This window comes from Treponema pallidum subsp. pallidum str. Nichols (assembly GCF_000410535.2).
GTDB classification, from domain to species: Bacteria; Spirochaetota; Spirochaetia; order Treponematales; family Treponemataceae; genus Treponema; species Treponema pallidum.
This window is the reverse complement of sequence record NC_021490.2, coordinates 115343-173013: the sequence shown is the minus strand read 5'-3', so window position 1 is coordinate 173013 and position 57671 is coordinate 115343. Positions and strand designations below refer to the sequence as shown.

45 protein-coding genes, 5 tRNA genes and 2 pseudogenes (2 of these 52 running past the window's edge) are annotated in these 57671 nt (G+C 52.3%); 26 read left to right on the top strand and 26 right to left on the bottom strand.

All coding sequences use genetic code 11. The features are described 5' to 3' along the window. The 3 genes in view from TPANIC_RS00765 to TPANIC_RS00755 are tightly spaced (each overlapping or abutting the next) and all read left to right on the top strand, a layout consistent with a single transcriptional unit that may run on beyond the window. Positions 1-156, top strand: the 3' end of a protein-coding gene (locus tag TPANIC_RS00765) for a hypothetical protein (protein ID WP_010881596.1). Its footprint begins 438 nt before the window's first position; 156 of the gene's 594 nt are visible here — the last part of the coding sequence; the start codon falls outside the window, past its left edge; the stop codon is at positions 154-156. Further along, on the top strand, positions 150-728 hold the full coding sequence (locus TPANIC_RS00760) for a hypothetical protein (RefSeq protein WP_010881595.1): 579 nt from the start codon (positions 150-152) through the stop codon (positions 726-728). The genes TPANIC_RS00765 and TPANIC_RS00760 overlap by 7 nt, the downstream gene beginning before the upstream one ends. Then, positions 725-2584: an alpha-amylase/4-alpha-glucanotransferase domain-containing protein gene (locus TPANIC_RS00755; RefSeq protein ID WP_010881594.1), complete on the top strand. Its 1860-nt coding sequence runs from the start codon at positions 725-727 to the stop codon at positions 2582-2584. The genes TPANIC_RS00760 and TPANIC_RS00755 overlap by 4 nt, the downstream gene beginning before the upstream one ends. A 9-nt stretch (positions 2585-2593) precedes the next feature. On the opposite strand, the gene TPANIC_RS00750 is transcribed toward TPANIC_RS00755, so the two are convergent. Both TPANIC_RS00750 and TPANIC_RS05215 read right to left on the bottom strand, forming a co-directional pair. Then, positions 2594-3172, bottom strand: coding sequence for a chromate transporter (locus TPANIC_RS00750; protein ID WP_025267562.1), 579 nt, complete (start codon positions 3170-3172; stop codon positions 2594-2596). Then, complete coding sequence (locus TPANIC_RS05215) at positions 3169-3858, bottom strand: chromate transporter (protein WP_025267561.1); 690 nt, start codon at positions 3856-3858, stop codon at positions 3169-3171. Before TPANIC_RS05215 ends, TPANIC_RS00750 begins: the two co-directional genes overlap by 4 nt. Between TPANIC_RS05215 and TPANIC_RS00740 the strand changes: the two genes are divergently transcribed. Beyond that, a tRNA-Leu gene (locus tag TPANIC_RS00740) sits at positions 3833-3914 on the top strand. The genes TPANIC_RS05215 and TPANIC_RS00740 overlap by 26 nt on opposite strands. Before the next feature lie 74 nt (positions 3915-3988). Here the strand turns inward: TPANIC_RS00740 and TPANIC_RS00735 are convergent. Then, positions 3989-5959 (bottom strand): AMP-dependent synthetase/ligase, encoded by a 1971-nt coding sequence (locus TPANIC_RS00735; RefSeq protein WP_010881593.1) that lies wholly within the window; start codon positions 5957-5959, stop codon positions 3989-3991. A gap of 109 nt (positions 5960-6068) precedes the next feature. Between TPANIC_RS00735 and TPANIC_RS00730 the strand changes: the two genes are divergently transcribed. Genes TPANIC_RS00730 through TPANIC_RS00720 form a run of 3 tightly spaced genes read left to right on the top strand, consistent with a single transcriptional unit; the run spans position 6069 to position 9470 of the window. Continuing rightward, a complete protein-coding gene (locus TPANIC_RS00730) occupies positions 6069-7076 on the top strand; it encodes a thiamine ABC transporter substrate-binding protein (protein WP_010881592.1) in 1008 nt (335 codons plus the stop codon). After that, positions 7073-8815: an ABC transporter permease gene (locus TPANIC_RS00725; RefSeq protein WP_237249924.1), complete on the top strand. Its 1743-nt coding sequence runs from the start codon at positions 7073-7075 to the stop codon at positions 8813-8815. Before TPANIC_RS00730 ends, TPANIC_RS00725 begins: the two co-directional genes overlap by 4 nt. Continuing rightward, complete coding sequence (locus TPANIC_RS00720) at positions 8808-9470, top strand: ABC transporter ATP-binding protein (protein ID WP_010881590.1); 663 nt, start codon at positions 8808-8810, stop codon at positions 9468-9470. Before TPANIC_RS00725 ends, TPANIC_RS00720 begins: the two co-directional genes overlap by 8 nt. Here TPANIC_RS00720 and TPANIC_RS00715 read toward each other — a convergent pair. Beyond that, positions 9421-9954: a methylated-DNA--[protein]-cysteine S-methyltransferase gene (locus tag TPANIC_RS00715; RefSeq protein WP_010881589.1), complete on the bottom strand. Its 534-nt coding sequence runs from the start codon at positions 9952-9954 to the stop codon at positions 9421-9423. The genes TPANIC_RS00720 and TPANIC_RS00715 overlap by 50 nt on opposite strands. Before the next feature lie 171 nt (positions 9955-10125). On the opposite strand from TPANIC_RS00715, the gene TPANIC_RS00710 reads away from it, so the two are divergent. Genes TPANIC_RS00710 through TPANIC_RS00700 form a run of 3 tightly spaced genes read left to right on the top strand, consistent with a single transcriptional unit; the run spans position 10126 to position 13330 of the window. After that, positions 10126-11853 (top strand): TrkH family potassium uptake protein, encoded by a 1728-nt coding sequence (locus TPANIC_RS00710; RefSeq protein ID WP_010881588.1) that lies wholly within the window; start codon positions 10126-10128, stop codon positions 11851-11853. Between the two features lie 39 nt (positions 11854-11892). Continuing rightward, positions 11893-12585 carry a potassium channel family protein gene (locus TPANIC_RS00705; protein WP_010881587.1) on the top strand — a complete coding sequence of 231 codons (693 nt, stop codon included), beginning with the start codon at positions 11893-11895 and terminating at the stop codon, positions 12583-12585. A gap of 7 nt (positions 12586-12592) precedes the next feature. After that, entirely contained in the window at positions 12593-13330 is a 738-nt protein-coding gene (locus TPANIC_RS00700; protein ID WP_010881586.1) for a hypothetical protein, read from the top strand. Here the strand turns inward: TPANIC_RS00700 and TPANIC_RS05560 are convergent. The 4 genes and pseudogenes from TPANIC_RS05560 to TPANIC_RS05460 form a co-directional block, all read right to left on the bottom strand. Continuing rightward, positions 13277-13471, bottom strand: a pseudogene (locus tag TPANIC_RS05560) (major outer sheath C-terminal domain-containing protein); the annotation flags it as partial. The gene TPANIC_RS00700 and the pseudogene TPANIC_RS05560 overlap by 54 nt on opposite strands. A gap of 112 nt (positions 13472-13583) precedes the next feature. Beyond that, the gene (locus tag TPANIC_RS00695) at positions 13584-15056 is read right to left on the bottom strand and encodes a hypothetical protein (RefSeq protein ID WP_237253590.1); all 1473 of its coding nucleotides are present in this window, start codon (positions 15054-15056) and stop codon (positions 13584-13586) included. 138 nt (positions 15057-15194) lie between these two features. Beyond that, a tRNA-Val gene (locus tag TPANIC_RS00690) sits at positions 15195-15267 on the bottom strand. Between the two features lie 152 nt (positions 15268-15419). Next, on the bottom strand, positions 15420-15992 hold the full coding sequence (locus tag TPANIC_RS05460; protein ID WP_175393424.1) for a hypothetical protein: 573 nt from the start codon (positions 15990-15992) through the stop codon (positions 15420-15422). 312 nt (positions 15993-16304) lie between these two features. Between TPANIC_RS05460 and TPANIC_RS00680 the strand changes: the two genes are divergently transcribed. The 3 genes from TPANIC_RS00680 to TPANIC_RS00665 all read left to right on the top strand — a co-directional run bounded on the left by TPANIC_RS00680 (position 16305) and on the right by TPANIC_RS00665 (position 20700). After that, positions 16305-17435, top strand: coding sequence for a hypothetical protein (locus TPANIC_RS00680; RefSeq protein WP_010881582.1), 1131 nt, complete (start codon positions 16305-16307; stop codon positions 17433-17435). After that, positions 17435-18664 (top strand): hypothetical protein, encoded by a 1230-nt coding sequence (locus tag TPANIC_RS00675; protein ID WP_175393423.1) that lies wholly within the window; start codon positions 17435-17437, stop codon positions 18662-18664. The genes TPANIC_RS00680 and TPANIC_RS00675 overlap by 1 nt, the downstream gene beginning before the upstream one ends. 239 nt (positions 18665-18903) lie before the next feature. Continuing rightward, positions 18904-20700: a major outer sheath N-terminal domain-containing protein gene (locus tag TPANIC_RS00665; RefSeq protein WP_010881566.1), complete on the top strand. Its 1797-nt coding sequence runs from the start codon at positions 18904-18906 to the stop codon at positions 20698-20700. Between the two features lie 819 nt (positions 20701-21519). On the opposite strand, the gene TPANIC_RS05200 is transcribed toward TPANIC_RS00665, so the two are convergent. From TPANIC_RS05200 to TPANIC_RS05550, 4 genes and pseudogenes are all read right to left on the bottom strand, one after another. Beyond that, positions 21520-21996 (bottom strand): hypothetical protein, encoded by a 477-nt coding sequence (locus TPANIC_RS05200; protein ID WP_010881578.1) that lies wholly within the window; start codon positions 21994-21996, stop codon positions 21520-21522. Then, positions 21981-22328: a hypothetical protein gene (locus tag TPANIC_RS00655; protein ID WP_010881577.1), complete on the bottom strand. Its 348-nt coding sequence runs from the start codon at positions 22326-22328 to the stop codon at positions 21981-21983. Before TPANIC_RS00655 ends, TPANIC_RS05200 begins: the two co-directional genes overlap by 16 nt. Before the next feature lie 188 nt (positions 22329-22516). Further along, positions 22517-22897 (bottom strand): DUF2715 domain-containing protein, encoded by a 381-nt coding sequence (locus TPANIC_RS05555; RefSeq protein ID WP_175608052.1) that lies wholly within the window; start codon positions 22895-22897, stop codon positions 22517-22519. Between the two features lie 44 nt (positions 22898-22941). Beyond that, a pseudogene (locus TPANIC_RS05550) lies at positions 22942-23169 on the bottom strand (DUF2715 domain-containing protein); the annotation flags it as partial. A gap of 700 nt (positions 23170-23869) precedes the next feature. On the opposite strand from TPANIC_RS05550, the gene TPANIC_RS05545 reads away from it, so the two are divergent. Further along, positions 23870-24193 carry a major outer sheath C-terminal domain-containing protein gene (locus TPANIC_RS05545; RefSeq protein ID WP_014342772.1) on the top strand — a complete coding sequence of 108 codons (324 nt, stop codon included), beginning with the start codon at positions 23870-23872 and terminating at the stop codon, positions 24191-24193. 526 nt (positions 24194-24719) lie between these two features. Beyond that, entirely contained in the window at positions 24720-25391 is a 672-nt protein-coding gene (locus TPANIC_RS00635; protein WP_014342713.1) for a hypothetical protein, read from the top strand. A 63-nt stretch (positions 25392-25454) separates the two neighbouring features. Here the strand turns inward: TPANIC_RS00635 and TPANIC_RS00630 are convergent, their stop codons facing one another. The 3 genes from TPANIC_RS00630 to TPANIC_RS00620 all read right to left on the bottom strand — a co-directional run bounded on the left by TPANIC_RS00630 (position 25455) and on the right by TPANIC_RS00620 (position 30016). Beyond that, a complete protein-coding gene (locus tag TPANIC_RS00630; RefSeq protein ID WP_010881574.1) occupies positions 25455-26249 on the bottom strand; it encodes an exodeoxyribonuclease III in 795 nt (264 codons plus the stop codon). 76 nt (positions 26250-26325) lie between these two features. Beyond that, the gene (ychF, locus tag TPANIC_RS00625; RefSeq protein WP_010881573.1) at positions 26326-27432 is read right to left on the bottom strand and encodes a redox-regulated ATPase YchF; all 1107 of its coding nucleotides are present in this window, start codon (positions 27430-27432) and stop codon (positions 26326-26328) included. A gap of 13 nt (positions 27433-27445) precedes the next feature. Next, the gene (locus TPANIC_RS00620) at positions 27446-30016 is read right to left on the bottom strand and encodes a tetratricopeptide repeat protein (protein WP_010881572.1); all 2571 of its coding nucleotides are present in this window, start codon (positions 30014-30016) and stop codon (positions 27446-27448) included. Positions 30017-30121: 105 nt separating this feature from the next. On the opposite strand from TPANIC_RS00620, the gene TPANIC_RS00615 reads away from it, so the two are divergent. Beyond that, on the top strand, positions 30122-31978 hold the full coding sequence (locus tag TPANIC_RS00615) for a phosphoenolpyruvate carboxykinase (GTP) (protein WP_010881571.1): 1857 nt from the start codon (positions 30122-30124) through the stop codon (positions 31976-31978). A gap of 219 nt (positions 31979-32197) precedes the next feature. On the opposite strand, the gene TPANIC_RS00610 is transcribed toward TPANIC_RS00615, so the two are convergent. Then, positions 32198-33265 carry a KamA family radical SAM protein gene (locus tag TPANIC_RS00610; RefSeq protein ID WP_010881570.1) on the bottom strand — a complete coding sequence of 356 codons (1068 nt, stop codon included), beginning with the start codon at positions 33263-33265 and terminating at the stop codon, positions 32198-32200. A gap of 129 nt (positions 33266-33394) precedes the next feature. Between TPANIC_RS00610 and TPANIC_RS00605 the strand changes: the two genes are divergently transcribed. From TPANIC_RS00605 to TPANIC_RS00590, 4 genes are all read left to right on the top strand, one after another. Next, entirely contained in the window at positions 33395-34204 is an 810-nt protein-coding gene (locus TPANIC_RS00605) for a methionine ABC transporter ATP-binding protein (protein WP_010881569.1), read from the top strand. Continuing rightward, on the top strand, positions 34204-34863 hold the full coding sequence (locus TPANIC_RS00600; RefSeq protein WP_010881568.1) for a methionine ABC transporter permease: 660 nt from the start codon (positions 34204-34206) through the stop codon (positions 34861-34863). Before TPANIC_RS00605 ends, TPANIC_RS00600 begins: the two co-directional genes overlap by 1 nt. A gap of 97 nt (positions 34864-34960) precedes the next feature. Next, the gene (locus tag TPANIC_RS00595) at positions 34961-36226 is read left to right on the top strand and encodes a hypothetical protein (protein WP_010881567.1); all 1266 of its coding nucleotides are present in this window, start codon (positions 34961-34963) and stop codon (positions 36224-36226) included. Between the two features lie 79 nt (positions 36227-36305). Continuing rightward, entirely contained in the window at positions 36306-38102 is a 1797-nt protein-coding gene (locus TPANIC_RS00590) for a major outer sheath N-terminal domain-containing protein (protein WP_010881566.1), read from the top strand. 31 nt (positions 38103-38133) lie between these two features. Here TPANIC_RS00590 and uvrB read toward each other — a convergent pair whose 3' ends face one another. Next, the gene (gene uvrB, locus TPANIC_RS00585) at positions 38134-40140 is read right to left on the bottom strand and encodes an excinuclease ABC subunit UvrB (protein ID WP_010881565.1); all 2007 of its coding nucleotides are present in this window, start codon (positions 40138-40140) and stop codon (positions 38134-38136) included. A gap of 150 nt (positions 40141-40290) precedes the next feature. Between uvrB and thiD the strand changes: the two genes are divergently transcribed. Further along, the gene (gene thiD / locus TPANIC_RS00580) at positions 40291-41100 is read left to right on the top strand and encodes a bifunctional hydroxymethylpyrimidine kinase/phosphomethylpyrimidine kinase (protein ID WP_010881564.1); all 810 of its coding nucleotides are present in this window, start codon (positions 40291-40293) and stop codon (positions 41098-41100) included. A 24-nt stretch (positions 41101-41124) separates the two neighbouring features. Here thiD and hflC read toward each other — a convergent pair whose 3' ends face one another. Beyond that, positions 41125-42120 (bottom strand): protease modulator HflC, encoded by a 996-nt coding sequence (gene hflC / locus TPANIC_RS00575; RefSeq protein WP_010881563.1) that lies wholly within the window; start codon positions 42118-42120, stop codon positions 41125-41127. Between the two features lie 4 nt (positions 42121-42124). Next, entirely contained in the window at positions 42125-43111 is a 987-nt protein-coding gene (hflK, locus tag TPANIC_RS00570) for an FtsH protease activity modulator HflK (RefSeq protein ID WP_010881562.1), read from the bottom strand. A 141-nt stretch (positions 43112-43252) separates the two neighbouring features. Here hflK and TPANIC_RS00565 point away from each other — a divergent pair, with 141 nt between their 5' ends. Next, the gene (locus TPANIC_RS00565) at positions 43253-44605 is read left to right on the top strand and encodes a C1 family peptidase (RefSeq protein WP_010881561.1); all 1353 of its coding nucleotides are present in this window, start codon (positions 43253-43255) and stop codon (positions 44603-44605) included. On the opposite strand, the gene rpoN is transcribed toward TPANIC_RS00565, so the two are convergent. The 5 genes from rpoN to TPANIC_RS00540 form a co-directional block, all read right to left on the bottom strand. Next, the gene (rpoN, locus tag TPANIC_RS00560) at positions 44602-46029 is read right to left on the bottom strand and encodes an RNA polymerase factor sigma-54 (protein WP_010881560.1); all 1428 of its coding nucleotides are present in this window, start codon (positions 46027-46029) and stop codon (positions 44602-44604) included. The genes TPANIC_RS00565 and rpoN overlap by 4 nt on opposite strands. A 59-nt stretch (positions 46030-46088) precedes the next feature. Beyond that, the gene (locus TPANIC_RS00555) at positions 46089-47822 is read right to left on the bottom strand and encodes a DUF5312 domain-containing protein (RefSeq protein WP_010881559.1); all 1734 of its coding nucleotides are present in this window, start codon (positions 47820-47822) and stop codon (positions 46089-46091) included. 21 nt (positions 47823-47843) lie between these two features. Beyond that, positions 47844-47915: transfer RNA gene (locus TPANIC_RS00550), tRNA-Glu, on the bottom strand. Positions 47916-47951: 36 nt separating this feature from the next. Next, positions 47952-48023, bottom strand: a tRNA-Glu gene (locus tag TPANIC_RS00545). A 9-nt stretch (positions 48024-48032) separates the two neighbouring features. After that, positions 48033-48103 (bottom strand) — tRNA-Gln (locus TPANIC_RS00540). Positions 48104-48362: 259 nt separating this feature from the next. On the opposite strand from TPANIC_RS00540, the gene rlmB reads away from it, so the two are divergent. The 4 genes from rlmB to TPANIC_RS00520 all read left to right on the top strand — a co-directional run bounded on the left by rlmB (position 48363) and on the right by TPANIC_RS00520 (position 54172). After that, a complete protein-coding gene (gene rlmB / locus TPANIC_RS00535) occupies positions 48363-49241 on the top strand; it encodes a 23S rRNA (guanosine(2251)-2'-O)-methyltransferase RlmB (protein WP_010881558.1) in 879 nt (292 codons plus the stop codon). Positions 49242-49342: 101 nt separating this feature from the next. Further along, a complete protein-coding gene (locus tag TPANIC_RS00530) occupies positions 49343-50728 on the top strand; it encodes an ATP-dependent 6-phosphofructokinase (RefSeq protein ID WP_010881557.1) in 1386 nt (461 codons plus the stop codon). Positions 50729-50847: 119 nt separating this feature from the next. Further along, the gene (locus tag TPANIC_RS00525) at positions 50848-52659 is read left to right on the top strand and encodes a phosphotransferase (protein ID WP_014505410.1); all 1812 of its coding nucleotides are present in this window, start codon (positions 50848-50850) and stop codon (positions 52657-52659) included. Next, entirely contained in the window at positions 52640-54172 is a 1533-nt protein-coding gene (locus TPANIC_RS00520; protein WP_013944811.1) for a BCCT family transporter, read from the top strand. Before TPANIC_RS00525 ends, TPANIC_RS00520 begins: the two co-directional genes overlap by 20 nt. Positions 54173-54203: 31 nt before the next feature. On the opposite strand, the gene polA is transcribed toward TPANIC_RS00520, so the two are convergent. Together polA and nadN are read right to left on the bottom strand one after the other, a co-directional pair. Further along, positions 54204-57197, bottom strand: a complete 2994-nt coding sequence (polA, locus tag TPANIC_RS00515; RefSeq protein ID WP_010881554.1) for a DNA polymerase I — start codon at positions 57195-57197, stop codon at positions 54204-54206. A gap of 166 nt (positions 57198-57363) precedes the next feature. Continuing rightward, positions 57364-57671, bottom strand: partial view of an NAD nucleotidase gene (gene nadN / locus TPANIC_RS00510; RefSeq protein ID WP_010881553.1) — the 3' portion only. It continues 1474 nt past the right edge of the window; the window shows 308 of its 1782 coding nt (coding positions 1475-1782); its start codon lies off the right edge, out of view; it ends in the stop codon at positions 57364-57366.

Below are 57671 nucleotides of genomic sequence, written 5' to 3'. Positions count from 1 at the left end.
CCGTCGGGGTTCTTGCGCATCATCTCTTTTCCACCCAGCAATGTAATACGCTTTGCAGCCACCGGCGCAGGGACCCTCATAAGCTGTGGTATTGTTCTTTGGATATTCCGCAGTGCAGGTAACGACCACACGCCCTCTTTAAGGAGTGAATGGTGACAATGGTGCCACCCCTGTTTTTCGTATGCGCCCTTTTCTTTGCCGAGGGCATCGGATTAGATCGCCTGTGCATCGCTGCGCTCTCTCCACGTTGCACGCTCTTCCATACATGTCGCTTCCTTTTCCTAGGCGGAATATTGATAACCGGTAACTGGGTCTGTATACATTACGTATATGACCCGCTTGCGTTGCGTTTTCTTACACCGTTGGGCGTGGGCGCAAGTGCCTTTTGTCTGAGTACATGCAGCGGAAAACTGTCGCGCACGTGTACATCACACCGTGCTCAGAGCGAGTGGGGTCTTTTATACGCACTCGTATTTTACATTACGTACACTGCCCTTAACCTTTTTGAGGCGCTCGTTATGTGGGGAGTGAGCTGTGTCGGCTTTTTATGTTTCTCCACCATCTTACGCGCGATACATCAGCGCATCACGCAGGGAAACGGCACTGCAGTGGAGAAAACAGCTGCACTTCTCTTAGCAAGTATGGGTTTTATTGCACTGAGCCTGTACGGTACTGACGAGCTGTGGCTTTTTCCGATACCCGCGGCGGGGATGAGAACCCGATTATGAAAAAAGGAGACAATACCAAAATACGTATCGCATTTGCTGCGAAGTTAACGGAAGCATGTGTTCAGTCCCTGCACGCAGAGCACGATCCTTCTCAGTACCAGGCATTTTTTTCAGGTCTGTGCAGGCACGAACAACTCCCACTGACGGTGCACATGACCGGTTCTTTTTTTCAATTTATACAAAAAAAGAATTCTCCCTATCCTTATCTTATCAACAATCTGCTTGGTTCCAAACGGCTTGAATTACTCAGCGGCGGTTTTTACCAGCCGTATCTTCCCCTCCTCCCTCAGGCGGATGTAATTAGTCAAATTGAGCTACTCACTTCTACCTTGCGAGAACACGTTATAAAACGCCCACGGGGCTGCTTTCTGGAAGCATCTGCATGGAGCGCCGCGCTCATTCCCTCACTCGTAAAGGCCGGAATGGAATACTGTCTCCTAGATTACCGTCTCTTCGAAGCCTCTGATATGCCCGCTACTAAACCTGCAGTACTTGAGGACAGCAGCAAATGCCTTGTTGCATTACCGTACCGCGAACTGACGATTGACACCCCCGCTGAAACATTCTATGCGCAACTTGTCGCACGGTACGGCGACACCCCCGGTACTGTGCTCATTTTCATGCTTCCGCTCGACTGCTACCAAAAATTATTTTTTACACACGACAATGCATCCACTTGGTTTAAAACATTTATTCAATACGTGCAAAAACCGAACTCTCCCTTTCGTTTAACGCATACTGGAGAAATATACAAAGAGCCTCCTGTTTGTTTCGGATACATCGCTTCGAATATGGTGCGAAACGATGTCCTTTTGCACAAAACGGCCAAGCAATTAATAATATGCAGCACACACGCGCGGTTGTTGTACGCAAAGATGATGTACGTACACAATATTGCTATGCAAATTAAAGGAGATAAACAACGCAAGCATCATGCACTGTCCGAATTATGGAAAGCAGAACAGGGAGTTTTTTTTATTTCTTCTGATCGGGGGTACGCATCCGCAGGAAGCGCGCAACGTACTGCATATAAATACCTCCTGACTGCAGAAAAAGTGGCACGCACTCCTGGTGTGTTTAATAATTCTCTCATTACGTTCGACTTTAACTTCGATGGTGTACGGGAGTTTCTCTCTCAAAGGGAGCTGATGAATATGTACGTCCAATTACCAGGTGGACTGATTTTTGAATTTGACATTTTTTCATCGTATAAAAACTATGCAGCAGTCCCTCGACAACCGGGAGGCATTTTTATTGACTATGTGCTCTCTGAGCAAGATGTTGTGCACCTGCGAGAAAACCCCGGCCATGCCGTGCCCACGGTGTTCTCGCATACCCCTTATCAGGAAATAGGATTCGATCCTATAAAGCACGAGCTTACACTTAGGGCGGAAGGTATCTTTGAAGAATTCAATCAGCCTGTTTCATTAAAAAAACAGTACTTTTTTAAGTCTGAAGGCGTACAAGTTCAGTACATCTTAAAAAACGAAAGTCCCCTCAATCTTTCCGCATTTTTTGCAGTGGAAATGAATCTTGCCGTACACGGTACTGATGACGCTGCACCCGAGCTTGTGGTTTTTTCGGAAAATGAAAAGTACACTGCAGCAATTACCCGTGATCATTTTCCCTGCATTTCATGGATGCGTCTTACCGATCCTGAGGGGAAGACTGTCTTTACGATCGAAGGAAACGAGAACCCTGACGTGGCTATCACGCCTCTGTGCGAAAGTACATCGAACCAGTATGCAAACACCGAAGGCATCAAGTGTCTTTTCTACTGGAAAGTCGACTTGAACGCTGGATACGAAACAGAAAAGATGCTCTTTCTCAAAGCCTTTTCTACAAAGAAAAGGTAACGTACTGATTCAATTACCAAAGCATAACGCACCCAGCGCGCCCAGGAATATCAAGAAAACTGGGTGTATCCTTTTGAAGAAAAAGCTCAGTGCGCATAACACCAAAAACAGCGTGAGTGTATGCACATCGAGCGATGGTGGTGTATTTCTTTTTCCAATTACAAACTGAAAAAACTGTGCATAGGGAAATACTGCTATAGAAAACACAGTTCCCACAGCGCCTGCGATCATACCCAAGGCACCGGCACGCAGACCATACAGCATGCGCGTAAGTATCACGCTGTGTTGAAAGGCGCGCAAAACACGCTCCATAAAAAAAATAATGATAAACGAAGGAAACACCAATGCGCTCGTGCACACAAGCGCACCTGCTATACCTGCATACTCGTAGCCCACGTAGGTTGCCAAGTTAATTCCAATTGGTCCAGGTGTAGACTCTGAAATAGCAACCATTGAATAAAAATGCTCGGCACTCACCATACCCCGGATTAAAAGCTCACGCTGCATGACGCTGAGGGATACCAAGCCACCTCCAATAGAACAGAGACCGACATACATGAATAAAAAGCACAAAGACCACAAGTTCATACGCGTGACGCACACCACATACGTACGGTTTTTATTGCCAATCCTGCAAGCGCTGCACTTAACATGGCAAGGAGGGAGGGAAAATGAAATACATGCATCATCCCATACGTACCCATGGCAGTAACCCAGGCACCTGCATCGGGTAACGATTTTTTCCTAAGCGCGAAAAGCGTCCGCATCAGTAGCACTGATACCGCGACGTTCATGCCTTTGAGCACACGCGTGGTCCATGCATAGGTGTGGAGACTACGAATCCCAACTGCAAGGAAAACGATGATAAGAAATGAGGGTGTCACTACCCCCAGCGTGGTGCAAAGCGCGCCCCAAAAGCGTGCACGCTTTGCACCGCAAAAGGTAGCGACGTTTACCGCAATAATGCCAGGTGTACACTGACCGATGGCAAAACAATTCACCAACTCTTCCTCATCCACCCACTTTTTGTGTTCGCAGAGCAAACGCTTCAAAAGCGGAAGCATCGCAACTCCACCACCAAAAGTACTCAAACCTATCTTGAAAAAGACCCAGAACAACTGAGCAAGCTCGCTACACGAAGGTCGGCGTGAACTCAGAGCATGCCTCCTTTTTGAAAGGAAAAACGAGAGAATACACAAAAAGCCATTGATCTCCTGAAGCCAAATATGACAGGCTTGCGCCCGCTGTGCGGCGGTGGTGGAAGTGGTATACACGCTAGCTCGAGGTGCTAGTGCCGTAAGGCTTGCTGGTTCAAGTCCAGTCCGCCGCAAAGGCCCCGCGGGCCAGGGTTTGCGGAGCAGAGGAGCGGCGTACACGCCCGTTCCCCTGCCACCAGGGACCCTGCTAGGAAAAGAGCTGCGCGATCTCCTTTGCGTACAGGTCGGCGACCCGGTGGCGCATTACCTCCTGCTTTGCGGAAAGCTCCACTCCCACTTCAAAGACCTTCGGCAGAAGCACAAAACGGTTAATCCGCTCGAATATCTTAAACCCGTTCTCGAGTGATATCCGCTTTGCTATTTCCTGCTCGAAAAACTTCACCACTGCAGGATTTACTAGCAATTCTTCCATGCACTCTGTGCGGAGTTCCTGCGCCTCTGCCCACAGCCGCAGCTCTGCCTCGTCCGGAACTATCAACGCCGCCAAATACCGCTCATCTTGCCCGACTACCACTGCACGCGCAATAAAACGGGACTCCTGCATACTCATTTCGAGGGGAACTGGCTCCACGTTCTCTCCACCACGCAGCACAACCGTATCCTTCTTACGTCCCCGTAACACAATCTGTCCACCCACGCAGCGGTAGCCAATATCCCCCGTATTAAACCAACCGTCTGCATCTAACACCTGCGCGGTAAGCTCAGGATTTTTATAGTACCCCTGCATTATATTTTTGCCGCGTACAAGCACTATCCCCTTATACCCCACCGGAAGCTGGGCGCCAGTGTCATCCACAATCTTCACTTCATTGTACGCGCAGGGTGTACCCACGGAACCGAACACTGGCCTGCGCTCACTGCGCATGGCAATTACCGGCGCCGTTTCCGTCAGACCGTACCCCTCAAGCACTCTCACGCCAATAGCGTACAAAAACTCATCCACATTTGGAGGAAGCGCGCCCCCCCCTGAGATAGCAGTCTTAAAGGAGGTACCAAACTTCTTCCGTACCTTGCGGAACACCAAGACATTTCCAAGAAAGTGCAGAGGAACTAAAAGGAGCCACGGCACACAGGCAAACAGCGGCGCACAAAACTGCGCACGACGCGTGGTATGCGTACGCAGCCCAAACACGCTGCGGTAAAAGTAAGCGTACGCTTTGCCTGCTGCCAAAAAGAAATGGAAAAGTGCTGCAGCAACACCCCCTTTCTTACGCACATTCTTGAAAATGCCATCGTGAATGGCCTCCCAGATGCGAGGCACAGAAGGCAAAAAGTGAGGATTAAGCTTTGCCAAATCCGCAAGCATCACCGACCCTACCGGCTTGGAGTAAGCAACGCCCCCTGCGTGGGACAGTACCACATACTCGCTAATTCGCTCAAAAACGTGCCACACAGGCAACACTGACAACGCGATATCCCCCGGACACACGGTCAGCCTGCGGGAGATATCGATTAACTGACAAAGAAAATTCTCGTGCGAAAGCACCACTCCCTTCGGGGTGCCCGTGGTACCGGATGTGAAAATAATAGTAGCAACGTCCGCGCGCGTGGTACGCCCAATCTCATCCTCTATCCTGCCTGGATGGTGCACCCGAAACTGTGTCCCATGCGCGAGTATGTCCTGGTAGGTGAAAAAAGAGCACTTCCGCGCAGAACCGTCCTCATTCTGGACAAACTCATCCTTCATCGCCTGGTACGCACCGCCCGCATCCAACAACACGATCTGCGACACGCTCGGCAACGCATCAAAACACCGCGCGAGTTTTTTCAACTGCGCGTCATTCTCCACAATTACGGTGCGTGCCTCTACCGCACCGAGAATCTGCACAAGATCACGCTCGGTAGCGTCAGAGCCACGCGGGACGTCTGCTGCACCAAGCGCCTGAATACCAAAGCTCGCGTGGAGCCACTCAACCCGATTGTCGGAAATCAAACCAATGCAATCACCACGACCACACCCAATGCTGGCCAGACCCGCGGCAAACAGGCAAACATGCTCGTAAAACGAGGAAAAAGAAGTAATTTCAAAGACTCCTGAGCTACTTTTAGCATACTGAGCAGGCAGCTGCGCGTACGCACCAGCAACCTGCGCGACAAGGTGAACGAGATTCTTGCTCCGTTCAATCCGCTCTTCGGAGGACGTACAACACACACTCATGCGGGCGAGTGTACCGAATGCACTCCCTTTGAGCAAGACAGCAGCACTGTACCCCTCACCCTGGATAGGAGCTCTAGAGCTATGCTATAGTCCCCGGCGGGGAGAGGCTATGGCTCACCGTATGCGTGTTGTCTTCTGCTGCGCTGCAGCGTTGTCGCTCTGCTGCTGTAGTCGCAGCCGGACGGACGCGCCGTCGCTTGTTATCTATGTCTACGACTCCTTTGCTTCTGAATGGGGACCTGGCCCTGAACTTGCGCGGCGCTTCTACGCGAAAACAGGGTATTCCGTTCAGTACGTGGTGTTTGAGGACGTCACGCGCGCTATTCATCGTGCCATCCGCGATCAGCACACGCCGTCATCCAGAGGTGCCGATCTTATCATCGGGGTTGACCAATACACCCTCCCCCTTGCGCGTGAAGCAGATCTCTTCAGTCCCTACCAACCGGCCCTTCCGCTTCCTCACGCCTTGCGCATAGACCCACACAACCTCGCAGTCCCCTATGACTGGGGGTACGTCGCCTTCATGTTCAACACAGACGCTGCGCTTCCCGAGCCACAGCGGCTTTCAGATCTTGCAAATCCCGTCTACGCAAAAAGCATTGCACTTGCAGACCCGCATACTAACGTGCTTGGTACGATCTTTATCGGTTGGGCCCACACATCACTCGGCGCTGCATGGCCTGCGTTCTGGAATACGCTCTATCGCGCGAATCTCCTTGCGCTCGCCCCGAGCTGGAGCGCCGCATACGGCTTGTTCACCGCAGGGGAAGCCGCACTGGTACTTAGTTACACCACAAGTGCAGCGTACCACCTGCACCATGACAACCATACGCGCTTTAAACCTCTCCTCTTTCCCGAGGGCCACCCCATGCATATCGAAGGTATTAGCCTGGTGAAGCGTACGAAACATGCGCGGGTTGCTACTCAGTTTATCGACTTTCTGCTCAGCACTGAAGCGCAGGAGCTCCTTCCCCTCACTCAGTGGATGTACCCGGCCAATCCTGACGTACCGTTGCCTGCCGCATTCTCTGCAGTCCCTCAACCTGCTGCCTGCGTGTCTCTCTCGCCGCAGATGTGCCGCGCTGCAGCAGCGGCATTACACGCATCAACCCCATGACCACGCTCTTACATCCGTGCCGCCGCTCGTGTGCGTCTGGAGCTCTCTATCTGACAAGAGGAAGGGACGCGCGCAACTACTGTGTTGCTCTCATCTGTGCGTTGTGCTTCTCGCTGAGTATAGGCACATTCCTTATCCCCGTGTTCACGGCGGGAAGCGCCTTTTTCTCTAAACCGAGATTAGAAAACACTGCGGCACATCCCTCACCGGGAACTTTGCAGACAGGTTCCCCCATCACTCCTTTCTTCCTCCCTCCCGGCACGCCTGGTGCCGCACGCTTTGGGGCACTGTTCGCGCAGAGCGTTTTTCAAGCACTCTGCTCAGCGGTGCTCGCGTGCGCAGTAGGTTTTGGTGCCGCGTTTTTTTTTGTAAAACGCTCCCTTCGCGCGCGGGCGCTTTTTCCTGCACTCTGTGCCATACCACTTGCCATCCCGCCCTTAACCATGGCGCTGGCATTTCTTCTTTCCTTCGGGAAAAATGGTTTGTGCACGCGTACGCTCGGCACACTCTGGGGTGTCTCTACGCCACGCACCTTTTTATATTCTGCCTCTGGCGTGGTGATTGCGCACGCCTGGTATAATTTTCCCCTCGCACTCGCTATCATCGCTAGAGCCTGGAATACCATCTCCGCAGACGCTGAAGACGCCGCGCGCCTGTTAGGCGCGCGCGCGTATAGAGTTTTCTATACCATCACCCTTCCTGCACTCGCCGGCGCACTGCGTTCTTCCTTTCTTGTTATTTTTTTGTACTGCTTTTTCAGCCTCATGATGGTGCTCTTACTCGGCGGCACAACGTTCACCACGTTGGAAGTGGAGCTCTATCGCAGTATACGAACACAGGCTGCACACCCCTACGCGAGTACCCTCGCACTGAGTCAGACGTTTTACGCACTGCTTATGATCTGGGGCGTTTCCACAGAAGAATCGCAGCAGGCGCAGTCGTGCGTAGCGCGCACACGCCCTCTGCCCACACAAAGCATACAGGGAAACATTGAGCGCATAGGATTTTTTGCACTGCTGTGCGGAATTCTTTTTTTTCTCATTCTCCCTCTTTTTTCTCTTGTTCTTCACTCAATAACGCGCCACCGTGCAGGAAGGACCGTATCGTTCACCCTCACTGCATGGCACACCCTTTTTTCTGCGCCATCGTTCTGGCATGCGCTGCGCAGCACCATATGGATCGGCTTTTGGAGTTTTTGCGTCACTGTCGGTAGCGTGCTGTGTTACGGATATATGGTACTCATGCGACACGTTTCCAGATGGAAAACACGCCTACCCTTTCTACCCCTCGCAGTTTCTCCTATGGTGCTCGCCTTTGGCTGGTCGCTCATGCCGCGGTGTGCTTCGCGCATACTCTTGGTGTGTGCCCAAAGTGCACTTGCATTTCCCTTCGCATGGTTGTCACTGTACTCAACGCTCATGCGCATTCCTACACCTGTTATTTTTACAGGACAGATGTTGTCGCGCAACCGACTAGATTTTTTCTTACGTACTATATGCCCCTTGTGTAAAAAAGGAATTGTAAGTGCTGGCGTATACGCCTTTGCACTCAGTGCGGCGGACGCTGCATTTCCGCTCGTGTTAGAAATTCCTGACTTTCAAAGCGTAGCATTACTGCTTTACCGTCTCTCGAGCACATACCGTTTTGCAGAAAGCTCTGCGCTTGCTCTGGTGCTATCGCTTGCAAGCAGCGTGCTTTTAATAGGCGTACACCGATGTAAGGAATACTCCTATGGATAATAGGCCGTACGTAGTAGTACAAGAACTGACAAAAGTATGGGAAGAAAAAAGGATCAGCCTGTCTTTCTCGCTGAGGCAAGGCACATCGCTCGCACTGTTAGGCGCATCTGGCTGCGGCAAGTCCACCATTCTAAAAATGATTGCAGGCCTTATCACTCCAGATCATGGATCGGTTTTTATCGCCGGAACAAACGTAACTCATTGGGCTCCTGCACGTCGGAGAATTGGAATGATATGCCAAGATTTTGCGCTGTTTCCTCACCTCTCTCTTGAAGACAATATAGGCTACGGATTAGTTTCCCAGGGACTCACAAAAAAAACTGCGCGCGTGCATGCTCGGGAGTGGATGGCACGCTTTGGTTTACAGAACATGGAGACACGATCGGTAACCACGCTGTCCCATGGGGAAAAGCAACGGGTGGCGCTTGCACGTAGCCTTGCGGTCCGCCCTGCGCTCATATTGTTTGACGAAGCGCTTTCTGCAATAGACGCAGATTTACGGACTACGTTGCAAGGAGAGCTGCGCGCGCTGCAGCGTTCACTTGGGTACACTGCAGTCTACGTCACGCACGACAGTACAGAAGCGGCAGCCCTTGCGGACACCGTCATTCACATGCGCACACAGCCGCCTCTTGCTGCAGCAAAAAATGCTTGAGAGCACTCCCGTACGCAAAACCGCCGATTGATGCACGCGCACTTATTACCCGATGGCAAGGAATAAGCAAAAGCAGCGGGTTGCGATGCAATGCCTGCCCAACTGCGCGTGCGGCGCGTGGACAGCCGATGTCCTGTGAAAGCTGTGCATAGCTTTTTGTCGTGCCGTACGCGATGTTGCGCGTGGCGCCCCAGACGCGTTGCATAAAAGGCGTGCCCTCTACCGTGACCGGTACTGAAAACTCGCGCAGCGCTCCACAAAAGTAAGCGTGAATTTGGGACTGCGTCTCACGCAAGAGCGCCGTTTTACCCGGGCACACGTGCTGCGCGCACACACCAGATACAGGAGATCCTCTTGGACCAACCCGATGGAACCACACATACACAATAGTGTGCGCTCGCTCGGCTATGCACATACGACCGAGCGGTGTTTCCATCTCTAGATACAGCAAGGGAAAACGTATCCCACCCTGATGCACAGACATTGCCTGTCTCTCTCCCCCTCCACGAACACAGATATCCTCGTTTTTCAAAGAAAAACTACATCTGATCTTTACGACCTATGTGTTCTTATCGTGTTCGTATATGCGTACGAGCTCGCTCGTGCACCCTCCCTATACAGACAGAGACTTGAGCTCTCCTGAAAAATAGCTATAATGCGCCCCATGCATATTGGCAATCTCACTCATCTTACGATGCTCGTGTTGTGCCTTGCGATTCGTTTGTGTGATCAATTCCTCCCGTTCTCGGTGCAGTTTTTCACGATTGTAGGAGACGTGGGGATCTTGGTGCTTGTATGGTCTTCCCTTGCTTCTTCCCTGAACAAAGAGAAGTATGTGCGCACCTTTCTGCGCCAGTACACCGTACCAGTGTTCCTTGGATTGCTCATCACGCTCCTTACCTTCGTGCGTGCAAGTGTGACGCTTACCACTGCCTCCGGTGATCTTTACACCACGCTGACACATATACAGAATATTACGCTCGGTATCTTTGCACTCATCGCCTTCAAAGCACAAAAGAAGTTTGCAGAGCGGGCAGTATCTAATCCATCACAGACGTTAATTGTTTCCTTTTTGGTGGTAATTTTCATAGGCACACATCTTCTGATGTTTCCCGGTGCCACGCCGCATAGTCAGCCCCTCCCCATGCTGACTGCCTTGTTCACTGCAACATCCGCGGTATGCGTGACAGGGCTCTCGGTCATTGACGTTGCAACGCAGCTGAGTACGTGGGGAAAAGCCATCCTCGCTGCACTCATTCAGATTGGGGGACTAGGATTTATGGTGTTTTCGTTTTTTGGTATGATCACCATAAAGAAAAAGATGAGCCTCGAAAGCAGACTCGTCGCCTCGCATCTGGTGAGCGACAGTGACATGGGCAGCCTATCCCATAACCTAAAGCTCATTATTTTCTCAACCTTTTTCATTGAAGCGCTCAGTGCGCTGTTTCTATTCGTCGGTTTTAGCCAAACAGAAGGCTATACCATACAGTCTCTCGGCAATGCCTACTTCCATGCGATATCTGCGTTTTGCAATGCGGGGTTCTCCCTGTACCCAAACAGTTTGGAATCGTTCGTTTCCAACCCATGGATAACGTTCCCCATTGCCTTTACCATCATATTGGGGGGAATCAGTTTTGTGGTCATCGATGAAGTACTGTGCCGTGTCCACGGAAGTATCAAAAACATTTTTTTTAAGGGAAAAAATATCCTCGGCTCTCTCAGCCTGAATACTTTTGTCGTGTTGAAAGCAACTGTTCTGCTTCTTGCTGTTTCTTTTGTTGGTATCTATCTACTCGAACATACTCACTCCATGAAAGTCTATCAGGTAGGCACGCAGTACCTGGCCGCCTTTTTTCAAGCGGTGACGCTGCGAACGGCAGGATTTTCTACTATCCCGTTTTCAAACCTCCGTACGGCGACGTTGTTTTTTATGACCTTTATTATGTTCGTAGGAGGAGCGTCAGGGAGCACGGCAGGGGGGATCAAACTTAATACAGCGGCAGCGATTATCGCTTCTTTTCGCTCATTCATCCATCATGATCCAAAGCCACGCATTAGAAATTTAGTTATTCAGGGTAAGCAGGTTGAGCGGTCGTTTCTTATTCTAGGGTTCGGTATTTGCACAGTGTGCCTTGCAGGTTTCTGCTTGAGTTTGACGGATAACATCCCGTTCATTTACCTTTTGTTCGAGTCGGTTTCTGCATTCGCAACGGTTGGTCTTTCAGTTGGGATAACTGCCAATCTCAGTACTGCAGGGCTGATGATCCTCTTAATTCTCATGTTTACCGGCAGGGTAGGAACCTTGACTATTTTAACTGCAGCAAGTAAAGAAGAACAGGATATGAGCGTCGAATACGCGTGTGGGGACTTAGCCATTGGTTGATGCGCGTAACGTGTGCATGCGCGACGTGAAAGGAACATCATGGCAGTGAAGAGAAATTTTGCTGTGGTCGGCTTAGGGGCTTTTGGCTATCGCGTTTGCGAGGTACTTGTCCAAGGTGGGGGAAGTGTTGTCGCGATAGACAACAATGCCCAGACCGTTGAGAAGGTCAAAAAGGTTGTATCCGTTGCTATTCTCATAGACACCACAAGCGAAACAGAGCTCATGAAAGCGCCGCTGGATGACGTAGACGTCGCAATCGTTGCTATTGGAACCAATCTGCAGGCGAGCATTCTTACCACAGCGCTGTTGAAGCAACGGGATATTCCTTACATCCTTGCGCGTGCAACTTCTCCAATACACGAAACTATCTTGCGCAAGATAGGCGCAAACGAAATCCTAAACATCGAAGTAGCGAGTGCTACAACCATCGCCAAGCGATTGGTTGCTCCTGACGTCACGGATGCCATTGCTATGACAGACGATATTTCCTTACGGGAAATTGTTGCGCCACGCTTTTTTACCGACAAAACACTTGAAGAACTGGAATTGAGAGAAAAGTTTAACGTGAAGATTGTGGCAGTGGTGCGCACAGATATGGATATCGACCCGACGGGAAACTCCCTTCCGAAAAAGAATATTTACTACCCGGATAACGCGTTCACCTTCAGACGTGCCGATCGGATGTTTGTGCTTGGCCACAATCGTGATTTGCGGGAATTAACCCAAATCTGAGCGTTGGGTGCAGCCGCCGCGCCCAGCCTGTCAAGACGAAGGAACTCATGGAAAGGAGGTGTGTATGCTCTTGATACAGAAGAAGCGTCTGCTAGTCGTGTTAATAGTCTCCTTCCTCTCCATTCTTTTTTCTGCCGGGTATGCGTTCCGTATAGGGATGTTGCATGCGCACAAGGGATCGGCTGAAACCATTTTGTTTTATGGATTCGTTGCTGCTGCTTTTCACTTCATTTTGTCCCTTTATCTTATGCTTCACGCGCATCACAAAAAGAAAGAGTTGTTGAAGCTTGCGGACATGCTGCGTTATGGGGGGAGTATTGGAGAGAGTCATTTTAAAAAGTTTGGTGTATTAGGAACGCAGATACAGTTCCTTCTCAAGGAACTCCTTGCGCTTTCAGCGCAAAAGAGCTTGAAGATTGCCGCGCTCAGCGGTTTGCAAAGAGCACTGACAGAGCTTATCCCCACACCAGTTATTATCATCGACTTGAACGGAACTATCCTCGATATGACAAAGGGCGCACGCAAACGAGTGCAGCGCGCAGACAAAACCCTCACGATTGAACATATCTTTCCGGCAACAGACAGTACACGCGCAGTCCAAGAAGCGGAAAAGACGCACACGCCCGTGGAGCAAGAGGGGGGCATTGTGTTCATCCCAGTTTTCTCGGCAGTTGGTAACATTTCGCACTTTTTAGTGGATATTTCTAAGCAACCCGCTTCGGACGAACCCCTGTCCCTCGCGTGAGCACACCCACCGAGGGACAGTCCCTACGAATTGACAACGCTCCGTCACGTTCTTCTCTATCACTACATTGCTGTTCTCTTGTAGCTTGCCTTGCTCCCAGCTCAGCCGAATCTCCACCTTCTCTAACGGACTGACCACTACCCCACACTCGTAATACCCACAATATTCCTTGCTCCACTTCGTAGCAGGAGCAGCAGGGGGAAGTAAATGGCTGGGGGTAGGGCTTGCTCAGATGAAGAAAGAAAACACCCCGTTACTCGCGGTTCCAGGAGCACGTGGTGGTGTCAAACTTCCACAGCCCCGTGTAGGTGTCGCTCGACTCCCCCACTGCGGCGTAGAGGTCTGGACGCTGCGTGCTGCTGGTCCCTCCGCTGGAACTGCTGGCGTTTGCAGGACAGCCCGCCCCACCCGCGGCGACACCGTTCCCACCGCCATTTTTTTCAACTACGTAGATTTTCTGCACGGCAAACCGACCGACCGTGCCCCGATACTGCTCGGCGCTCGCTTTGGGCGTGGGGCTCGACTCGCCCCACTGGCCCGGACTCTTGTGCACATTGCTCTCTTTCAATCGCATGCAGGTGCCGTTCGTACCGCTGGAGTTCGCTTCCAGCTTTATTTCCCCGTAGCCCCGACTGCCGCCGATGAGCAAGTATTCGCAGCCGTTGTGTTTAAAAATCGCAAGACACAGCGGGTCGTCCACCCCGTGCGCCACCTCGCATCCCGCATTCGTCGAGGAGGAGGAAGAAGAAGAAGGGGAAGAGGGACACTGGGCTGGTGACGACGCAGCGGAGGAAGCGGTGTCCTGCTTTCTGCAGTACACTTTTTCTTTGGTGAGAATGTAGTGATAGCACCCGTCGCTGACGCTTGCCAGAATGGGCGTGGAAAAGGAACAGGAAGCTTTGGTGTACTCCGAGGAACCCCCACCCCCGCTGCTGCCTCCGCCGCCACCGCCACCGGGACACTGCGCCGGTCCCGCGCTGGACGAGCCGTTTTTGGTGTAGAGGTGCTTGGTGGTCACCACGTACCCCTCACCCATATCGAGAAACTGTTCGTCCGTGTTTTCTACCTTAATGTGAATGCACGAGCTGCTACTCGAGGAGGAGCCACCCCCCCCTCCCCCGCAACCGCAGTTCCCATTATTCCCCGTGCCTCCCGGCACGAGCCAGATGTGAATGCACGAGCTGCTACTCGAGGAGGAGCCACCCCCCCCTCCCCCGCAACCGCAGTTCCCATTATTCCCCGTGCCTCCCGGCACGAGCCAGAAGGGCTTGGACGTTCCCCCCACGAGCGTCGCATGCTGCGAGCAGGTTTCAGTCGAGGGGCTTGCCGTTGTGCCGGTGCTTGAGCTGCCCGCGCCATTTACGCAGTGTTTGTAAACGCCCGTGCCAGGCACGCAGGCGAGGACGAACGTGTTCCCGTCGGTGGCAATGCTCATAACCTTTTTATCCGAGTCAGTGGGAACGGACGAGGAAGACACTTTCTGCCACGACCCAGTGCCGTTCAGCTCCTTTTCCCAAAGCCGGCCGTTGGTGGCGTAGAGCTTGCTCCCGGCCTTGACCAGGCCATAAATCGCCCCCGGGATGGACGGCGTTTTAATGGGCACTTCCGACTGAATTGCCGCAAAGATGCCAGTGAAATCGCACGTGGTCAGCAAACTCGTGCTGAGTAGACACACCACCGCGCGCACCACCGTGCACACCCGGCGCCTCATATACTGCGTATCCATCGTACTCCTCCCCACACACAAAACGCCCTCTTCTCGGAACGCGCACACACCCTGAAAAGACACGAACAGGAGGTGGGAACCCACACCCGCTGCCAGCCCAGTCGTCCTTTATCCGATAGCAGAAACGCGGCTGCATGTTGGGCGCTAACGGGTTTGAACCGCTGACCTCTTGGGTGTAAACCAAGCGCTCTGCCCGCTGAGCTAAGCGCCCTGCGTATTGTTTTGGTATGCGACCGCGCGCGACGCACAAGCGCGCCGTGCACGCAGTGCCTGTACCGCCTTCCATGATACCCCGACACTGCGCGGCGCGCAACACGATGTACTGCATTCGGCGGCATGCCCAGGACTCGGCGGATGCGCGCGTCAGAGGTGATAGCGGATATCTACCCCGGCGGTGACAAACTGCGCAGTGCGCGTGTTAGTCTGCTCTCTCTCTTCTTCAACCACTTTTTCGCACGACCGGGGTACGCCGCTATATGCAGCACTGGCACCCAAGGACCAGCGCTCTGTCAGCTGAAGGTAACAGCCGGCCCCTGCTTTGAGCAAAAGACCGTAGTACGTAGACGTGTAGTAGTGCTGGTAGCTGAAGCCGGCCCCCACCGTCAGCGGCAGACGGATGCGCCAGAAGGCGAGCGTGTAACTTGCATTCAGCGTTACAGGAACGGCAAGGTAGGAACACAGCCGCTCCTTCTCGTAATAGAACGGATAACTGCAGGAGTGCTGCGCGCTCGCATCAATCCCGAGCGACAAGCCGCGATACACAAAATACTCGTATCCAAAAGACACCCCAAACGCGGGGTAAACTTCCTTATTCCCGTTGGCTGCAACGCCCCCAGATCCCCGCGGGCGGTATTGCACCAGTCCACCTGGAAAAGGGGCACCGCGCCAATAAACGAAACGCGCGCGATCCCCCGCCCCGCGGCGGTTACATCCCACGATGCGGCAGGCGCCACCTCCTGCGCATACGCTGCACCCGCGGCAACACCCACCCCGCAGGCGCAGACCTGCAGAAAGCGTATCCCGTGTGCCGCGCACTGTTTTAGCTGTTTCATACGTTTTTTCGCTCCACACCTTTCAAAAAGCTGCGGGCAACCCACACAGCCTTCCAAAATTCTACCCCCCCCCGGCCAACATTTGTCGAGTTCTTTTTTTGCAGGAGGGTCGCGCCCCGCGCACCACCGCTGCATACCCAGTGCGCGCCTGTAACATTCTGACCGGGGAGGTGTTTTCTCACACCGGGGAGGTTTTATGTGCAAACCGCGCGTGTGGCGCATCGCCCACACCATCGTCCATGTAGGCGCGTTGCTGCTCGGCACCAGCCAGCTGACAACCTGTGATTTCTCCGGCATTTTTGCCACCATTCAGCAGGAAGTTGCCATTAAGTCGCCGTCTATTCCGGGGGCGATTTATGGCCTGGTCAAGGCCGGGGATAAGCTCTATGCCACCAACGGTCGGCTTTGGGAAAAGGAGCTGAACGGCATTAAGTGGAAGCCGGTGCCTTTTCTTGACGGCCAAGATAAGCGAATTGATAGCCTTGCAGCCAGCAACACGTGCGTATTTGCCTGTGTTTCAGGAGACGGTGTGTACAAATACACCGCCGGCACCACCTCTTCGCAGAAGGAGAGTAATACGGATAAAGCGCAGGCGGTGGTACAGATGTCGGACGGAAAAGTGGTCCTGCAGTGTGCCTTGGGGGATGAAAAGACGACCCCGAGCGACGCAGACGAAAGGTTGCTGGGGGGCGGCCAGGGCTACCTCGTCACATCCAAGGGATTTTACACCCTCCCAGGGTCAGCCTCCTGCGAGGTTATCTCCGAAACAAAGGACGTCACCTGTAAGGCAGAGGCGCCGATCCTCGCCAGCGCCTGCGATGGCAGCAATACCTATATCCTTACCAAGGACAAGGTGTACTGCCGGTATACGAACGGCTCAGGGAGCACCCCCACTACGTGGTGCGACGTGGAACACAAGGTATCAGAGCCGCTTGCGCTTGCAGTGTTCAAAAATAAGGGTGAGACGTTCTTGCTCGTTGGGGGACAGCAGGGATACGGGGAAATAAAAATAGCCACGGCAAGCGGCAGCTCCTCTTCTTCCTCATGCGTTCCCCTCACGGCGGAAAACGTGCACGCCACCACCGGGTGGGGCGCCAACTGCTCCACCCCGGAAGGCAGCGCCGAGCAGTATCGTAGTACGATCGGCCGCTGGGCAGTGAGCGGTATTTACGTAATCAAAAAAGACACTAGCGGTGGGCGGAAAAAGCGGAGCACCTCAACAGACTGCGAAAGACCAGACCTCTACGTGGCGGTGGGGGATGCGAGCGACACCTACACCGGGCTCTGGAAGTTCGACACCGCTACGAATACCTGGAATCGCGAGTGATGGCGCGCAGCAGATGCGTGCACCGCGTGGTGCACCAGGCAGCGTGCATCGGGGTGATAGGCCTGAGCACCAGCGCGCTGACCACGTGCGATTTCACTGGCATCTTTGTGGCCATCCAGTCGGAAGTGCCCATTAAAACGCCGTCTATTCCGGGGGCGATTTATGGCCTGGTCAAGGCCGGGAGCAAGCTCTATGCCACCAACGGCCAGCTTTGGAAAAAGAACGTAGCAGAAGAAGGTAAAGACTGGGAGCGGGAGTCCTGTTTCGACTCGGTGATAGGCGACAGCCGCATCACGAGCCTTGCGGCAGACAACGGCGAGAATGGCGTGCTCGTTGCCTGCATTCTTGGCAAGGGGGCGTACAAGTGGTCGCAGGGTAGCGCCGACCAGACAAGCGGAAATCCGTCTGCCCTGAGTGGCACAGAAAAAGCACTCAGCGTGGTAGGGACCGGGACATCATGCGTGTACCTTAACCACACGGATGATAAGGTTGGGGAAACCAGTAGTTCGGAAAGTGGTGGAATGACTGCGTCAGGAGAAACGAATGAGTTCTGCCTGCACGCCGGTAACGGGTTTTTAGTTACCACCAAAAAGGTGTGTGTCGGTAGTGATGGTTCTCCCGTGGCAAAGAGTGATGGCGAAGAACCAGTTCCGCCGATTCTTGCGGCAACTGACGACGGGAGCGGGCACGTTTATATCCTCACGAAAGACAAGGTGTACTGCAAAAAAGTTAATCAAAGCGAAGGGAAAATTCAGGATTGCCCACAGTCTGCCGCAGCAGCGCCGGAGCCAACCGGGGCACACAGTGTTGCCCATAAGGTAGCAGACGCGCACTCCATAGCGTTCTTCAAAAACGGCAGCGACGAGTTCTTGCTCATCGGGGGCCGGCAGGGCTACGGAGAGATAAAGCTGGAAAGAGGTTCAGGAAGCAACGGGAACGGAGCACAGTGCGTCCACCTGAAGGAAGAGAATGTACACGATCAAACCGGCTGGCATGAGAAGGGCTCCACCCCGAAAGGCAGCGCCGAGCAGTATCGTAGTACGATCGGCCGCTGGGCAGTGAGCGGTATTTACGTAATCAAAAAAAGCACTAGCGGTGGGCGGGGAAAGCGGAGCACCTCAACAGACTGCGAAAGACCAGACCTCTACGTGGCGGTGGGAGACACGAACGATACGTACACCGGGCTGTGGAGGTTTGACTCCGCCGCGCAAAAGTGGAACCGCGAATGAGTGGCTCTAACCCTACGCTTCCCCTACTCCCGCGCGTACGGCGGGGCAGGCGTAGGGCGTAATTTTGAAAAATCGAGCAGATTCTCAGTACAAAAAGAGGGTATAGGTGCGCCGGGTTCTGCGCGTACCGCTTTGCAGTTCAAATTGTTTTTGCTTTCCCGCCTCTTTTTTATTTTTACGTCACATATTCCCTAGACGGGTGGGGGGGGGTGAGGTAGAAGTGAGAGGAGGGGGAGTGAGTGGGCAGGCAGGTGATGCAAGCGGGGGTACTTGCGGGCATGGTATGTGCTGCTTCTGGTTATGCAGGCGTACTCACTCCGCAGGTCAGTGGCACAGCCCAGCTCCAGTGGGGCATTGCGTTCCAGAAGAATCCACGCACTGGCCCGGGCAAGCACACCCATGGGTTTCGCACTACCAATAGTCTGACTATTTCCCTGCCGTTGGTGTCAAAGCACACCCACACCCGCCGAGGGGAGGCACGCTCAGGGGTGTGGGCACAGCTGCAGCTGAAGGACCTGGCAGTAGAGCTTGCGTCTTCTAAAAGCTCAACGGCCCTGTCCTTTACCAAACCTACCGCTTCCTTCCAGGCAACCCTGCACTGTTATGGGGCCTACCTGACAGTGGGTACCAGTCCTTCCTGTGTGGTTAACTTTGCCCAGCTGTGGAAACCCTTTGTCACCCGTGCCTATTCAGAAAAGGACACTCGCTATGCCCCTGGTTTCTCCGGCTCCGGGGCAAAACTCGGCTACCAGGCCCACAATGTGGGAAACAGCGGAGTAGATGTGGACATCGGTTTCCTCTCCTTCCTTTCCAATGGTGCCTGGGATAGTACTGACACCACGCACAGCAAGTATGGCTTCGGGGCCGATGCAACGCTTTCCTATGGCGTCGACCGTCAGCGGCTGCTTACGTTGGAGCTGGCAGGGAATGCCACACTGGACCAGAACTACGTTAAGGGTACCGAAGACTCCAAGAACGAAAACAAAACAGCACTCCTGTGGGGAGTAGGAGGCCGACTCACCCTCGAACCAGGCGCCGGCTTCCGCTTCTCCTTCGCCCTCGACGCCGGTAACCAACACCAGAGTAACGCACATGCTCAGACCCAAGAGAGAGCTATCCTCAAAGCAAGGGAAGTGTTTAGACGGGTGGAGGGGAAACTCGTGCAGAACCTTCCCAATATCATGATGCCACCAGGAATCACCGAACAAACCACTCTCATAGAGATGGTAGGACTTGCTGCTTTGATTGCAGAAGGAACGCTCGGCAGCGCCATTCAAACCGTGCTAGCCGCTGGCGCGCTCGCGGCGCTTGTATCGCAACTTGTACCGAACATAGAGCAAGGAGTACGTGATGTCTTCCGCTCTTCCGATCCAAGAGTTGTCACTGCTAAACTTCTCGCTTTCCTTGAGCGCGCACCTATGAACGCGCTCAACATAGACGCGCTCCTGCGTATGCAGTGGAAGTGGCTCTCTTCTGGCATATACTTTGCCACCGCAGGCACTAATATCTTTGGCAAACGCGTCTTTGCTACCACTCGTGCGCACTACTTTGATTTTGCCGGATTCCTTAAGCTCGAAACCAAAAGCGGTGACCCCTACACCCACCTGCTCACCGGCCTGAACGCCGGCGTCGAAGCACGCGTGTACATCCCCCTCACCTACATCCGTTACAGAAATAACGGAGGGTACGAACTGAATGGAGCTGTGCCCCCTGGGACTATCAATATGCCAATTTTGGGGAAGGCGTGGTGCAGCTATCGCATCCCCCTCGGTTCCCACGCCTGGCTTGCACCACACACATCCGTGCTCGGCACAACCAATCGCTTTAACATTATTAACCCCGCGGGCAACCTGTTGAATGAACGAGCGCTCCAGTACCAGGTGGGACTGACGTTCAGTCCCTTCGAGAAGGTGGAGCTCAGCGCCCAGTGGGAACAGGGCGTGCTTGCTGACGCTCCTTACATGGGCATTGCCGAGAGCATCTGGTCCGAACGCCACTTCGGCACCCTTGTCTGCGGAATGAAAGTGACATGGTAAAAACGCGTGCACTCCCCGTGCGTTAGCGGCTATGCCACAGCCCGAGCCGGAGCCGACATCAACTTCCCGGTGTGGGACGTCCGCCCGCATCGAAGGCCAGCAATGTGTTTAAAGACGTCTTTCTCACCAATGCCATGGACATGCAGACGCACGACTGCGCACGCTCCATGGGGCATAAGAAAAACGGAGCGAATGGCGACATAGGCGCAGACTGTGTGAGTGTGGAGACCCGTTCAGCCTCTCAGGCGATGCCGTGGGCATTGCATCTGAAACTGGTGGCGCCGGAGCCCTCAGGCAAGGAGGCACACATTAAGGGACAGACGCGACCTGCCTCATACCGACTGGGAGGGCAAAGACAGTCAGGGCAAGGCCCCAGCAGGAACTCCCAGCACGTACGGCGGTACGAACAAAAAGGCCACGCCCCCTGCTGCTCCTGCTGCTCCTACGAAGTGGAAGGCAGAATATTGCTGAGTATGCCCGCGCGGAAATAAGACGAACGTACGAACCCTCGTCTACTCAGAAAACCCGAGCCCTACCCGCAGCCGCAGCCGCAGCCGCAGTCAACAACGACATCTTATAGGATGCAGGCGTACATGCCCGTCCACTACACGGTCCTGACCGGACCCCAAGCCCCAGCCGCAGCCAACATCAACTTCCCGGTATGGGGATGCCTCACGCACATCGCAGGCCAGCAATGTATTTCAGGGAGTATTTCTCAACATGGCCATGACCGCACACGACTGCGCCAGCCTCGTGGGGCGTAAGAAAGACGGAGCGCAGGGCACCGTAGGCGCGGACTGCGTGAATGTGGAGGCTCGTTTAGCTTCTCAGACGTGTCGGGGGCATTGCATCCGATGGTGGCGCCATCAAGCAGGGAAGGTGCGCACTGGGAGGGCAAAGACAGCAAGGGCGTCGTCCAAGCAGGAGCAAACCACAGCACGTACGGCGGTACGAACAAAAAAGCTGCTGCTGCAGCCCCTGCTCCTGGTACGAAGTGGAGCACAAGAACAGGACACGCGCGCACATCCCCTTCACACAAAAAACCTCGTTCCACGCCCGAGCCCGAGCCGGAGCCGCAGTGCCAGCCGCAGCCGACGACATCTTATAGGACGCAGGCGTACATGCCTGTCCATTACAAAGTCCTAAAAGCCCACGCCCGAGCCCCAGCCGACATCCACTTCCCGGTGTGGGACGTCCGCCCGCATCGAAGGCCAGCAATGTATTCGAGGGAGTATTTCTCGCTAGAAACATAGCCATGCGAGAGCACGACTGCGCAAACCTCACGGGGCATTGCATCTGAAAAAAATGGTGGCGCCCAACCCCTCAAGCAGGGAGGACGCGTGCACTGGAGCTAGGCGCAGCCCCCCTAACACCGACTGGGAGGGCAAACCAAACGGCAACGTCCCAGCAGGAGTAACCCCCAGCACGTACGGCGGTACGAACAAGCAAGCTGCTGCGGTCCCCGGCGTCGTCCCTGGTGCGGTTCCTGCTCTTACGAAGTGGGAGGCAGGAACAAGACACGCGCGCACATCCCCCTCACACAAAAAACCTCGTTCCACGCCCGAGCCGTACCCCCAGCCCGAGTTGACATCTACTTCTCGGCTCGCAGTCGCCCGGAGGAACTCCACACTGTCTAGCGGCTATGCCCAAGCAGCCGGAGCCGCAGCCGGAGTCCCAGCCCTACCCGGAGCCGCAGCCCACAACGAAGTTCCATAGGACCGTACGTACATGCCCGTCCATTGGAAAGCCCCAGCCCCAGCCCCAGCCCCAGCCAACAACGCCATCTTATGGGAAGGAGAGCGGCTCACCGGAGGCCCTACACGCGGAATACCGGCCCTATGCGTACCGCGTAGGGGACGCGCACATCCGTCCGCATTGAAATGCCAAGTGAGGCCGTAAGCGCACACTCAATACCCCAGCGCTTGGCAAGGTAATACGAAACCCCCACATGGAGCGGAATTGCGTAACAGCTTTGCATACCGTAAAGCAGGTAATCTGCGGTAAGGGCCGGATCACGCACCAATGCCTCCAAGACCGTGCACGGGAACACGGTGTTGGAGGCAACAGTAGTCCCCTGCTCATTTTTCGTGTAGGGCTCGTACTGCGCGTCATCGACCGTTGCACTACACTCGATTCCCGAAGCGATAGAGACGTACCCCCCCCCCAGCCGAACCGCAAGGAATAGCCCACCACACACTGGCTGCGAAACATAAGGCGCGTGAGTGCCGCATCCAAATTCACCCGGAACAACAGGCCGTTATCCGCCTGATAGCCTATATCCACGCCAAAAAGCGGGGTACGCGGCGCGTAGTACCATATCTTCGGAGCAATCTTAGTACCGTCGGCCTGCTTGACCGCTTTACCCACCGTGTCAGGACCGCCCAATGCTTCTCCATACACGCCAAGCTTTGGGGAAACAAACACGTACCCGGCATAACAGGGTTGTACACTCAACAGGCAACACAGCATCACACTTTTGGACATATCCATTCCCCATCCTAGCATGGTGCAGTCTTTTCACCCAGGGTGTCCCTGTTCCCCCTGCTGCTGCAGTTCCTGGTACGAAGTAGAGCAATGTATTTCAGGGTGTCTTTCTCACCACACCCATGCAGAAGGACGACTGCATCTGGGGCATTGCATATGAAAATGGTGGCGCCCAACCCCTCAAGCAGGGAGGACATGCGCACTGAGGGATAGACGCGGCCTGCCTCACACCGACTGGGAGGGCAAGTCAAACACGGGCGCCCCAGCAGCAGGGACGCGCTGCGCGCACAAACGCACACAGGCGCGGTACGAACAAGAAAAACGATGCTGCTCCTACGAAGTGGAAGGCAGGATATTGTGGGTATCGCCCCAACGCACGCCGCACGTCTATTTCCCCCAGCCCAACCCCCAGCCAACATCTTATGGGTTGCGTGCCCGTCCACGCCCAAGCCCGAGCCCTGGCAGCCGGGGTCCCACCCGGAGCCCCTGATAAGATTTTAGACTCCTACTCTCCTTCGCACGAGAGTCCGGTCAGTCACCACCGTGCGCGTATATTCGGGGGAGTATTTCTCACCAATAACATGCTGCAGCACGACTGCGCAGTCAGACGTGGGGCATAAGAAAGAGAATGCAGCGAACGTCAATGGCACCGTGAGCGCCGGCACGCGGGGCATTGCATCCGAAGATGGTAGCGCCGGAAACCTCAAGCATGGAAAGCCGCGCGCAAAAGACGCAATTCCACCCTGACGGGGAGGGCAAGTCAAACACGGGCGCCGCCCGAGCAGGAAGAAACCACAGCGCCGCGTTTGCACGCTATGCTCCTGCTACGAAGTGGAAGGCAGAATATTGTGGGTATTACGAGTGTGGGGTAGTGGTCAGTCCGTTAGAGAAGGTGGAGATTCGGCTGAGCTGGGAGCAAGGCAAGCTACAAGAGAACAGCAATGTAGTGATAGAGAAGAACGTGACGGAGCGTTGGCAATTCGTAGGGGCATGTCGCTTGATTTGGTAGAGAACGGCATGCCCGTCTATTACTTCGCAGCCCGAGCCCAACTCCCAGCCGTAGCCCCAGCCAATGACATCTTATGGGACGCAGGCGTACATGCCCGTCCATTGGAACGCCTTCACCCAAGCCCGAGCCCTGCCCGGAGCCCCAGTCCCAGCCATCTACTTCCCGGTTGTAGTTACAATTCCACGCTTTCTGGCGACTATGCCCGAGCCGCAGCCGCAGCCGGGGCTGGAGTCGACATCAACTTCCCGGTGTATGGGGGTGTCTTGCACGCATCGCAGGCTAGTAATGTATTTCAGGGTGTCTTTCTCACCGATACCACACCCATGCGGACGCACGACATACCCCGCAGTCCCCTCGTGGGGCATAAGAAAAACGCAGCTCCCGATGGCATAGGCGCCTCACGCGCGTGCTGCCCAGCGCGCGAGAACGAACCCTTTAAAAAGGGTTCGACAAACAGCCGTGGGGGGGGGTAGAATGGAGTAGGTCCTCGACGAGACGCGTAAGAGGATCGGCGTTGGAGCGGGGTATGAAACAATTGAAGTGGTGGGCGGTCGGCCCGGTGCTGGGAATATGCGCGGGAGTGTGGGGAGCTGCACACCCGGTGCACGCGGACCCGTGGGACACTACTGCGGCGGGCCGGAGTACTATACGCCTTTCGGCCATGGGCGCGGTGCCCCTCTTTCAAGTGGATTGGTGTAACAGCGGTCGCGGGGACGACCGTAATGCCAACGCGCAAACCAACGGGCACAAGTACATCTACCCCGCGTTCAGTGCGGCGTTAGGGTTTGAACACTTTGTGTGCCGCGGCCTGTCGCTCGGGATTGACGCAAGTGTGCAGTACCATTGCAGCTATCCAAACAATACGTACAGTCCCACTACTCCGTACTATTACCTTGCAATTCCCGTTGCCCTCACTGCCGGGTACACGGTTGCCTTCTGGCGCATCCGCTTGCCACTGACGGTAGGGGCTGGCTTCAATTATCAGCATTACTACACGTCTACCTACTACGGTCTTGTGCTCAAGGCGGCAGCGGGGTGCTATTTTCAACTGACAGAGCACTGGTCCTTGGGGGTAAGCGCCACGTACAGCGGCGTACCCCGGTCATGCGAAAAGATTATTGAAGAAGATAGACAGCAGACCAACACGCGCACCGCACAGTTCATAGCCGCGGGTGTGGACGTTCGCTACCACCTCTGACGCTGCCTGTGCGCGCGGGTACGTCTTAGTTTGCGCGGACGTGCCGCTCACCCCGGAAACGGATTAGTCCGCGTACGTCAAACACACTGGGCAGTGATCCGATCCTGTCACCTCGGACAGTATCTGCGAAGAGGTCACGCGCGCTAAAAAGGCTTGGTCCACACACTGGTAATCGATGCGCCATCCAATGTTACGCGCGCGTGCACGGGCACGGTAGCTCCACCACGTGTACTGCTGCCCTTCTGTGCAGAAGGCTCGGAAGCTATCCGCATAGCCTGCCTCCGTAAATGTATCCATCCATGCACGCTCCTGAGGCAGGAATCCAGGATTCCCCTCATTTTCCTGAGGATGTGCCAGGTCGATTTCCTTATGCGCTATGTTGTAGTCACCACACAAGATCACGTGCTGCCCGGCCGTACGCTCTTCATCACAGAACGCACGAAACGCTGCGCAAAAATCAAGCTTATACGCGAGCCGCTTGCCCCCTTCCTGCGCATTCGGAAAATACGCGCTTACCACCGTCAGCTCGCCAAAGCGTGCCGCAAGCATCCGCCCCTCGCAGTCAAAAGCCGGAACCCCGAAGAAACGCACCGCATCTGGCGCGCGCTTACTGAACAGCGCCGTGCCACTGTATCCAGGACGCTGCGCACTGTGAAAATAGGTATAGTACGTACCCCCCGCCCCAGCACTCCAGACCGGAGCACGAAGCGCAGCACTCAGCTGCGACTCATGCGCTTTAATCTCCTGCAAACAGAGAACATCAGGCGCCTCACGCGCGAGCCAGCTGAGAAAATCTTTCCGCTCTATGGCACGAATTCCATTCACATTCCAAGATATGATACGCTGCACGGGACGCATTGTGCCTGCTTTCAAACGCAGAATCAAGGCTCACTGTATCGCACACGGCGCACAGACGGAACGGAGCGCCTGTGTTTCACACATTGAATTTAAAAAAGATAACGTCCCCGTCTTGCACCTCGTATTCCTTCCCCTCCTGCCGAACGCGGTTTGCCTCCCTCACCTTTGCCACACTCCCACAGGACGCAAGATCATCGAAAGAATACGTTTCTGCACGAATAAAACCACGCTCAAGGTCGCTGTGGATCACTCCTGCCGCGTGCGGTGCACGCAGCCCTGCCCGAATGGTCCACGCGCGACACTCCTCAGGCCCCGCGGTAAAAAAGGTACGCAACCCCATCAGGGAATACACTGCGCGCGCAAGCGCCGCACGTCCTGATTCGCGCAACCCTAATTCTTGCAAAAAGGCGTTTTGCTCTGCCACATCAGAAAGCTGCGCAAGCTCTGCTTCAAATTTTCCACACATAACAATTGCCTGCGTGTTATGCACACGTGCGTGCTCTTGCACCGCGCGCACGAAATCATTTCCGTACTGCATGCCGCTTTCGTCTGTATTGCACACGTACAGGTGCGGCTTCATTGTCAACAAGCGCATATCGCGCACCGCGTTGCGCTCCTCATCCGACAGCGGCGCCATACATGCCGCCTTTCCCATTTCTAAATATTCGCGCAGCGTATCGAGTGCCCGTAATACCAGCGTGCTTTCCTTTTGAAGGGACTTTCCCATACGCGACTCCTTTTGAGCACGCACAGCCCGTTTTTCTACCGAGGCCAGGTCTGCCAATGCCAGCTCTATATGCACCGTTTCAATATCTGAAAGAGGATCGACCTTATTATGTACATGAACGATATCCGTATGCTCAAAACAGCGCACCACATGTGCAAGTACTCCAACCTCTCGCACATGCGCAAGAAAACGATTGCCCAATCCCTCCCCCTGCGAGGCACCTTTTACCAAACCAGCAATATCCACACATTCAATGGAGGCATACACCGTTTTCTTTGGCCGAAAATGACCAGCCAGTGCTTCAAGACGCACATCAGGTACTGTCACCATACCCACGTTAGGTTCGATAGTACAAAAGGGATAATTCGCCGCCTCCACGACGTTTGCAGTGAGCGCGGAGAAAATTGTCGACTTCCCCACATTCGGCAGACCGATAATGCCACAATTGACCGCCATAGTGCCCCCTGCTTTAAATGAGTTTGTTTGCCTGCGCGGCGGCAAACAGTTTTGCATTCCAAAAGTTATCCTGCATGAACTGTGCGCGAACGGTATTTTCTGACATATACGCAACGCTGCGCTGCATCACTTTAAACGCCCTACTCAGGTGCGCTGTCGTGACAGCAGCCTCTGCGCCGTGCACGCGGTAGGACACATCATAGCAGAGGTACAGAAACAACGCAGCACTCGGATCACCTATTTGAAACGCGCGACGTGCAATGGCCTCAAGTTTTTGCTTATGGTGGTGGAATGTTTGCATATCCTCGGCACGGTGCAGATGCACCCTGCAATGGTAGTAATGAGCAAATACCGTACTGTGCTGCGCACTCACTGCAAACGCACACTGCCTGCCCCATACCAGATCTTCTGCGCAGGAGAACCCTGAGTAAATCGGCGTATCAAGAGAGAAGGACGGCACACATGGCTCGCGAGAGGTCGTTTCCTCAGGAAACGATTGAAACAACGTGGGATCGTCAAAACATTCTGCGCGGACATAGCTTTCTACAAGAAAGAGATATGCATCAGGGTATTGATCACACATGTCCTGAAACAGCGCGTGCGCTGCATACGACTTATCCGCAAGTAGCCGTGCATGTGCAGCCCACACTCTGCACAAGGGTTCTTGGTGTTCAAAGTACTGCAGTGCAAAATCGGCAGCCTCATCAAAACACCGACGCGCCTGTGCATACTCCCCGAGGCTGAGAGAAATTCTGCCCTGCATAAACAGACTGACAGTTTTCCATCGCTGCTCAAAATACGTGGATATCGCATCGGATAGCTTACTCAGAAAAAGCCGCGCCTGGGTAAAGTTATGCTGCAAAAAGTAGGTAATACTCAAATGAAAAAGCGCGGAACAGAGAAAATCACCGTCGCGCAGCTGTTCTGCATCATCGAGTGCATAGCCAAAATACACCAACGCGTCTTCAAATTTGCTCTGACCTATGGTTAGAAATCCTAAGAGGGAAAAGGTCCGGTATTCAGCGGACACAAAACGCCGCGCCTGCAGTGTTGTCAGACAAGCCTTTGCTTCTCTGAACGCGGCCTCTGCGTCTTCACGCATGCCCACCAGCAGCGTGTGTTGGTATACCTTTAACACTGCGCCGACATCCGTGCCGGTGTACTCTTCTACCTGTAGGTGCGCAATCTGCACGTCAGAATACGTATGAAACAAGCTGTGTAACACACAATCGGATGTGTATTTGTACTGAAGCTCCTGGAAAGTTCTGAGCAGATCCGTACTAGCACAAAGCGATCCTTCCTGATATTTCTTCCAAAGGAAGGAAGAAATACATTCGCGTATTACAGGCATTTTCACGCGCACACGCTTTTCTAGACTGTCGTGTACATCCTCTGGAATGGCATACGCGTTGTGCGGCACCATCGTCACCTGGGTACAAAACATTTTGTCAAATAAATCACCGACGAAGTCAGCATGTTTTTTCAAAAACAGAAAAAATTCCTCTATTTCGTCCGCGAAAATATAACGGGAGGCAAGCGAAAGCGTATACATGACTTCTGCTAGATCTTGCGGAATAGCTTCAATATCTGCGCAGGATGCAGGCAACCGCATAAGGGGAGAATGTGGACTGACGATCAGTACTTTCTCTGCCTGCTTTTGGCTCTCATGTCCAGCACAAGGGTCTACATAAATGGGCGGCGGCGCCGCATTTGGCGCCGCTTCGTAATAAAGCTTAAAGTACAGACCCACATACTGAAGAAATGCATCGGTTAAATATTGGGGAAAAGACGAATCATACCGCCGTCTTTTAAAAAAAGACACCGCAGCGCGCAGATGAAAAAAAAACGCACGCGTTTCCTCAGATAGCGTTGAGTAGACCGCTTCGGACAACGGATGGAGCGCCATGAAATTACACAGAGCACTCATGTATGAAGAAGTGGTACGCACAACTATGCAGTGCGTGGTTACCCCTTGTGGAAAAGGTTTTTCCGCACAAAGTGAAAGGAAACCATTAACCTGGTACATATTCAGCGCTGGCAGTGGCAAAAATTCAAGGTAATGCTTGAGAAGCTGTTTTGCACGAAAGGATGCAAAAAAACCACGGTCAGGAATCAGCGTACTGCGGTATGCATGGAAGCGATCTTCTATCAGACAGGGAGAAGCATCGTCAGCAACAACGTCCATGAGGATACGAAATTCCTTCACCTGCTTTTCGTATGTGTCCAGTGTTTGATACAGCGCACGCACGCAGCGTACCGCGGCGTATACAGAACCGAGACTGTGTGCTTCAAATGCAAAGATACGAACGGACGATGCCTCGTGGAGGGCAGCACCGTTGTGGACAGCGAACCTTCTCATACGCGCACATAGCGATTCGATGTCAGCAGGGAAGATGCGCGTCAGTTGATAGTAATAGGGAAGCTCAACGTAGATACATAGCATAAAAACCTCTTGCGCACCCCTGACGGTATCGGCACACGTCATCACTTTTTGAGAAAAACAACTGACAGGTAATAGACAGAGAGTGAAACGTCCTAGGTAAAGAACACCGCTCATGTCGGCTCCCTGCGGTGACAGAGACACTCGGTTTGAAGAGGTCTTTTTTATTTACCTTTAGCGCGCTATACTTCTGGGGCGATACGTGCCTGGAATACCCGTGCAGCACGCTACGCACCAAGGAGCGGCGTTATGGAACTTCACGAGATTGCCCACGCTCGAGCAAAGGCGTGGATAGAAGAGATGGTCGCACTCTGTGCCCCAGATACCGTCTACGTCTGCGACGGTTCGAAAAAAGAGTACGACACCATTATGCAGAAAATGGTGGATGCTGGCTTGGCTACCCCATTAAAAAAACGTAAGAACTGCTTCCTCTTTCGCTCACAGCCCTCCGACGTTGCGCGCGTCGAAGCGCGCACCTTCATCGCCTCAAAAAGGGAGGATGATGCAGGACCCACTAACCATTGGACCGATCCTGCAGAATTAAAAAAGACTATGACCGGTCTCTATTCCCAGTGCATGAAGGGCCGTACCATGTACGTCATTCCCTTTTCCATGGGACCGGTCGGCTCACCCATCTCTAAAAATGGCATCGAAATCACCGATTCTGAGTACGTCGTTTGCAACATGCACATCATGACACGCGTGGGTACCCGCGTGCTTGAGGCGTTGGGTACTGATGGTGAGTTCGTCCCCTGTTTGCACTCTGTGGGGAAGCCGTTAGGACCGGGCGTAACTGACGCAGGCCAGTGGCCCTGCGCGGATATGGAGCGCAAATACATCTCTCACTTTCCTGAAGAGCGCTTGGTTTGGTCTTTCGGTTCAGGATACGGAGGGAATGCCCTGTTGGGGAAAAAGTGTTTCGCATTACGCATCGCTTCAGTACTCGCACGAGACGAAGGGTGGCTTGCAGAGCACATGCTCATCCTTAAAATCACCAACCCTGCTGGAAAGACCAAGTACATTGGTGCGGCGTTTCCCTCTGCATGTGGCAAAACGAATCTGGCTATGATGATCCCTACCCTTCCTGGATGGAAGGTCGAGACCGTAGGCGATGACATCGCGTGGATGAAATTCGGAAAGGACGGCCGCCTGTACGCTATCAATCCTGAAGCGGGGTTCTTCGGCGTAGCACCAGGGACATCTGATTTCTCGAACAAGAATGCCATGGACTCTATCAAGGAAAACGCCATTTTCACCAACTGTGGTCTGACCGAAGACGGCGACGTGTGGTGGGAGGGTATCGGCTATCCCGCTAAAGGAACAATCATTGATTGGCACGGCGTGTCGCGCCCCGCACCTACACGCGATAAAAGTCCAAAAGGAGAAGAAATTGCGCATCCGAATGCGCGTTTTACCGCTCCTGCGCGACAGTGCCCTGCAATTGCAAGTAACTGGGAAGATCCCGAAGGGGTCCCTATCGACGCTTTTCTGTTTGGCGGCCGTCGCCCCAGTACGGTTCCCCTGGTGCATCAGGCCCGGGACTGGAATCACGGGGTGTTTCTAGGTTCCATCATCGGCTCGGAGGTAACTGCAGCAGTTATCTCTGACCAGGTAGGTCAGATTCGCCGAGACCCGTTCGCGATGCTCCCCTTCTGCGGCTACCATATGGCAGACTACTTTTCGCACTGGATTAAGCTCGGATCGCAGGCACGTGCCGAAAACCTGCCAAAGATTTTCTGCGTTAACTGGTTTCGTAAAGATGCAGAGGGCAACTTCCTGTGGCCCGGATATGGCGATAACAGCCGAGTACTCGCGTGGATCTTTGACCGCTGTGATGGTGTGGACAACGCGGTGGAAACAGCGATCGGTTGGATGCCCAAAGAGGGAGCCTTGAACACAGAGGGGTTAAACGTAAGCACGCAGGCAGTGAAAGAGCTTTTGTCGGTGGACATAGCCGGATGGAAAAAGGAAATTAAAGACATCCGAGAGAATCACTACCCAAAGTTTGGCGCGCGGCTGCCACAGCAGCTTCGCGATGCACTCGAGGTTTTGGAAGCTCGCATCAACGGCAGCGAGGGGGCTGCGTGCACGCGTGATATGTGTTAGCCGGTAGAGAGCGCGTCCTCTTTTCTCACCGTTCTGCGGCGCTGCGTGGGCGCGCGGGGCAGAAGAGGACCCCTCGGGGGGGGGCGGCGGTGCATCACTGGGTTCGGTGCATACCACCGTACCCCCTCCTCCGCCTACCTTCACGCAGGGGTGTTTCGCGCTGCCCCGTGTACCACGCGGCGCACTCTCCACTCGATGAGGCGCGGGGTGTTTTGACGGTCAGAACGGGTACGTGTACCACGCGCCATCGATGCCGCGTGCGGAGAACGCCTCGCGTTCCTGATGCCACGTGACATCTTGCTGCAAGGCCAATGCCACAAGCGGAAACTTTCCTCCACCCCCTGGCAAGTCCACCGCAAGCGTGGGAAGCGACAACCCTGAGAGGCGCTCCTTCAATGTGCGCCACAGAGCTAGCGTGTCAGAAAGTGGCACACGAAAATCCCCAGTTCCAGGCGCCAAATCCAACTGAAATAGATACCCCGGCTTAACCCCCAGACAAGTGAGCGCGTGAAACAGTGTGCACAGCGTCTCTACCGAATCGTTCACCCCGCGCAACAGTACCGACTGCGATTGCACAGGGAGGCCTGCGCCTACGCAGGCCTCGAGCACCGCGCGCTGCGTAGAACCGAGCTCTGCCGGGTGATTAATATGCGGAATTATCCACACCGGCTTCATCTCCTGCAGAAACGCAATCAGCTCGGGAGTAAAGGCCTGCGGAGCAAAGGTGACTGCGCGAGTGCACAGACGAATAATCAAATCCGGCGCTACACTGCGCAGTGCGCGGAAAAGCGATGTGACCTGTGCAAAAGAACCAGTGAGTGGATCACCACCTGAAACCAGGATTTCCTTCACCGAAGGGGTAGCACGAAGATACGTAATAATCTTCTCGCGCTCTTCGTTGGGGATCCACCCTGCACGTTGGGCGATGAAACCGCGGCGAAAACAATAGCGACAGTGTGAAAAGCAACGTCCTGTTGCCAACATCAACACACGATTCGCATACTGATGCACCAAAAAGGGTGTCACGCAGTACCGGTCCTCACCCAATGGGTCGGCACACTCGCAAGCATGCACCACACGCTCCTGTGGCGCAAAGCACACCTGACGTTTCAGCGCCTGCGCGTCCGCGCCCTGCGCTTGTGCAATTAAATGCGCATACGCTGGAGAAATATGCTCCGTCAGCGCATCTGCCGCGCAAGAGGCAGGACTCAACGTCCGCCAATGCTCATCAGCACGCCCTGCACCTCGTCTCTTTCTCTGTTCCCGGGTACACTCAGCCATAGACACGGACCACGAGTGCGCATCCTACGGTAAAAATGCATGCGTGTACAAGTCACGCCGTGCACCGCACCCGTGCTGCAGGATCGCATACCGTAGTGTTGACACACGTACCTATTTGCAGAGACCCTGGTCCCCATGGTCAGACTCGAGCGGCTAAAGAAGACATACGCAGGTGTTCCTATACTTCGAGATATTTCTCTAGAGATCCCAGCGCACGGAATGTATGGAATCATCGGCAAAAGTGGTGCAGGAAAATCAACGCTACTGCGCATCATGAGTCTTTTGGAGAAACCTGACGAAGGAGCCGTTTTTTATCACACCACGAGGGTAGATTTACTGCGCGGTGCTGCCTTGCGTGCACAGCGCAGGCGCATAGGATTGATCTTTCAACAATTTCATCTGTTTTCTTCCCGCACCGTCTTTGGGAATGTTGCCTACCCGCTTGAGATTGCACGGTATGCACGTAAGGACGCCTACGCGCGCGTGTTGCATTTGCTACACTTGGTTGGTCTTGCAGACAAAGCACAGGCGCGTATCAGCACGCTGTCAGGTGGGCAGAAGCAGCGCGTAGCCATTGCGCGCGCCTTGGCTGCAGAACCTGCAATACTCTTCTGCGACGAAGCAACAAGCGCTCTCGACCCTCAAACAACACAGTCAATTCTGACGTTGCTGAAAAATGTGCAGTGCTCACTGCGTCTGACGGTCGTATTGATTACACACCAGATGGAGGTGGTACGCGACTTGTGCGATCGGGCCGCCGTATTGCATGAGGGAGAAATAGTGGAAGAAGGAAGGGTGACACAACTTTTTGCTGCGCCACGGCGGCTGATCACACAGCAGTTGTTGTCGGGCTGTTCTTTTGCCTCTTTTGCAAAGTCAGAACCCTTCCATCGAATGTCTTCGGGTGCGTGTGCCGTGCATGCTATTGACAAGGCACACTGGTAATGGCGAACCAGACACTGTGGCTTTTAGTAGCTCGTGCAACCGGACAGACAAGTCTGATGGTGTGTGCTTCAGCAAGTATTGCGCTAGCAGCGGGAACCCCGTTGGGGATATTGCTGTGCGTAATGTCGCCTGGACACGTGTGGGCGCATCCTGCGTGGCATCGTGTGTTAAGTTCGTCAATGAACGTGCTGCGCGCTTTCCCATTTGTGATTTTGCTGGTGGTGTTGCTTCCGCTCTCGCGTATGCTCACAGGACGCACAGTGGGAACGGCGGCGGCTATCCTCCCGCTTGCGATAGCTGCGCTCCCTTTCGTGGCACGGGTGATTGAAAGTGCTCTGCTGGAGGTGGAGCCAGGGATAATCCAAGCGGCGGTGGCAATGGGTTCAAGCATGCGGCAACTTGTACTAAAAATCATGCTGCCTGAGGCTGCTCCTGCATGTGTTTCTGGTGTAGCACTGATGGTAATTAATCTAATTGGATACTCAGCAATGGCAGGGGCGATTGGGGGAGGAGGTTTAGGAGACGTAGCGATCCGCTACGGGTATCAGCGCTTCCAACCAGAGGTGATGACAATGGCAGTGCTTGCAATCCTGGCGCAGGTTGCGCTAACGCAATGGATCGGGCGTATAATCTGTACCCGAATACGAGCGCGCAGGTAGTACCCCGCCAGAGTTAGGCAGGACGTCTGTCCTTGCATGGGTAAAGAGGGAGTGAGGTGCCCTGTACATACGCAGGGGAAGTGTTTACAATGCGGTCATGTTCGCGGATAAGAGTCTTTCCGCGCTGAATGCCGCGTGTCAGCGTGCGCAGCAGGATCTGCAGAGCCATTGTTGCAGTCTCGGTGAACATATTGTGCGCGGCGGTGCTGCGTGTGACATCAGCGGACTTGGCGTACAGGACACTGACATCAGCCGATGCCACGCGCTTCAACGTCAGCGCGATCAGGTTGCTGAGTCTATCCTTGATATTAAGTCGATACTTCAAAGACAAGAAGAACTTGCCGCTCTTGGAAAGCGGGTGAGCAAAGTATTGCACCGCCATGCTCGTCAGGAGCGGGATGTACTCAGGAGTTTTGTAGCCCAGTACTATGCCACCTACGCGCACGTAGGCCTACCTGCGCTCGAACCGATCTATGCGCGTACGGCGGAGCTTGAGTCTACTCTGCAGGATTTACGCGCCAAGCGTGACCAGCTCTTGGAAACATGCACATTTGGTTCAATTCTTGAAAGAGTTGGCCTCCAGGCGAAGAGCGCGGTTGTTCAGCGCAGGATTCGCGTGCTCGAAGCAAAAATTCAAAAGATTATTACGCTCTGTACCCCGGATGTCATTGCGCATCCGGACGTCGAGCGCATGTATCACGCAGGCGAGCTTTCCTCCGCACTCAGTGCCGCGTACGCACGGCTCATATCCGACCGCGGCGTTTACGCGAGCAACCTTCAACATAGCCAGGAGCTTATGGATGAGCAAGAAGCACTCGACGCGCGCCTGCGCGCCCTTGACTGTGGTGCCAAGCCGCTGAAGCGCGTTGCGGCGTTCACAGCGCAGGTCAGTGAACTGGATGAGGATATCAATGCGCTGTGCGCGCGCATCGGTGCTGCATACGCAAGTTGTTTCTTTACCGAGGAAGGATTTGCTCAGCCTCCTTTATCTCAGAAGACAAGACCGACGGTGCCCGATGAACTCAGCACGCTGTTGCGTACCGTGGCAGAAGCGCGGATGCGCGTGGCACGTGCAGGGTATCAGGTAGAGTGCGCCAAGCTCCGTCAAAAGCTTCAGTCAGAGCAGCGTGTGTGCGAAAGCTTTTGCAGATCAATCGAGGAATATCGACGGGGGATCAAAGAGTACGAGGCGATGATCGAATCGGCGCAGCAGAACGTTGCGTTAAGCAAAGCCACGGTAGCGCGTCTGGCGCAGTCATTAGAGGAGGCGTCAGAACGCCTTACCCTATTCGAAACATCGCCGGAACCTATTGTTCTCTCTTCGGAAGTTCTGTCTGTCCCCCAAGAGAAGGCGAGTGTGTAGGTGCTCATGAGATAGAGCTCTCCGTGTCTTCTAGACGGGTGGGGGGGGGGTGAGGTAGAAGTGAGAGGAGGGGGAGTGAGTGGGCAGGCAGGTGATGCAAGCGGGGGTACTTGCGGGCATGGTATGTGCTGCTTCTGGTTATGCAGGCGTACTCACTCCGCAGGTCAGTGGCACAGCCCAGCTCCAGTGGGGCATTGCGTTCCAGAAGAATCCACGCACTGGCCCGGGCAAGCACACCCATGGGTTTCGCACTACCAATAGTCTGACTATTTCCCTGCCGTTGGTGTCAAAGCACACCCACACCCGCCGAGGGGAGGCACGCTCAGGGGTGTGGGCACAGCTGCAGCTGAAGGACCTGGCAGTAGAGCTTGCGTCTTCTAAAAGCTCAACGGCCCTGTCCTTTACCAAACCTACCGCTTCCTTCCAGGCAACCCTGCACTGTTATGGGGCCTACCTGACAGTGGGTACCAGTCCTTCCTGTGTGGTTAACTTTGCCCAGCTGTGGAAACCCTTTGTCACCCGTGCCTATTCAGAAAAGGACACTCGCTATGCCCCTGGTTTCTCCGGCTCCGGGGCAAAACTCGGCTACCAGGCCCACAATGTGGGAAACAGCGGAGTAGATGTGGACATCGGTTTCCTCTCCTTCCTTTCCAATGGTGCCTGGGATAGTACTGACACCACGCACAGCAAGTATGGCTTCGGGGCCGATGCAACGCTTTCCTATGGCGTCGACCGTCAGCGGCTGCTTACGTTGGAGCTGGCAGGGAATGCCACACTGGACCAGAACTACGTTAAGGGTACCGAAGACTCCAAGAACGAAAACAAAACAGCACTCCTGTGGGGAGTAGGAGGCCGACTCACCCTCGAACCAGGCGCCGGCTTCCGCTTCTCCTTCGCCCTCGACGCCGGTAACCAACACCAGAGTAACGCACATGCTCAGACCCAAGAGAGAGCTATCCTCAAAGCAAGGGAAGTGTTTAGACGGGTGGAGGGGAAACTCGTGCAGAACCTTCCCAATATCATGATGCCACCAGGAATCACCGAACAAACCACTCTCATAGAGATGGTAGGACTTGCTGCTTTGATTGCAGAAGGAACGCTCGGCAGCGCCATTCAAACCGTGCTAGCCGCTGGCGCGCTCGCGGCGCTTGTATCGCAACTTGTACCGAACATAGAGCAAGGAGTACGTGATGTCTTCCGCTCTTCCGATCCAAGAGTTGTCACTGCTAAACTTCTCGCTTTCCTTGAGCGCGCACCTATGAACGCGCTCAACATAGACGCGCTCCTGCGTATGCAGTGGAAGTGGCTCTCTTCTGGCATATACTTTGCCACCGCAGGCACTAATATCTTTGGCAAACGCGTCTTTGCTACCACTCGTGCGCACTACTTTGATTTTGCCGGATTCCTTAAGCTCGAAACCAAAAGCGGTGACCCCTACACCCACCTGCTCACCGGCCTGAACGCCGGCGTCGAAGCACGCGTGTACATCCCCCTCACCTACATCCGTTACAGAAATAACGGAGGGTACGAACTGAATGGAGCTGTGCCCCCTGGGACTATCAATATGCCAATTTTGGGGAAGGCGTGGTGCAGCTATCGCATCCCCCTCGGTTCCCACGCCTGGCTTGCACCACACACATCCGTGCTCGGCACAACCAATCGCTTTAACATTATTAACCCCGCGGGCAACCTGTTGAATGAACGAGCGCTCCAGTACCAGGTGGGACTGACGTTCAGTCCCTTCGAGAAGGTGGAGCTCAGCGCCCAGTGGGAACAGGGCGTGCTTGCTGACGCTCCTTACATGGGCATTGCCGAGAGCATCTGGTCCGAACGCCACTTCGGCACCCTTGTCTGCGGAATGAAAGTGACATGGTAAAAACGCGTGCTGTTCGATTCCACCTCCCCTATCAAACCCCGTTTTGCTCGTCTTGCCTTTGCAGTTGCAAAATTTTGTCTCGGATGAGGGCTGCCTCTTCAAATCGTAACTCACGCGCACAAACCTTCATGTGTAGGCGCAACGCCTGTACCATTTTTTTGCGTGCAGCATGTGTGCGCACGTCTGCGTCTGCTGCGCGCAACAGGGGTGCGACCTGTACACGCGCAGCGTCTTTTTTTACTTCCTGCTCACGGACCAGAATATCTTCAATAGACTTTTTAATCGTACGGGGTGTAATCCCATGAGCACGATTATACGCCATCTGAATCTTTCTCCGTCGAGCAGTTTCCTCTATTGCTTCACGCATCGCATCGCTGATTGCATCCGCGTACATTACCACAGTTCCGCGAGCATTACGTGCTGCTCGACCAATAATTTGGATGAGACTCGTCGTCGAACGTAAAAAACCGACTATATTGGCATCCAAAATAGCAATGAATGCCACCTCGGGCAAATCAATACCTTCTCGTAATAAATTTATTCCAACTAATACCTCACATTCCCCCGCACGCAGACTCGTGAGAATTTCTACGCGTTCAATAGTTTCAATTTCCGAATGAACATACTTTGTCCTTATTCCCAGTCCATTGAAATAATCTGTTAAATCTTCAGCCATTTTTTTTGTCAATGTTAGCACCAAACTACGTTCGTTCCGCGCACTACAAGCTTTTACCCGCTGACATATATCTTCTATTTGTCCATCCGTTTTTCTCACTTCGATGCATGGATCTAAAAGTCCAGTGGGACGAATCAGTTGTTCAACTATTTGCACAGACTGTGTGCGTTCCTTCACCCCAGGAGTTGCAGAAATAAAAACTGCTTGATTTAACAATGCCTCAAATTCCGAATCTTTCAGTGGACGGTTATCTCGTGCACACGGCAAGCGAAAGCCAAAATCGATGAGATTCTGTTTACGCACCCGATCTCCTTCATACATTGCACCAAGCTGCGGAAGTGTTACGTGACTTTCATCAACAAAGAGCACAAAATCCTTTGGAAAATAATGAAGAAGCGTCACCGGCGGTTCACCAGATTTTCTACCTGCAATCGGCGCAGAATAATTTTCTATACCGTGGCAATACCCCATCTCTCCGAGCATTTCAAGATCGTATTCTGTGCGCGTTTTTAAACGTGCCGCTTCTGCAAGCTTATTCTCTTGAGTTAATTGTACCAACCGTTCATCGAGTTCTTGTCTAATACGGTCCATGGCGCGAGGGATTGCATCCTCTTTAAGTACAAAATGCTTTGCAGGGTAAACGGTAAGTTCTTCAAATTCCCTTAGAACAGCACCGCTTACAGGATGAATGCGACGGATACGAACAACTCGATCCCAATCGCACTCGATACGATAAAATTCTTCTAAATACGCAGGGAAAATTTCAATAACGTCTCCCCGAACTCGGAAGCGACCGCACTCGAGCACCGCGTCGTTACGCTCGTATTGCAGAGATACAAGTTGCCGCTTGAGATCTTCAAGATCAAGACACTGGTTGACTTCCACGTGGATACGCAGATCACGCCAGGATTCAGGCAACCCAAGACCGTAAATACACGAAACAGTTGCGACTACAATAACATCACGACGTTCCATGAGACTAAACGTTGCAGATAAACGCATTCTATTTATCTCTGCATTGATAGAAGCATCTTTCTCAATGTAGAGATCACGAGCAGGGACATACGATTCAGGCTGATAATAATCGTAGTACGACACAAAATACTCCACCGCATTGTCTGGGAAAAAACCTTTAAATTCCCGGTACAATTGTGCAGAGAGCGTTTTATTATGACTGATGACAAGCGTCGGTTTTTGCACGCGTGCAATAACGTTTGCAACTGTAAACGTTTTCCCCGAACCGGTAACACCCTTGAGCGTTTGAAAACGCGCCCCCGCATGCAAGCCACGCACGAGTGCGTCGATTGCGGCAATCTGATCGCCTGCAGGTTGGAAAGAAGCGTGTAATTTAAATTCTTTCATGTGCTTCGCAGTATCGGTTATTACCATAGGATTTAAAAAATCTGTAGTACATGCTGTGCCTTTCCCTTTGATTTTGCTCTCTTAGAACCTCTGGTTGACAAACCACACCCATGGTGAATAGAGTGGACCCCGCTTAAGAGGAGGCACGTTATGGTCAAGTTGCTTAGCATTGGTGGATCGGATGCTTCAGGTGGTGCGGGCATCGAGGCGGATCTGAAAACTTTCCAAGAGTATGGAGCGTTCGGTGTGGCTACGCTCACCGCCATCGTTACTATGGACCCATCCCGGAACTGGTCGCATCGTGTACATTCACTTGAGGAAGACTGTGTGCGCGATCAGCTTGAAACCGCATTTGCAGGCGTGGGGGTCAGCGCGGTGAAAAGCGGTATGCTTGCCTCTGTCCATGCAATCGAATGTGTCGCGGAGTATCTCGAACGTTTTGCAGTTGCTGCATACGTCTTTGATCCTGTCATGGTATGCAAAGGATCGGGAGATGCATTGCACCGTGAGTTGAACGAATTGATGATCCAGAAACTTTTGCCACGCGCGACAGTTGTTACTCCCAATCTTTTTGAAACCGCCCAGATTGCCGGTATCAGCGTACCACGGACAGTGGACGAAATGAAGGAGGGTGCACGTTTGATTCACGAGCGCGGCGCGTCGCACGTGTTCGTCAAAGGCGGCGGAAGACTCCCCGGTTGCAAGCACGCTCTGGATGTTTTCTACGACGGCAAGACGTTTCACCTCGTTGAAGATGAACTTGTGCAGAGTGGATGGAATCACGGCGCGGGCTGCACCGTATCTGCGGCTATTACTGCAGGACTGGGCCGAGGACTCACCGCCTACGACGCGATACTGAGTGCTAAGAGATTCGTGACTACAGGCCTCCGCCACGGATTCCAAGTCAACCAGTGGGTTGGAACAGGAAACCTCAGCAAATGGCGCGACCGCTTCCACTGACTCAGGCGGTACATACGTGGGCGATCAGTGCTGGTATAGGTGCTTGAAGTATTCCAAGTCGGTTGAGAGGATCTTCTCCGTGTCGGGGAGCGATTTCTTGTACACCTCCAAGCTTTTCCAGAAGCCGTAGAACTCAGGAGATTTCCCGTACGACTGCGCGTACACGGCCGCGGCGCGGGCGTCTGCTTCACCCTTGATACGCTCTGCCTCCTCGTACGCTTTTGAAAGTAAACTGCGTTTTTCGTTGTCGAGCTTTCCAAGCCACTCTGCCTTCTTTCCTTCGCCTGTGGAGCGGAACATTTGCGCGATCTGGTTGCGCTCTTTTACCATCCGATTGAACACAGATGCTTGCAGCTCATCTGAGTACTTAATCCCCTTGAAGATCACATCGACAACGACAATACCGAAATCTTTTAACTGATCATTCGCCGCCTGTGAGATCTCCCGCGCAAGAGACTCTCGCCCCTTTTCTATCGTCATATGCGCAGTTTTCTCCGCACCCCTATCAAAGGCAAGCTGCGACACCGGGACGTCAAACTGCTCGGAGTGATTGGACTCGTTGATAGCGTTCGTGCTTCGCACAACATCGTCTAGGCCATTGACAGTGATAATATCCCTAACTGAGGAATCGATAATGTCAGAAATACGCGAGTAAGCCGCCTCATAAGTCCCCAAAGACTGATAAAACTTTTTGACGTCTTCAATCCTCCACCTACTGGTGGTATCCACCTCAATGAACTGTTTTTCCTTTGTGGGAATCTTCTGAGGATCTCCATCAACGCGCAGGAGCTTGGCTGTATACTTATGCACGTGATGCAGAAAAGGAGCTCTGACATACAATCCAGCGGTGTTATTCGTTTTTATGATTTCTCCGAACTGGGTGATGAGCGCAACCTGTCCTTCCTGGATGAGGTAAAACGGTTGCAGGAGCACAACACCACCTAACAGCACCCCAACGACTATACCTATGTTCAGAACAGGTCGTACACGTGCGTGTACCTGTAGTCCACGTTTCCTCATACCCCTACTCCTCGCGTGTTCCTGCCACGACCTTCTTCGATACCTTACTGATATCCTTGAGCGTTAAAAGATTCTCCAGTTTTTTGTCAATCAACAGCACATTTTCAGTCTTTTCCAGGATAGCCCCCAGTCCCTCAAGGTACAAACGCGTTTTGGTAACATGAGGTGCTTTGACATATTCAGCATAGATTGAGTCAAAACGTGCTACATCTCCTTTTGCTCTATTTACGCGTTCATTCGCATATCCCATAGCCTCCTGAATCAACTTGTCCGCGTCACCTCGGGCCTTAGGAATTTCCCTATTGTAGGACTCTTTTCCCTCGTTAATGAGTCGATTCATATCCTGAATAGCAATATTCACGTCTTCAAACGCTTGCTGTACCTCCTGAGGAGGAACAACATTTTGCAGCTGCACGGAGGAAACAAGAACACCTAGGCCAATCCTTTTCAGGAGAACATTCATCATATCCTTCGCACGCATCTGAATCGCACTGCGCTCCGGCCCCATGATATCAAGAATCGCTCGATCTCCAATTAAACTGTTCACCACTGCTTTTGAAATGTCTCGAATGGTTTGCCTTCGCTCCTGGGACTCAACATTAAACACCCATGCTCTTGGATCTACAATGCGATACTGAACCACCCACTCGACGTCTACAATATTCAAATCCCCCGTAAGCATAAGAGACTCGTGACTGATATTATTCACATAGTGACTCTGCTCGGAACTCTTCGACGTTCTGAACCCGAACTCTTCCTTTTGCACCTTGGTTACCGGCACTTTATACACCCACTCTACAAAGGGGATAAGATAATGCAATCCCGGTTCTAGCGTCCGATGATACTTGCCAAAACGGGTGACCACCCCATTATCAGTGGGAGAAATGATCCTAATAGGGGAGGCAATTCCAACAATCACGATACCGAGCACCCCACCTATGCATCCTGCCACCACGCTCCACGTTGCTGGAGTCCACTTTGGTATTCGCATCACGGCACCTTCCTACACACGCTCGTCTTTTCGCCCATCTTACGGGAAACATTTTCCTGTGACAACACTCACCGTATTCACACAGACTTCGTTGTAGACAGAATAAAAATTCTCACTCAGTATAAAAACACAGGAGGCATGATGTATCTTACAAAGGAACTACTCGATACGTTTGCGCACGAAGTCGCCGCAGATCCTATACACAAAGCGGTCGCAGGAGCTGTTGCGCGCGTCGGTCTTGAAGAAGCTGCACTGAACACAGAAGTGGCGCGTCAGCACACACATATTTTTTCTACCGAGACAAAACGTGGAGAAATGACCAATCAAAAAATGAGTGGTCGCTGCTGGATATTTGCTGCGCTCAACGCCGCGCGTGTAAACACCATGAAAAAGTTGGACATTGAAACAGTTGAGTTTTCCCAAAACTATCTTTTCTTTTGGGATAAATTGGAGAAAGCAAATTTCTTTTTAGAAAATATCCTAGAAACACTTGATGAACCTCTCACCAGTCGGTTGATGGCACACCTGCTTGCAAATCCCGTCCAAGATGGCGGGCAATGGGATATGTTTTCAGGGTTATTAGAAAAATACGGTCTTGTGCCCAAAGAATGTATGCCTGAAACTTTTCACTCTTCCAACTCACGCGTTCTTCTTGCAGTCCTCACTCGTCGGCTGAGGAAGCATGCACAGCTTTTACGTTCTGCGCATGAAGAAGGCGTTGCGCTGCATACCCTGAGGGAGAAAAAGGAAGCGTTCCTTTCTTCCATCTACTCTATCCTCGTGAAGGCTCTCGGGAGACCTCCGGAGAAATTCGACTTTGTGTACAAGGATAAGGAAAAAAAATTTCACAAAGTCAGAGACCTTACGCCGCAGAAGTTTTTTTGCGATTTCGTCGGATGGGATCTTAAAAACAAAGTGAGTTTGATTCACGCGCCAACTGCGGATAAACCGTTTGGCAGAGCATACACGGTTAAATTTCTAGGCACCGTAAAGGAAGCCCCGTGCATCTGCTATGTCAATACTCCCATTGAAGTGCTCAAAGAAGCTACAGCTTCTGCAATCCGAGCCGGGGAGCCGGTATGGTTTGGTTGTGATGTAGGTCAAATGATGACGCGCAAAGATGGTATCATGGATACGGAGATATTCGGGTACGAGTCGATGCTCGGCACTACCCCTGAATTCAATAAAGCAGAACGGCTTGACTATGGCGAAAGTCTTTTAACACACGCGATGGTCATAACCGGTTTTGACGAGGATGCACAAGGTAACCCCGTACGCTGGCAGGTAGAAAATTCGTGGGGAGATGACACAGGAAAAAAGGGCATGTTCTCTATGAGCGATCGCTGGTTTGACGAATATCTCTACCAAATTACGATCGACAAGAAGTTCGTACCACAGGTGTGGCTCGATGCGCTAGAGAAGCCAATAATAGCGCTCGAACCTTGGGATCCGATGGGAGCGCTGGCGGACACCCCTCTGTATCTTAAAAATTAAGAAGAAGAACAAGTGCGCAATTCTGATCGGTACTTATTTACGGTACGTCTTGCGCACTTGATGCCCTGCTCACCGAGCAACTGGGCTATCCTTCGGTCGGAAAGGGATATACGCTGCGTTCGTACCTCTTGTATGAGACGTGATATCCGGTACTTAACTGATACTTTTGAGTGCGGAGAACTCGGGTAATTCTGTCCAAGACTGGACCGATCACGATATTCTTCGGTGGATAAAACCCGAGGGGAGAAAAAGTACCTTAAGGAAAAGTGTTGCGATCCGTACTGGAGCCATTTGTCGCGCACTATGCGGGACACTGTTGAAACGCTCAATCCGGTCCTGTGTGCAACATCTGTCATTCTCAGGGGCGTGAGCTTCGCAGGTCCGTGATCAAAGAAACCGCATTGGTAGTGAACTATTGTTTTCGCGATATCCAGCAAGGTACGTTCCCGGTATGAGAGCATACTTACAAGACTGAGCGCGTCGTGCATGCATGCTTTCAACGCGTGGTTTTTTTCTGCCGCTTTTGAATGCATGCAGTAATCGTTTCGGAAAACCACAGTTGGGATGCCCGTGCAGTTAATCTGTGTAACAAACCCGTGCGCAGTTTTTGTAATCAATACATCTGGTTCAAGCAACATGTTCGTGTCAGCCCGCTGAGCGTTCGACACACACTTACCTGGAAAGGGATGTAGTTCCTTAATGAGGAGCAAAATATCTTTCACGTCATTTGACGAAACCTTCTGCACACAAAGCCCCATACTATTAATCTGTGTCGTCAGCGCGTGCACGGATACGCGTCCATCACACATATTGTCAGAGCAGAAAAGCAATTCGCTGTGGTGTGTTAGTAGATTGATAACACATCGATACAAGGGATCAGAGAAACGCTCAAAGCGCAGCCGCGCTTGGACTGCCAATGATTCTTTAAAATTAAAAACAGCACACCCTTGTGGCTCAAGTCTTTGAATGAGCGCTATTGCCTGCGGTATTTTTTCTTGAAGGGCTGTGGGCATACTACCACACATGTTCTGAAAGATCGCAGGAGATATGGAAAAAAAACCGTGATCATCTAACATCTGGATAAACGCGCACGCCAAATCGAGCACAATCGCTTCGTGTTTTTGATAAAAAACTTGTTCACGCAATACAGCTCGGATATTGTCAACCTGCTTATCGGGCTGATTTTCCAGCAATTGCTGAAAGCGATCACGTGCGCGCATGCGCTCACGTCTATCACCGAGCGACAGGTAACAAGCCTTCCCAGTGCGACGAGCGGACGAAGGACGTATTTCTAAAAGGGGATTGCGTTGCACGGCACGGAGAACCTCGGTCTTCAAATCCCCCCGAGAAAGCTGCAGTAAACAAAGCCCGTGCACCAACCGCTGATTGAGAACTAACCGCTGCTGTTGAACAAGCTGCTGCATATCACCACGTGCCCTGCAAACCAATCCCACGAAAGGAATACAGAAAAGGAGCGAAACGCTCACAGGTGCGTAGTTTCTAGGTTCTCCATTTCTACTAGCGCACGCGACGCCGTTTGCACATACGCTCTCGCCTGAGAAGCCTGCTCACGGAAGCTAGCATTGTCGCTCCCACGGATATCAGACCAATTGGTAAGCGTTGCGTAGGCACTTGTTTTCGACGCCCCGATCATACTCGCCAACATAGCGCCAATGCAATGAAATGCCTTTAAGGTTGCATCAAGCAAGACAGTCGCCTCAGAGTCAATTACCTTTATCAGAGCTTCCAGAATACCCTTACTTTTCATGGTAACTGTGTGCTCTTTACGCTGGGCACTAAAGGCGACTCCCCATTCCCCCACCGGCGAAAGTCTTACCTCGAAATTCCTAATCTTTGCTCCCATCTGCTCCAGTACATTTACCGCGTCAGTGTACTCTATCAACTCATCTCGACGATAGAAACTGCCCTCAGCAAGAATAACGTTCAGCGGCGGTGAAACGACGCGCGCATACGCACCTTCGAACAAATTTTTTAAAAAGACAAAAGACATCTCTCGCCTAAACACAAGCTGATACCAAAACCCTTCCCATGGCCGATGAGTCAACTCTGAGAACTGCTCCCTTCCGAGAAGAGAAAGCATTTGCTCCTTAAGCACTAAACGCTTCTGTGCGGTAGACCACAGCGCCCATTTTTCATTGAAACGTTTTTTCCACGCTTTCTTAAAAAGGACAAACCAATCCTCACCACCGGCAATTGCCCGAGGTTGCCAACGAATGTTCCTACCTGCAAAACGGACAAAATCCTCAATAGGAATGCTGTGCGATAAATCCTTGATAACAACGAGCGCTGCACTCGCCTCCTTAAGAAAGGCAGCAGCGTGCGCAGCGTTATCCACCTGCGCGTCATGCAGCGATGTTTTACTCTTCAGCACAAAAAGCCCCTGCAATACCGCGTCGGGAATATGCTTGCTGTCATGGATAACACACGCAAGCTTTTCCAATTCAGATTGCAAAATAGTAATGGGACACACGGCACTCGCCGGGGAGATGACGGTAAAACGCAGCAGAATACGATCGACAGGCACTTCACAAAAAACCTTCATCCACTCGATAGCGCGCGCCGCCTGATACAACTCAGTTTTATGAGGACCACTCAGGGTGGCAAGGGCGACGTCCATTCTTTTAAGGAGGGACGCACGCAAACCAGAAGGAGTACCATCTCCCTGCGCAGCAAACGGATCGCTGCACGCCATCAGCTGCTCATACACAACGGGAGTGATAAAAGAGCTCAACAGGAGGTAGAAGTCCCCCTTATCGCTATTGTAGCAGGCGAGCAATGAATCAAAAAATACCTGTGTTTTGCGCAACTCGCCCATCTTGTCGTAAAAAACCTTTGTGAAGGTTTTTTCCTTTACGTCAATGTACTGCGCGTAATGCGCCTTAAGATCATTGCCCAGACGCTGGAGAAGTGTTTCCTCGTACAACGCTTCCACCGACGAAGACCGAAAAAAGGACTTTACCCCAATCCAGAAGCGGAAAAAAAAGGTTTCGCCCGCCAAGCTATCCTCTCTGGTATCCCAGCGAGCAAAGGCGCGCTTTTTCTTGACTTTCGCGGGAGTCTCCGCGTTAGCTTCACTAGTACGCAGTGCTTTCCCGATACCGGCAAGCATACGCTGCGCGTCCTCAGTGGAGAGCGTTTCCACCAATTTATCAAATGTTGAGAGCTGTTCGTTCATAGCGTCACCATAGCCACGCACTCAGGGGAATACACACCCCAATAGTCCCTACGGGAATTGAACCCGTCTTTTGAGATTGAGAATCTCATGTCCTAACCGATAGACGAAGGGACCACACGCGCTCCTCCCCTTTTTAAATAGAGAAAAGAATAGTCCCTACGGGAATTGAACCCGTCTTCTGAGATTGAAAATCTCATGTCCTAACCGATAGACGAAGGGACCACACGCGCTTTCCCTAGGGAGGACTCGAACCCCCACACACAGAACCAGAATCTGCGGTGCTACCATTACACAACCAGGGAGGGAGGCCCAGGCTAGTACGACACGTATTTTCTGTCAAGCAGATAACGAACACTCACTCAGATCAAAAACTTACCCGGTACCTCCACTTGACCGACGCAGACTGGCAGCTGCCATCAGCAGCCCCACAGCACACGCGCATTCCGGCAAAGACACACAACTGCACATTGCCGATACAATTGTGCAGTCGCTCCTTCCAGTCAGTAGCGCTATTGCAAAGCGCGCCTGGCTGCGATACAAGGAGGAGAACACTTACTCCGTATGGTTATTTCAGGATTACGCGCCATCGAAGAGTTTCTGCGCGCGCAGCCTGCTGCGCTAGAAGGGTTACACGCGGGAGGAAAAAACAGCAAGACGCAACAAAGCTGCGTGCGTGTGCTCACGCTCTATTATGCAGCGGAAAATGCGCGCATCAAACGACTCCTTGGTATGGCCGCGGCACGGGGGATACGGATCACGCACACAACGTGTGCTGTGCTTGATAAGCTAGCGCGTAGTTTACCCCCTGCGCTGCGCGATCACCGCGGTATCCTTGCTGTTCTAAGTTCACCGAGCGCAACGCCGCAGGGTTCTCATACAAGAAAAAAACGACCCGCTGTGGACAGCTCGCAGGAACGAACGTTGTTACATGCACTGGCAACGCACACGCACGCGCTTGTGCTCGTCTTAGACGCAATTACTGATCCCCACAACGTTGGGGCAATTGTACGCAGTGCAGACCAATTTTCTGTCGATGCAGTGCTCCTGCCGCACCATCATGGGGCAGGAGGTACAGAAACTATCACGCGAGTGAGCGCAGGCGCCGTTGCATGGGTACCGCTTGTGCGTGTACGCAACCTAGTGCGCACTGCAGGTATCCTCAAGCGTTCAGGATTCTGGCTATACGGTGCTGATGTAGCAGGAGAAGCAATAGGCGCCCGTACTTTTCCTCCTAAGACAGCGCTTGTGTTAGGCAACGAGGGGCACGGCGTTTCGCCGTTGCTGCGCACGCACTGCGACGCACTCATCTCTATCCCAACGCAGGGGAATGTAGACAGTCTGAACGTGTCGGTTGCCGCAGGTATTCTGTTATACGAAATACGCCGGAGTCAGCAGTCTCCCTACTCCGTACAAAGGCAAAACGAAATGAACGCTCAATGAAAACACCCAGGGCATCTTCGCATCTTTAATTCATATTGCATCTTTCACCCCATTGCGTTAGCCTGAGGGAGTCTCTACGCACGCGGTACGCGGAGGACCCCATGGCACATCTTCCTAAAGAGTACGATTTTTCTATAGAGTCATTGGGGGAAAGCAAAATTCCCTCTCCCATCTACCTGTCTCACACCCTTGGCGACTTCATTCCTAACTACGTCAGTGACAATGAGTACATCAGCCATGAACTGAGTGCGCGTCTGGGGGAGACGGTAGGGCCCTTTACTCATAAAAACTTGATGGAGCGTGCGGGCCCGCGCCAGAAGATTTTCTTCAACCCGCATCACGTTCATGCAGGTATTGTCACCTGTGGAGGGCTCTGTCCCGGCCTCAACGATGTCATTCGCGCCATCGTCCGCTGCCTTTGGGGCCGCTATGGCGTTAAGCGCATTAGTGGTATCCGCTTTGGCTATAAGGGCCTCTTGCCCGATTACAACTTCGATATCCTGCCGCTCACCCCTGAGGTCATCGATAACTGCCACAAAACAGGTGGTTCGCTGCTAGGCACCTCGCGCGGTGGGGGGAACCGTGTGGTTGACATCGTCGATGGTATCGAGCGGCTCAACCTGCACATTCTCTTTATCATTGGGGGGGATGGGAGTCAGAAGGGAGCAAAAGAGATTGCCGACGAAATAAAACACCGCAACCTTAAGATTTCCATCATCGGCATTCCCAAAACGGTGGACAACGACATCTCTTTTGTTCAAAAGTCATTTGGCTTCGATACTGCTATTGTCAAAGCAACAGAGGCAGTTGCCGCAGCGCACATGGAGGCTCGTTCACAGATTAACGGCATTGGACTGGTCAAACTCATGGGGCGTGAGTCTGGATTCATCGCTACGTACACGGCGATTGCGAGCCATGAGACAAACTTCGTACTCATCCCTGAAGTGAGCTTTGACCTTGACGGTCCAAATGGGCTTTTGGCTCACCTAGAGAAGCGAATCGCGCTACGTAAGCATGCGGTGCTCGTTGTAGCAGAAGGTGCGGGGCAAGACCTAATGGTAAATGCGGACGGTGTGCCCTCCGGTGATTCCCAAGGAGGTAGTTTGCGCGTGAGCAGCGGCACGGATGCGTCGGGTAACAAGCGCCTTGCGGATATCGGTTTGTTCTTAAAAGAAAAGATTGGAGTCTATTTCAAAGAAAAGCGTATACACATCAATTTAAAGTACATCGATCCGAGCTACTTGATTCGTTCCGCGGTTGCTGCGCCCATAGATTCGATTTACTGCGAACGCCTCGGTAACAATGCGGTGCATGCGGCGATGTGCGGTAAAACGAAAATGATCATTGGCTTGGTGCACAATAAGTTTGTACACCTCCCAATCGATGTGGTGGTGTGCCAACGCAAACACGTAAATCCTGAAGGATCGTTGTGGCGCGACGCCCTTGATGCAACAGGACAGCCGATTGTGATGAAAAATATTATCTAGGAGAGCGAAGGATGCGCTCCTCACAGCTGTGTGCAGGAAGCGAGCAGGGGGGGGGGTGCTTTTTCCCCTGTTTTTTGCGTGCTTGACGGCGGGCGAACACGCCCGTACACTTCCTCAGTGTGGGGCGTCGTTTTTTCCAGATTTTTCAGCTTTTGCGCGATGCGCCTCGGCTTTGCCAGCGTGACATCGCCAAGGCGTTGCGCCTGTCCTTGGCTTACACCAATCGCCTTCTACACGCTATGGAGTCTGCAGGACTCCTTGAAACCCACGGGACCTTTGGTGCGCGGACGCGTTCTCTCACCCCCCTTGCACATAGTCAGTATCAGTCTTGCCGGGTTCATAATGCGGTAATAATGGCTGCAGGCTTTGGCTCCCGTTGCGTGCCTCTTACATACGCTACTCCAAAGGGCCTGCTGAAAGTCTTTGGTGAGCCCATGATTGAGCGTCAAATTCGTCAGTTACACGAAGTCGGCATTACTGACATCACGGTCGTCGTCGGCTACCTCAAAGAGGCCTTTGAGTACCTCGTCGACAAGCATGACGTGACGCTCACCTATAACCCTGACTATGAAACTGCCAACAACCTATCCACCCTCTACCACGCCCGTCATTTACTTCGAAATACCTACATACTCTCAAGCGATAACTGGCTACGCGAAAACATTTATCACTCCCATGAGTGGGATTCCTGGTATACGGCTGTCAAGACACAAGGGAAAACAAAGGAATGGGTGTTAAAAACCGGATTGTACGACAAAATTACCGCCGTGAAAATTGGTGGCAGAAGTGGGTGGATCATGTACGGTCCAGCTTACTTTTCTGCATCGTTTTCTAAAAAGATCATCCCCCTCATCGAAGCTGCCTACATGCGCCCAGAAAACCGCGCGTGGTTCTGGGAAGACGTCTTTATGCGCAATACAAAATCCCTTACCATGTTTGCCAACAAACAGGCTGACAACCTTATCTACGAATTTGAGTCGCTCGATGAGCTGCGCAAGTTTGATTTTGCGTACATGGTTTCGAGCGATAACGAGTGGATGCGCGTCATTTCCCATGTTTTCAACCAACCCGAAATGACAATCGGTAAGCTGCGTCCACTTAAAGCAGGAATGACGAACAAATCTTTTATCTTTGAGCTGAATGATAAGCCGTACCTATTCAGAATTCCTGGAGAGGGTACCGAACTCCTTGTCAATCGCTTCCAAGAAGCTGCCGTGTATGAAGCAATTAAGCCCCTTAATATTTGTGACACTCTCGTTCACCTTGAGCCTGCCCGTGGTATTAAAATCACCGTCTTCCACAAAGACTGCCGCAGTGCAAACCCTAGTGATCCGGCAGACCTTGACTTGTGCATGAGGATTGCGCGCAAACTCCATCAATCAGGTATTTGTGTTGCCCATAGGTTCGACTTCAGATCGCGTATTGCGTATTACGAAAAGCTTGCCCTCGACCAGTACAGTATTCTTTACGCTGACTATCGTTCAGTGAGAGAAAAAATGAATACACTCTTGGCTATTGTCGATTCAGTGGACAAACCGTGCGTACTTACGCATGTCGATCTAACCCCAGATAACTTCCTGCTTTGCGATGGCAGTGCCCAGCTCATCGATTGGGAATATGCGGGCATGTGTGATCCGCTTGTGGATATCGCGATGTTCTCTTTGTATGCCCACTTTAACACCGCCCAGATAGAAGATCTCATGTATCGTTATTTTCAGCGTAATCCGCACGGAGAAGAGCGCCTGCGCGTCTTTTGCTATATTGCTCTTGGGGGATTTTTGTGGTCTTTGTGGACGAGCTACAAACAGGCGCTTGGTATCTCGTTTGGAGATTATGGACTGAAAATGTACCGATATGCAAAAGAATATTACGAAGCAGTTCAGACGCTCCTGAAAACACATAGGGCAGATCATGCAGAAAGAAAAATGTGACTTCAGCGTCTCTCTCATCCCATTGGGAATCGTGATCTCGTGCGCACTCCTATTTATTTCCTTTCCTGACATTTCTCATCGGGTAATCGGTACCCTCTTGAATATACTGGTAAACAAACTGGGCTTTTTCTATATCCTTACCGGACTGTTTTTTTTAGGAACGACGCTGACTATTGCTTTTTCACGGTATGGTGCGGTGTATCTGGGTACTACGCGCACCGCACGCTATTCCAACTTTACGTGGGGCTCCATGATTTTTACGTCCACCATGGCGGCGGATATTTTGTATTGGTCGCTCATCGAATGGGCGCACTACTTCACTCAAGCTCCGTTTATAGCAGAACACTCCCCTCCCACGGAAAGACAAGAATGGGCGGCAGCGTATCCCCTTTTCCATTGGGGCATCATACCTTGGTCTTTTTACGTTCTTCTCGCAGTGGCCTTCGGCTACATGTTGCATGTAAAGAAGCGACACACACACAAAATTTCTGAAGCCTGTCGTCCGCTGCTGGGCGCGTACGTAGACGGAATAATAGGAGAAGCAATCGATATCTGTTCTGTAGTGGGATTGCTTCTAGGCGTTGCAACCACGTTTTCCTTAGCAACGCCCCTCCTTTCGCTCATGGTTTCTCTCTTGTTCGGTATTTCTAACACCCAGCTGCTCGCTTTAGCGTTGCTCTGCGTTATTGCGTTGGTGTACACCACAGCAGTACTGCTGGGTACCCAGGGGATCTCAAAGCTCTCGCGTGCCGCGGTGTACTGCTTTAGTACCGTTCTTGTTTTCTTCTTGTGTGCAGGACCAACCGTGTATCTTATCGAGACGGGTATCACCGCGATAGGGAAAATGCTACAAAACTTCTTTCTTATGGCAACGTGGATGGATCCTTCTCGTATTTCATTACAGGAAACGGATGGGACGCTTGGATTTCCACAGCGGTGGACTATCTTTTACTGGGCGTATTGGATCACGTGGTCTGTTGCAACCCCATTCTTCATCGGCGCGATATCCGAAGGGAGAACCATCCGGAATACCATCGTCGGAGGGCTCTGCTGGGGTATCGCAGGTACGTACGGCTCCTTCATCGTCTTAGGGAACTACGGGCTCTATTTACAAACGCACCACCTCCTTCCTGCCGCGTACTTGCTGCGCGCGGGGAATACACCCGCTGAGGTGATTATCGCAATTATTCAGACACTGCCCTGCGCGTACATCGTTATGGCGCTGTTGGCAGCTACCATGATCGCCTTTTATGCAAGTACTTTTGACGCATTAACGCTCATCATCGCTTCCTATTCGCAAAAAAGCGTTGCACCGGGAGAAGAACCACGTCAAATAATGAAATCGTTTTGGGCGGTTGCGTGCATTCTCCTTCCCGCTTCTCTCATATTCTCCCAGTCCACACTCATGCACCTGAAAAGTTTAGCCATCATTGCGGCATTTCCTTTAGCGCTGATTATGTTGTGCGTGGTAGCATCATTTTTTAAGGAACTACGCGCCGAGGTAACCTCATAACGTGCCCTGTTGCATCCCTCAGATGGGTATGCTAATGAAAATCACCCCAACTATTTCCAGACTCCACGTGTATACGCAGCGGGATCGAGAGCTCAACAGCATGTTCCATCTCAGCAAAGAGAATTTCTTTCACTATCGCTGTCTCAGCAGCTGGCGCCTCAAAAATCAATTCATCGTGTACCTGCAGCAACAATTGTGCACGTAACGGTCGGCGCGCAAACGCACGCTGGATTGCTATCATGGCAATTTTCACAATATCCGCCGCAGAACTCTGAATTTGAGTATTCAACGCCATACGTTCGGCACGCGCGCGCTCAAGCGTATTGCGACTATCGATAGTACGGATGTAGCGTCGTCTTCCAGCCAAGCTAGTCACATAGCCGGTTTTACGTGTCTGCTCTGCAACCTGTGTACTAAAAGCATACACCCCCGGGTACGTTTCAAAATAACGGTAAATGAAGCTCTGCGCTTCCTTCTGAGAAATTTTAAGTTCGTCACTCAATCTAAAAGCGCTCATTCCATACACGATTCCAAAGTTAATAGTTTTTGCGATTCTTCTCATTGCAGGTTGTACATCGTCTATAGACACATTGAAAATATATGCAGCAGTCAATGCATGAATATCAATGTGCTGTCGAAATGCATTGAGAAGATTTCTATCTTGAGATAGATGGGCCAACACGACCAGCTCTATTTGTGTATAGTCTGCCGAAATTAACTCATGCCCAACAGTAGCTTGAAACGCCTGCCTTATTTTTCTTCCTTCTGTGCTTTTAATGGGAATGTTTTGTAAATTTGGATTTCTACTCGAAAGCCTTCCAGTTGCGGTACCAATTTGCACAAAGCTAGTATGTACACGCCCTGTTTGATCAGCAAGTTTTGCAAGCGATTCGGTATACGTCGAACGTAACTTTGAAAGATCTCTAAAGAGCAATATTTTTTCTGCAATGGGATGCTTACGTGCAAGTTTCTTCAATACAGAATGATCAGTAGAATAACCTTGAGTATTCTTTTTACCGGGCGGTAAATGTAATTCTTGAAAAAGGACTGTCTGCAGTTGCTTCGGAGAACCAATATTAAATTCATGACCGGCAAGAGAAAAAATATCGTGCTCGTACTGCTGGATCAAATCTGAAAAAGATCGAGTGAGCTGCTGCACAACATCCTTACGTAAAAAAATCCCCACTTCTTCCATACGTGCTAGGATAGGCAAAAGCGGCATTTCTATGGTCTCAAACACAGAAAGCAATCCTGCTGTTTCCAAGCGGAGTTTTAAATAATGGTATAAACGAAAAGTAATATCTGCATCCTCCGCTGCATAGCGGACTGCACACTCATAAGGGACGTGCGCAAAGGTTTGCCCTTTTGCTACCACTTCTTCAAATGTAATCGTTCTGATCTGAAAGAATGATGCGGCAAGTACATCCATACCGTATGTACCGCGATCGGGATCCAGCAACCAAGCTGCAACCATCGTATCGAAAATATTACATGCACAGTGCTCAAAAACGCCTGCACGATGCATAACGTGATAATCAAACTTTCCATTATGCATAACAAGTGTGAGCGTCTCATCATTCCAAAGACGTCGAAGCTGGTGCATGACAGCTTGGACATATGCCGGATCCTGCACAGCAGATGCAGATACCCCATGCTGTTCTGTGCACTCCTTTTCAGTCTCGACATTAGTGCTACGTGCACATGTACACTGAGTTGACTCGGTATGAAGAGAAACGTCCGGAACAATAAGAGGAACATAAAAAGCCTCTGCTTCCTGAAAGCAGATCGAAAATCCGACCAGACGTGTATCGTGCGGATGCAATCCATCCGTTTCACAATCAAACGCGACCACACCATTCGCACACGCGCAATCAATAATACGTTTAAGTTCTACAGGGTCAGTAACACCACGATAATGACCTGCACTGCGTGCAAGCATAACATCCTGCCTAAGATCTCTATTTTCTATAGGTATGGCGCCAGACACAGCACTCGTCTTCAACTCCGACTTCAATACGGAGTTCACCTCCGGTGTACTAGCCCTCCCTTCTACCTGAGATAAGAAACACTCATTTGCACATCGACCAGACGTGAGCACAGAAGACTCTGTCATTTGTAATGTATCGTTTGTTGCTTCTGTATCTATTTCTTGCACACAAGCACGATATTGTTGTGCAAGCGCATGCAATCCTTCTCGCACAAAAATACGTGCAGCAGACGTTACATCGAGCGGAATACAACAGGAATCTTCGAGCGAAAAAACACATGGTACATCGTCACGCAACTCAATGAGTGAACGAGAAAAAAATGCATCTTTCTTCCCACACACTATCTTCGTGCGCAGCGCTTCTTTTAAGGAATAGGTATGACGATAAATACCATCAAGTGTGCCAAAACAGTGGAGAAGATGTGCAGCCGTCTTAGGACCAATCCCTCTCACACCAGGCACATTGTCGGAGGAATCTCCCATGAGAGAGAACAAATCAAGTAATTGTGTTGGCATGACCGTCCACCGTTGCTGTACGTACGCAGCGTCGCAACATGTCCACTTATGATCTATGTCAAGTCTGAGCACTTGCACCGTATCACACACAAGCTGAAGTACATCTTTATCTGAGGAGATAATCACAACATGACAGTGCTCAGCCGCAACTCGTTTTGCTAGGGTTGCAATGAGGTCGTCAGCTTCAAAGCCGTCATGACGCAAAACTGTAATGCCCAGTGCACACAGGATTTCTTCGATAAGGGGAATTTGCGCATAAAGCTCTGCAGAAGTCTTATCCCTTTTTGCCTTATAGGCTGGGTACTGTACGTGCCGAAAGGTAGGCGTGAGAGAATCAAAAACAGCAACAAAATAACGGGGTCGATAGTGACACAGGAGCGTGTGCAAACTCCGAAAAAAACCATATACGGCAGAAACATTCGCACCGCTGTCGTTAATCAACGGCGCACGCGCGAACGCGTGGTAACTCCGATAAATAAGTCCGTAGGCATCAAGAAGGTAAAGCGTTTTTTTCTCTTGCATAAGGTGCAAGGAGTATACCACGGTCAATCGCAAAGATAAGGTTATGTGCAGCACCCTTCTTTCCGCTCCTAACGTGGCATACCCTTTGTCTTTCCCGGAAAAGCAGATTGGCACAGCCTGTAAAGAACGTAGTTCTTTACAGGCCTCTAATGTAAGTTACTTCCTACTATTTAAGACGGAATATCACATTGGAATCTGTGTATGCACGAAAATTTTTATGCGCACGCAAAAACTTAATCAAAGACTCCGCATCACGCAGATACGTATCCTCAGCTCCGCGCGTACTGACAATCTCTCCGAGCGTTTTATATCCGTCTTTTCCCCGCGCAATGTACGAGTTCACACCCAACCGATACGGCGCGCGCTCATCTACTGGCACCCACGCTCCATCTTTTTTTTGCACCTCAAGCTTTATCACTCGTTTGCCATGTTCATCTGGTTCTTGGCGCGCTTCATACCGGACACCCGCCCCAT

What these genes read in the sequence shown, in the direction of transcription:
- TPANIC_RS00705 (WP_010881587.1), top strand. Translation starts at nt 11,893, where the DNA reads ATGGCAGTGAAGAGAAATTTTGCTGTGGTCGGCTTAGGGGCTTTTGGC.
- TPANIC_RS00600 (WP_010881568.1), top strand. Translation starts at nt 34,204, where the DNA reads ATGGCGAACCAGACACTGTGGCTTTTAGTAGCTCGTGCAACCGGACAG.
- hflK (WP_010881562.1), bottom strand. Translation starts at nt 43,111, where the DNA reads ATGCGAATACCAAAGTGGACTCCAGCAACGTGGAGCGTGGTGGCAGGA.
- hflC (WP_010881563.1), bottom strand. Translation starts at nt 42,120, where the DNA reads ATGAGGAAACGTGGACTACAGGTACACGCACGTGTACGACCTGTTCTG.
- TPANIC_RS00760 (WP_010881595.1), top strand. Translation starts at nt 150, where the DNA reads ATGGTGACAATGGTGCCACCCCTGTTTTTCGTATGCGCCCTTTTCTTT.
- TPANIC_RS00630 (WP_010881574.1), bottom strand. Translation starts at nt 26,249, where the DNA reads ATGCGTCCCGTGCAGCGTATCATATCTTGGAATGTGAATGGAATTCGT.
- TPANIC_RS00715 (WP_010881589.1), bottom strand. Translation starts at nt 9,954, where the DNA reads ATGTCTGTGCATCAGGGTGGGATACGTTTTCCCTTGCTGTATCTAGAG.
- TPANIC_RS00755 (WP_010881594.1), top strand. Translation starts at nt 725, where the DNA reads ATGAAAAAAGGAGACAATACCAAAATACGTATCGCATTTGCTGCGAAG.
- TPANIC_RS00710 (WP_010881588.1), top strand. Translation starts at nt 10,126, where the DNA reads ATGCGCCCCATGCATATTGGCAATCTCACTCATCTTACGATGCTCGTG.
- polA (WP_010881554.1), bottom strand. Translation starts at nt 57,197, where the DNA reads ATGCAAGAGAAAAAAACGCTTTACCTTCTTGATGCCTACGGACTTATT.
- TPANIC_RS00675 (WP_175393423.1), top strand. Translation starts at nt 17,435, where the DNA reads ATGGCGCGCAGCAGATGCGTGCACCGCGTGGTGCACCAGGCAGCGTGC.
- TPANIC_RS00730 (WP_010881592.1), top strand. Translation starts at nt 6,069, where the DNA reads ATGGCTCACCGTATGCGTGTTGTCTTCTGCTGCGCTGCAGCGTTGTCG.
- TPANIC_RS00725 (WP_237249924.1), top strand. Translation starts at nt 7,073, where the DNA reads ATGACCACGCTCTTACATCCGTGCCGCCGCTCGTGTGCGTCTGGAGCT.
- TPANIC_RS05545 (WP_014342772.1), top strand. Translation starts at nt 23,870, where the DNA reads ATGGTAGCGCCGGAAACCTCAAGCATGGAAAGCCGCGCGCAAAAGACG.
- TPANIC_RS00615 (WP_010881571.1), top strand. Translation starts at nt 30,122, where the DNA reads ATGGAACTTCACGAGATTGCCCACGCTCGAGCAAAGGCGTGGATAGAA.
- TPANIC_RS00735 (WP_010881593.1), bottom strand. Translation starts at nt 5,959, where the DNA reads ATGAGTGTGTGTTGTACGTCCTCCGAAGAGCGGATTGAACGGAGCAAG.
- TPANIC_RS00720 (WP_010881590.1), top strand. Translation starts at nt 8,808, where the DNA reads ATGGATAATAGGCCGTACGTAGTAGTACAAGAACTGACAAAAGTATGG.
- TPANIC_RS00565 (WP_010881561.1), top strand. Translation starts at nt 43,253, where the DNA reads ATGTATCTTACAAAGGAACTACTCGATACGTTTGCGCACGAAGTCGCC.
- TPANIC_RS00695 (WP_237253590.1), bottom strand. Translation starts at nt 15,056, where the DNA reads ATGGATACGCAGTATATGAGGCGCCGGGTGTGCACGGTGGTGCGCGCG.
- TPANIC_RS00595 (WP_010881567.1), top strand. Translation starts at nt 34,961, where the DNA reads ATGTTCGCGGATAAGAGTCTTTCCGCGCTGAATGCCGCGTGTCAGCGT.
- rpoN (WP_010881560.1), bottom strand. Translation starts at nt 46,029, where the DNA reads ATGCAGCAGCTTGTTCAACAGCAGCGGTTAGTTCTCAATCAGCGGTTG.
- ychF (WP_010881573.1), bottom strand. Translation starts at nt 27,432, where the DNA reads ATGGCGGTCAATTGTGGCATTATCGGTCTGCCGAATGTGGGGAAGTCG.
- TPANIC_RS00635 (WP_014342713.1), top strand. Translation starts at nt 24,720, where the DNA reads ATGAAACAATTGAAGTGGTGGGCGGTCGGCCCGGTGCTGGGAATATGC.
- TPANIC_RS00520 (WP_013944811.1), top strand. Translation starts at nt 52,640, where the DNA reads ATGCAGAAAGAAAAATGTGACTTCAGCGTCTCTCTCATCCCATTGGGA.
- TPANIC_RS00750 (WP_025267562.1), bottom strand. Translation starts at nt 3,172, where the DNA reads ATGAACTTGTGGTCTTTGTGCTTTTTATTCATGTATGTCGGTCTCTGT.
- rlmB (WP_010881558.1), top strand. Translation starts at nt 48,363, where the DNA reads ATGGTTATTTCAGGATTACGCGCCATCGAAGAGTTTCTGCGCGCGCAG.
- thiD (WP_010881564.1), top strand. Translation starts at nt 40,291, where the DNA reads ATGGTCAAGTTGCTTAGCATTGGTGGATCGGATGCTTCAGGTGGTGCG.
- TPANIC_RS00605 (WP_010881569.1), top strand. Translation starts at nt 33,395, where the DNA reads ATGGTCAGACTCGAGCGGCTAAAGAAGACATACGCAGGTGTTCCTATA.
- uvrB (WP_010881565.1), bottom strand. Translation starts at nt 40,140, where the DNA reads ATGAAAGAATTTAAATTACACGCTTCTTTCCAACCTGCAGGCGATCAG.
- TPANIC_RS00680 (WP_010881582.1), top strand. Translation starts at nt 16,305, where the DNA reads ATGTGCAAACCGCGCGTGTGGCGCATCGCCCACACCATCGTCCATGTA.
- TPANIC_RS00530 (WP_010881557.1), top strand. Translation starts at nt 49,343, where the DNA reads ATGGCACATCTTCCTAAAGAGTACGATTTTTCTATAGAGTCATTGGGG.
- TPANIC_RS05200 (WP_010881578.1), bottom strand. Translation starts at nt 21,996, where the DNA reads ATGCAATGCCCCGTGAGGTTTGCGCAGTCGTGCTCTCGCATGGCTATG.